At 64.0% G+C, this 49239-nt stretch carries 37 protein-coding genes and 7 pseudogenes; 27 read left to right on the top strand and 17 right to left on the bottom strand.

The window, feature by feature from the left end; translation table 11 throughout:
• Positions 1-896, top strand: an 896-nt coding sequence (locus WJW29_RS13470) for an IS5-like element ISXoo7 family transposase (protein WP_113013922.1), incomplete at its 5' end; no start/stop codon positions are given.
• A 246-nt stretch (positions 897-1142) separates the two neighbouring features.
• Positions 1143-1640: a hypothetical protein gene (locus tag WJW29_RS13465; protein ID WP_153296734.1), complete on the top strand. Its 498-nt coding sequence runs from the start codon at positions 1143-1145 to the stop codon at positions 1638-1640.
• Positions 1641-1671: 31 nt separating this feature from the next.
• Here WJW29_RS13465 and WJW29_RS13460 read toward each other — a convergent pair whose 3' ends face one another.
• The gene (locus WJW29_RS13460) at positions 1672-1965 is read right to left on the bottom strand and encodes a hypothetical protein (RefSeq protein ID WP_012443560.1); all 294 of its coding nucleotides are present in this window, start codon (positions 1963-1965) and stop codon (positions 1672-1674) included.
• Between the two features lie 210 nt (positions 1966-2175).
• A complete protein-coding gene (locus tag WJW29_RS13455) occupies positions 2176-4314 on the bottom strand; it encodes a TonB-dependent receptor (RefSeq protein WP_011407169.1) in 2139 nt (712 codons plus the stop codon).
• A gap of 141 nt (positions 4315-4455) precedes the next feature.
• Here WJW29_RS13455 and WJW29_RS13450 point away from each other — a divergent pair, with 141 nt between their 5' ends.
• Complete coding sequence (locus WJW29_RS13450) at positions 4456-5658, top strand: amino acid aminotransferase (RefSeq protein WP_011257021.1); 1203 nt, start codon at positions 4456-4458, stop codon at positions 5656-5658.
• Positions 5659-5929: 271 nt separating this feature from the next.
• Positions 5930-6940 carry a class 1 fructose-bisphosphatase gene (locus WJW29_RS13445; protein WP_011257020.1) on the top strand — a complete coding sequence of 337 codons (1011 nt, stop codon included), beginning with the start codon at positions 5930-5932 and terminating at the stop codon, positions 6938-6940.
• A gap of 39 nt (positions 6941-6979) precedes the next feature.
• Here WJW29_RS13445 and WJW29_RS13440 read toward each other — a convergent pair.
• Positions 6980-7205, bottom strand: a pseudogene (locus WJW29_RS13440) (hypothetical protein); the annotation flags it as partial.
• A 381-nt stretch (positions 7206-7586) separates the two neighbouring features.
• Between WJW29_RS13440 and cls the strand changes: the two are divergent.
• From cls to WJW29_RS13425, 3 genes are all read left to right on the top strand, one after another.
• Entirely contained in the window at positions 7587-9047 is a 1461-nt protein-coding gene (gene cls, locus WJW29_RS13435; protein WP_011257019.1) for a cardiolipin synthase, read from the top strand.
• Positions 9048-9121: 74 nt separating this feature from the next.
• A complete protein-coding gene (locus WJW29_RS13430; protein WP_019301610.1) occupies positions 9122-9391 on the top strand; it encodes a hypothetical protein in 270 nt (89 codons plus the stop codon).
• A gap of 10 nt (positions 9392-9401) precedes the next feature.
• Positions 9402-10169 carry a pyridoxine 5'-phosphate synthase gene (locus WJW29_RS13425; protein WP_011257017.1) on the top strand — a complete coding sequence of 256 codons (768 nt, stop codon included), beginning with the start codon at positions 9402-9404 and terminating at the stop codon, positions 10167-10169.
• A 295-nt stretch (positions 10170-10464) separates the two neighbouring features.
• On the opposite strand, the gene WJW29_RS13420 is transcribed toward WJW29_RS13425, so the two are convergent.
• The 11 genes from WJW29_RS13420 to dnaA form a co-directional block, all read right to left on the bottom strand.
• Positions 10465-10878 carry a biopolymer transporter ExbD gene (locus WJW29_RS13420; RefSeq protein ID WP_011257016.1) on the bottom strand — a complete coding sequence of 138 codons (414 nt, stop codon included), beginning with the start codon at positions 10876-10878 and terminating at the stop codon, positions 10465-10467.
• Between the two features lie 3 nt (positions 10879-10881).
• Positions 10882-11304 carry a biopolymer transporter ExbD gene (locus tag WJW29_RS13415; RefSeq protein ID WP_010364790.1) on the bottom strand — a complete coding sequence of 141 codons (423 nt, stop codon included), beginning with the start codon at positions 11302-11304 and terminating at the stop codon, positions 10882-10884.
• A 46-nt stretch (positions 11305-11350) separates the two neighbouring features.
• Positions 11351-12112, bottom strand: a complete 762-nt coding sequence (gene exbB / locus WJW29_RS13410; protein WP_011257015.1) for a TonB-system energizer ExbB — start codon at positions 12110-12112, stop codon at positions 11351-11353.
• An 84-nt stretch (positions 12113-12196) separates the two neighbouring features.
• Positions 12197-12754, bottom strand: coding sequence for an energy transducer TonB (locus WJW29_RS13405; protein ID WP_075240306.1), 558 nt, complete (start codon positions 12752-12754; stop codon positions 12197-12199).
• A 267-nt stretch (positions 12755-13021) separates the two neighbouring features.
• Entirely contained in the window at positions 13022-14215 is a 1194-nt protein-coding gene (locus WJW29_RS13400; protein ID WP_011257013.1) for a tetratricopeptide repeat protein, read from the bottom strand.
• Positions 14216-14491: 276 nt separating this feature from the next.
• Complete coding sequence (locus tag WJW29_RS13395) at positions 14492-15298, bottom strand: M48 family metallopeptidase (RefSeq protein ID WP_011257012.1); 807 nt, start codon at positions 15296-15298, stop codon at positions 14492-14494.
• 186 nt (positions 15299-15484) lie between these two features.
• Positions 15485-16321, bottom strand: a complete 837-nt coding sequence (locus WJW29_RS13390; protein ID WP_011257011.1) for a CPBP family intramembrane glutamic endopeptidase — start codon at positions 16319-16321, stop codon at positions 15485-15487.
• Positions 16322-16388: 67 nt separating this feature from the next.
• Positions 16389-18833, bottom strand: a complete 2445-nt coding sequence (gyrB, locus tag WJW29_RS13385; RefSeq protein ID WP_041181892.1) for a DNA topoisomerase (ATP-hydrolyzing) subunit B — start codon at positions 18831-18833, stop codon at positions 16389-16391.
• Positions 18834-18948: 115 nt separating this feature from the next.
• Complete coding sequence (recF, locus tag WJW29_RS13380; protein ID WP_011257009.1) at positions 18949-20055, bottom strand: DNA replication/repair protein RecF; 1107 nt, start codon at positions 20053-20055, stop codon at positions 18949-18951.
• Positions 20056-21306: 1251 nt separating this feature from the next.
• Positions 21307-22407 (bottom strand): DNA polymerase III subunit beta, encoded by a 1101-nt coding sequence (gene dnaN, locus WJW29_RS13375; RefSeq protein ID WP_011257008.1) that lies wholly within the window; start codon positions 22405-22407, stop codon positions 21307-21309.
• Positions 22408-22684: 277 nt separating this feature from the next.
• Entirely contained in the window at positions 22685-24013 is a 1329-nt protein-coding gene (dnaA, locus tag WJW29_RS13370; RefSeq protein WP_011407161.1) for a chromosomal replication initiator protein DnaA, read from the bottom strand.
• A gap of 242 nt (positions 24014-24255) precedes the next feature.
• Between dnaA and rpmH the strand changes: the two genes are divergently transcribed.
• The 5 genes from rpmH to mnmE all read left to right on the top strand — a co-directional run bounded on the left by rpmH (position 24256) and on the right by mnmE (position 30908).
• Positions 24256-24396 (top strand): 50S ribosomal protein L34, encoded by a 141-nt coding sequence (gene rpmH / locus WJW29_RS13365; RefSeq protein WP_002805908.1) that lies wholly within the window; start codon positions 24256-24258, stop codon positions 24394-24396.
• A 38-nt stretch (positions 24397-24434) separates the two neighbouring features.
• On the top strand, positions 24435-24872 hold the full coding sequence (rnpA, locus tag WJW29_RS13360; protein WP_041182346.1) for a ribonuclease P protein component: 438 nt from the start codon (positions 24435-24437) through the stop codon (positions 24870-24872).
• A 25-nt stretch (positions 24873-24897) separates the two neighbouring features.
• Complete coding sequence (gene yidC, locus WJW29_RS13355) at positions 24898-26622, top strand: membrane protein insertase YidC (RefSeq protein WP_011260891.1); 1725 nt, start codon at positions 24898-24900, stop codon at positions 26620-26622.
• A gap of 78 nt (positions 26623-26700) precedes the next feature.
• Positions 26701-29403, top strand: a complete 2703-nt coding sequence (locus WJW29_RS13350; RefSeq protein ID WP_011260890.1) for a polysaccharide deacetylase family protein — start codon at positions 26701-26703, stop codon at positions 29401-29403.
• A gap of 164 nt (positions 29404-29567) precedes the next feature.
• Positions 29568-30908 (top strand): tRNA uridine-5-carboxymethylaminomethyl(34) synthesis GTPase MnmE, encoded by a 1341-nt coding sequence (gene mnmE, locus WJW29_RS13345; protein ID WP_011260889.1) that lies wholly within the window; start codon positions 29568-29570, stop codon positions 30906-30908.
• A 158-nt stretch (positions 30909-31066) separates the two neighbouring features.
• Here the strand turns inward: mnmE and WJW29_RS13340 are convergent, their stop codons facing one another.
• Positions 31067-31924, bottom strand: coding sequence for a phosphatase PAP2 family protein (locus WJW29_RS13340; RefSeq protein WP_011409859.1), 858 nt, complete (start codon positions 31922-31924; stop codon positions 31067-31069).
• 240 nt (positions 31925-32164) lie between these two features.
• Between WJW29_RS13340 and WJW29_RS13335 the strand changes: the two are divergent.
• Positions 32165-34416: pseudogene (locus tag WJW29_RS13335) on the top strand (TonB-dependent receptor).
• Between the two features lie 233 nt (positions 34417-34649).
• Positions 34650-35750, top strand: a complete 1101-nt coding sequence (locus tag WJW29_RS13330; RefSeq protein WP_012446485.1) for a glycerophosphodiester phosphodiesterase — start codon at positions 34650-34652, stop codon at positions 35748-35750.
• A 129-nt stretch (positions 35751-35879) separates the two neighbouring features.
• On the opposite strand, the gene WJW29_RS13325 is transcribed toward WJW29_RS13330, so the two are convergent.
• Both WJW29_RS13325 and WJW29_RS13320 read right to left on the bottom strand, forming a co-directional pair.
• Positions 35880-36665 carry a rhomboid family intramembrane serine protease gene (locus WJW29_RS13325; protein ID WP_011260886.1) on the bottom strand — a complete coding sequence of 262 codons (786 nt, stop codon included), beginning with the start codon at positions 36663-36665 and terminating at the stop codon, positions 35880-35882.
• A 374-nt stretch (positions 36666-37039) separates the two neighbouring features.
• Positions 37040-37996, bottom strand: a complete 957-nt coding sequence (locus WJW29_RS13320) for a TerC family protein (RefSeq protein WP_011260885.1) — start codon at positions 37994-37996, stop codon at positions 37040-37042.
• A 263-nt stretch (positions 37997-38259) separates the two neighbouring features.
• On the opposite strand from WJW29_RS13320, the gene WJW29_RS13315 reads away from it, so the two are divergent.
• The 13 genes and pseudogenes from WJW29_RS13315 to WJW29_RS13255 all read left to right on the top strand — a co-directional run bounded on the left by WJW29_RS13315 (position 38260) and on the right by WJW29_RS13255 (position 49191).
• A complete protein-coding gene (locus tag WJW29_RS13315; RefSeq protein WP_027704146.1) occupies positions 38260-39426 on the top strand; it encodes a class I SAM-dependent rRNA methyltransferase in 1167 nt (388 codons plus the stop codon).
• A 118-nt stretch (positions 39427-39544) separates the two neighbouring features.
• Positions 39545-39865 (top strand): hypothetical protein, encoded by a 321-nt coding sequence (locus tag WJW29_RS13310; protein WP_010364861.1) that lies wholly within the window; start codon positions 39545-39547, stop codon positions 39863-39865.
• A gap of 273 nt (positions 39866-40138) precedes the next feature.
• Positions 40139-41401: pseudogene (locus WJW29_RS13305) on the top strand (dipeptidase).
• 376 nt (positions 41402-41777) lie between these two features.
• Positions 41778-43088 carry an MFS transporter gene (locus WJW29_RS13300; RefSeq protein WP_041182532.1) on the top strand — a complete coding sequence of 437 codons (1311 nt, stop codon included), beginning with the start codon at positions 41778-41780 and terminating at the stop codon, positions 43086-43088.
• A gap of 25 nt (positions 43089-43113) precedes the next feature.
• A complete protein-coding gene (locus WJW29_RS13295) occupies positions 43114-44283 on the top strand; it encodes a glycerate kinase (protein ID WP_011260879.1) in 1170 nt (389 codons plus the stop codon).
• A 242-nt stretch (positions 44284-44525) separates the two neighbouring features.
• A pseudogene (locus WJW29_RS13290) lies at positions 44526-45174 on the top strand (helix-turn-helix domain-containing protein).
• A gap of 72 nt (positions 45175-45246) precedes the next feature.
• Positions 45247-45450: pseudogene (locus WJW29_RS13285) on the top strand (sensor domain-containing diguanylate cyclase); the annotation flags it as partial.
• A gap of 144 nt (positions 45451-45594) precedes the next feature.
• A pseudogene (locus WJW29_RS13280) lies at positions 45595-45718 on the top strand (CsbD family protein); the annotation flags it as partial.
• A 676-nt stretch (positions 45719-46394) separates the two neighbouring features.
• Positions 46395-46616, top strand: a complete 222-nt coding sequence (locus WJW29_RS13275; protein ID WP_005921785.1) for a hypothetical protein — start codon at positions 46395-46397, stop codon at positions 46614-46616.
• A 297-nt stretch (positions 46617-46913) separates the two neighbouring features.
• Positions 46914-47621, top strand: a pseudogene (locus WJW29_RS13270) (transposase); the annotation flags it as partial.
• A gap of 331 nt (positions 47622-47952) precedes the next feature.
• Entirely contained in the window at positions 47953-48363 is a 411-nt protein-coding gene (locus WJW29_RS13265; RefSeq protein WP_027704109.1) for a PAAR domain-containing protein, read from the top strand.
• A complete protein-coding gene (locus WJW29_RS13260; protein WP_044757268.1) occupies positions 48360-48869 on the top strand; it encodes a DUF4123 domain-containing protein in 510 nt (169 codons plus the stop codon). Before WJW29_RS13265 ends, WJW29_RS13260 begins: the two co-directional genes overlap by 4 nt.
• Positions 48850-49191, top strand: coding sequence for a hypothetical protein (locus WJW29_RS13255; protein ID WP_041182345.1), 342 nt, complete (start codon positions 48850-48852; stop codon positions 49189-49191). Before WJW29_RS13260 ends, WJW29_RS13255 begins: the two co-directional genes overlap by 20 nt.
• Positions 49192-49239: the final 48 nt, after the last annotated feature.

Genomic DNA, 49239 nt, shown 5'->3' with positions numbered 1-49239 from the left:
TGGTTCCCTGGCAGCAACTGCGCGTGCTGATCGCGCCGCACTCTCCGGTGTCGGGGCGGCCAGGGCGGCAGCCATACGCCCTGGCGACGATGTGGCGGATTCATCTGCTGCAGCAGTGGTATGCGTTGAGCGATCCGGCGATGGAAGAAGCGCTGCACGAGATTCCGACATTGCGGCGCTTTGCCCAGCTCGGTTGCTTGGACGACATTCCCGACGAGTCCACGATTCTCAACGTTCGACGCCTGCTGGAGACCCATGGCCTTGCCGCACGGATGCTGGAAGCGGTCAACGCGCATCTGGCGCGCAAGGGCCAGAGCTTGCGGTCCGGCACGATTGTCGATGCGAGACTGATCGCTGCGCCCAGTTCGACCAAGAACGCCCATCACGCGCGCGACACTGAGATGCATCAGACCAGGAAGCGCAATCAGTGGTATTTCGGGATGAAGGCGCACATCGGCGTGGATGCGTTTTCCGTGCGGGCGCACCATGTCCATGGCACAGCAGCCAATGTCGCCGATGTCACGGTGACGCACACCTTGCTGCATGGCAAAGAAGACCGCGTGTTCGGCGACAGCGGCTATACCGGCGCAGAAAAACGCGACGAACTGCGGGACTGCAAAGCAGCATCCTTCTTCGCCGCCAGGCCCTCGACGATCCAAGCCATCGGCAACAACCGCGAGCGTGCTCGGGAACAGCGTTGGGAACACGTCAAAGCCAGCGTGCGCGCGAAGGTGGAGCATCCATTCCGGGTGATCAAGCGCCGGTTCGGCTACACCAAGGTCCGCTATCGCGGACTGGCCGAGAACACGGCACACGTGCTGAGCTTGTTTGCGCTGTCAACCCTGTGGATGAAGCGAAAGCAGTTACTGCACGCCATGGAGAGCGTGCGCCTGTAAACCGGGGAATTCCCACGGAAAGCGCCAGAAGTGGCGAAATTCCGAAGATCCAAACGCTACTGTTCGGAACGATGCGACATCCCGCCCTTTCAGGCCTCGTTGTTCAGACCTTATCATAGAGGTCGTGGGCTCTTCCGATGGCACCTGGCAATCGGTCGCCCTGTGCTGCCGGTGAGAGCGCATCTGCCAGGCTGCGCTGGCCCCAGGCTGCTCCCAGACAGACACCCAACGATCGCGTTGGCCGGCATGGCACGCGTCGATGTTGATCTCATCGCGCTGCGCTGGCCGCGTGCCGGCAGAGGGGCCGCCTTGCTCGCGGTATCGGCGCGCGTGTTCAACGGTCGATCGAAGATGGCGGTGCTGATGCGCACGGCGCCCAGCGCGGCGGCATCGGCTGGCGGCGATGTTTGCCTGGGCTGCGTCATCCGCCTGGCTTGCGGTTGCAACCACGCATGGATTTGTGGGATGGCCGGGGTGCCGGCCGGATCGTCACGCACGATGCACATATCCATGTGGTCTGCCCACGCTGCGTTGCCGACCAACAGGCCGGCTGCCATCGCCGCCACAATGACCGTTTGCTTCCAGACCATCATCGTCGTGCTCCATGCCGTCAATGCGTGGCTGAGGCTAGCAGCCCGCTCGGCAGTATCAGGCCTCACTGCCGACCTGCTCGGACTCGATCCGGATGCTGTCCGGCAAGTGCAGAGCGATGCTGGAGCGCACCGGCGGCAATCCAGCGATTAGCCCCACCGCCAATCACCGTTTGCGTAGCGCACTAGCCGGCCGCCGTACTTCCTCTCGCACGCCATTGGCGTACTGCCGCACGCACGCGCTTGCCGTCTACCGCGCTGCCAGCACGGGCGGCGTAGTCGTGTGGCCGGGCTTGAACTTGGGACGCTGACGTTGCGCACGCGGCATGCGGGTCTGCCTGCACGAGGGCACGCTCGCTTGCGTTCAATAGCAGGATCGAGACGCCGGTGGCCGAGATCGAGCCGTTGATATCCAGCCAACAGCGATCGCCCTCGCAGAGAAGGAACCAGTCGGCAGGGGCGTGGTCGATGACGATCATGGTGCTGCGGTATGGCGTGGGGAGCGGTCTGATCGGGAAAGCCTCGTCGCGCCGGGGGGCGCTCCTACGAAAGCACATCTGCGGCGGCAGCGACGGCGATGTGTGGCGCGTGATGTGGTGGTTTGGCGTTATCGAGCCGGCTCTCATCGCGCCCGGGGTGCTCCTACAAAGCGCCTGGTGCGCGGTGGCGTGCGGGCGTGGGGTGCTTGCTCACCCACCAAAATCCCACTGCAGCCCCACCGTATAGGTACGATCCGGTCCTGGCTCGTAATAGCGGCCGTTGCCATCGTTGACGATGACCGAGCCCACGTACTGGCGGTCCAACACGTTGTCGACGCGTGCGAAGGTGCGCAATGCACCAAGTGTGGTGGTCCAGCGCCGGGAGGCTTCCAGATTGACCAGCGCGTCGCCGGGCGCACGCTCGGTGGCCAAGTCATTGACCACGGTGGCGCCGGAGGCCACCGATTCGGCGGCGAATCGCCACTGCGCCGGCTGCCATTGCCAACGCGCAAACAACTGCTGACGCGGCACGCCGGGCAGGCGCGCACCGTTGGCTACCGGTACCGTGGGCGTGGCGCAACCGCTGCTGGCACAGGTGAGGTAGCCATCGCGCACGGTGGCATCGACAAAGGTGTAGGCCAGCTGCAGCTGCTGGGTGGCGCCAATCGGCTGATGCCAGCTGAGCTCTGCGCCCTGGCGCCGCGTCGCGCGGATGTTGCGGTAGGTGCTGCGCCCATTCGTGTTGCTGGCCACCGCCAGTTCGTCGTCGGTGTCGGCGCGGAACAACGCAAACTCCACCGCTGCGCCGCTTTGCGCACGCCACTTGCTGCCGACCTCAACGTTGCGGCTTGTCGCCGCACCCAGGTCCAGCGCCAGGCCGGCACCACCATCGCTGCGGTAACCCAGTTCGTTGAAGGTAGGCGTTTCGAAGCCGCGTCCGAGCGAAGCGTAAAAGCGCAGATCCTCGTCGGCGCGGAACACGATGCCGGCCACCGGCGTGGTCGCCGAATACTCGCGCTGGCCGCTGTCGTCGGGGTTGCGGCCGACGGTGTAGTGGTCGTCCGACGCGAAACGCACGTCGCTATGGCGCACGCCCAGCAGCGCCGACCAGCGCTCGCTCCATTGCCACCACAGCTGCGCGAACTGGTCTACGTTCTGGACCTCATCGCGCTGGTTGCGGCGCAATGCGCCCTTGACGCCCAGTATGTCGCCGACGAAGTTTTCGTAACCGGTGCGGTGCTGGCGCTGACGGTCGACATTGGTGCCCACGGTCAGCTGCAACGGCCGGCCCAGCGCTTCGCCCTGCCAGGCCCAGCGCGCGTCGGCACCTTCGTAATTGCTGTCCAGATCGATCACCCCGCCCGAATGCAGCGGGTTGCGCTGCACCGCCAGCGGAATCGCCAGGAACTGCTCCACGCTGCGCTGGCCGTCATAGGCCATCAGGCGCAGTGCCTGGTTGTCGAATTGCTGGGTGAAGATGGCGCCGGCCTGCGACTGGCGCACCGACTTGCGGGTATTGAACTGGGTCGCCACGGAAGTGGCGTGCGCCGGGTCGGCATTGAACTGGGCGCGGGTGAGGCCGAGCGGGTCTTGGGCATCCGGCGCGTCCAGATAATTGAGCACCAGGTCCAGCCGGCTGCCTTCGGCCAGATCGAAGCCGAGCTTGGCATTGACCGAGTCGCGCTTGGCGCGGCTGTGGTCGCGGACGCCATCGGTTTCGAAATGATTAGCGGCCAGGTTGTAGTGCACCGCGCCCTGCTGGCCGAGCAACTGCGTGCCCACGTCGACGGTGGCGTTGCTGCCATAGGTGGCACGCAGCCGCCACGGGTCGTTTGGGGCGCCGTCGGCGCTCCACAGCTGCAGCACGCCGCCGGAGGAGTTGCCGTACAACGCCGAAAACGGCCCGCGCAGCACTTCCACCCGCTCGGCGCCCAGCACGTTGAAGTGCGACAGCTGGCCCTGGCCGTCGGGCATGCTGGCCGGAATGCCGTCGACCAGCAACCTCACGCCGCGCACGCCGAAGGTGGAGCGCGCGCCGAAGCCGCGGATCGACAGCTGCGTGTCCTGCGCATAGTTCTGGCGGTCGCGCGCCACCAGCCCGGGGATACCGTCCAGCAGCTCGGAGACCTGCGCGCCGCGGCGGTTGTCGTCGTCGGCCGACACCACGGTGAACGAGGCCGGCAGATCGAAGTCGTCCACCCCGCGCACGCGCGCAGCGTCCACCTGCACGGCGGGCAAGCGCTGGATCGGTGTGGATGCGGGTGGCGCCGGATCGGCGGCCAGCACGGGCGGCGTGGCGCTCGTGGCGAACAGGCCGCAGGCGGCGGCCAACACGGTGAGTCTGGACATGAGCGTAGTGTCCCTCATTACGTACTGTGAGCGCATTGTTGCGTACGGAACCAAGCATGCTACGCCGGCCATGGGCTGCTACGATGAAGTAGTTTGGCCCAGCAGCGGCCCTCACTCTTTCGTCCTTCAGCGAGTCATGCCGTGTCCTTCTTTGCAAACGTAGAACAGGTTCCAGGCGACCCCATTCTGGGCCTGACCGAGGCCTACAACGCCGATAGTCGCCCCAATAAGGTCAATCTGGGCGTCGGCATCTATTACGACGAAAACGGGCGCATCCCACTGTTGCGCGCCGTGCACAAGATCGAGCAGCAGCTCGCGCAGGACACCAAACCGCGCGGCTATTTGCCCATCGACGGCCTGGCCGCGTACGACAAAGCCACCCAGGAGCTGTTGTTCGGCGCCGAGTCGGCGCTGCTGGCGGCCGGCCGCGTGGCGACCTCGCAGACCGTCGGCGGCAGCGGCGCATTGCGCGTGGGCGCGGACCTGCTCAAGAAGCTGCTGCCCACCTCCACCATCGCCATCAGCAACCCCAGCTGGGAAAACCATCGCGCGGTGTTCGGCGCGGCCGGCTTCGAGGTGGTGGATTACACGTATTTCGATGCCGCCAGCCATGGCCTGAACTTCGACGGCATGCTCGCCGATCTGGCCAAGCTCGAACCGGGCACCGTGGTGCTGCTGCACGCCTGCTGCCACAACCCCACCGGCGCCGACCTGAGCAAAGAGCAATGGAAGCAGGTCGCCGGCCTGTTGAAGGAACGCAACCTGTTCCCGTTCGTCGACATCGCCTACCAGGGCTTCGACAAGGGCATCGAGGCCGATGCGCACGCGGTGCGTCTGCTCGCTGCCGAAGGTATCGACAGCTACGTGGTCGCCAGCTCCTACTCCAAGTCGTTCTCGCTGTATGGCGAGCGCGTGGGCGCGTTGTCGGTGGTCTCGGCCACCGCGGCCGAAGCCAAGGCCGTGCAGTCGCAGGTCAAGCGCATCATCCGTACGATCTACTCCAGCCCGTCCACGCACGGCGCCGCACTGGTGGCCGGCGTGCTGACCAGCCCGGAATTGCGGGATGTGTGGGAGCAGGAGCTCACCGAAATGCGCGAGCGCATCCACGCCCTGCGCGCGGGGCTGGTGGAAAAACTCGCCACGCTCGGCGCACCGGAGTTCGAGTTCATCCAGCGCCAGGCCGGCATGTTCTCGTACTCGGGCCTGACCAAGACCCAGATGGACCGCCTGCGCGACGAGTTCGCGATTTACGCCGTCGGCACCGGCCGCATCTGCGTAGCCGCACTGAGCCAGCGCAACCTGGACTACGTGGCCCAGGCTGTGGCGACTGTCAGCCGGATGTAAGTCCGGGCTCGCTGTCATCGGCTATATCGGCCGACGTTACCAAGCCGGGAGCGCGCAAGCCTCCCGGTTTTTTTGTGCTCGCTGTTGGTCTCCTGGCCCCGACCGTGCAGCGCGTATTCGATGCCGATTGGCGGACGTGACACGTGCTCAGCGCACGCGCCATCCGCACACATTCGATCACCGGCGATGCAAAACGCGCATCGAGTGATCGAAATCTAACGGCGCAATGGCGACAATGGCGGCTCACCTCCTATACAGGCTGCCCGTTCCCATGTCGCGTCCCTCGCTGACTCGCTTCCTGATCGAAGAGCAACACGCCGGCCGTATCGATGCGGAATTGCGCCAGCTGATCACTATCGTTTCGCGCGCCTGCAAGCGCATTTCGATTGCTGTGAGCAAGGGCGCCCTGGGCGGCGTGCTCGGCGATGCCGGCACCGGCAACGTGCAGGGCGAGGCGCAGAAGAAGCTCGACGTGCTCAGCAACGACATCCTGCTCGAAGCCAATGCCTGGGGCGGCCATCTGGCCGCCTGCGCGTCCGAAGAAATGGATCACAGCCAGCCGGTGCCCGAACAGTACCCCAGCGGCGATTTCCTGCTGCTGTTCGATCCGCTGGACGGCAGCTCCAACATCGACGTCAACGTCTCGGTGGGCACCATCTTCTCGGTGCTGCGCGCGCCCAAGGGCACCGAGAAGCCCGGCGACGAGCACTTCCTGCAGCCTGGCACCCAGCAGGTTGCCGCCGGCTACTGCATCTACGGCCCCAGCACGATGCTCGTGCTCACGCTCGGCCACGGCACCCACGCCTTCACCCTGGAGCGCGAGGAAGGCAGCTTCCTGCTGACCCAAGCCAACATGCGCGTGCCCGACGAGACCGCCGAATACGCCATCAACATGTCCAACCAACGCCACTGGGAACCGGCGATGCAGGCCTATGTGGGCGACTTGCTGGCCGGCAAGGACGGGGCGCGCGGCAAGGACTTCAACATGCGCTGGATCGCCAGCATGGTGGCCGACGTGCACCGCATCCTCACCCGCGGCGGCATCTTCATCTACCCCTGGGACAAGAAGGACCCATCCAAGCCGGGCAAGCTGCGCCTGATGTACGAAGCCAACCCGATGAGCATGCTGGTGGAACAGGCCGGCGGTGCCGCCACCACCGGGCGCGAACGCATTCTCGACATCCAACCAACACAGCTGCACCAGCGCGTGCCGGTGTTCCTGGGCTCGAAAAACGAAGTGGCCGCGGCGACGCGGTATCACCTGGATGCGGATAAGGCGTAGGGCTGCAGGTTCGATGTAGCGACAGCAGCGGTTTTTTTACCAGTGGATGACGTGCTGACGGGTCGCACCTTCCCGGCGTACGTCAAAGACGCTGGCGAAGGCAGACGACTCGTCGGACGCCACCTCAACCATTCGGCTGACCGAACTCGGTGCAACAGTTCCATTCGCCAAGTCGATCTTTCTTTACGTTGAGCGTGCCAATATTTCCATCGCTCCGATACACCGACGAGTAGATGGCGAATTGGTCGGCATCCGCTTGAGACACGGGCTGCTCTTGAATTCCGGGTGGTGCCACCGAGACGGGGCCGTTTACAGTATTGACTGTGTAGAGGTATGGAGCGCCTGTGGCGCGATCACCGATGCAGTGGCGTTTCCGACAAATCCCAAGAGCACCAAGCTGCTGAACATTGCGATCATCTTCATCATCAAACGCTCCGTTTCGATCCCCTGCTGCACAAGTGTCACTGCCTTCATGGCTGCCGTCAAACCTCAATCCAGGCGTTATTTGCGAAGGTCGAGCTTGATCGCATTAGATTGTGATGTCCGTGCATCCTGCGAACAGTCACGCGCGTTCATCGGAGCTCGAGCAGCACTGCGGCAGTCCAGGCGCCGGTCAGACCGCTGCGGCGGCTCGTAGAATCGGCGCATGCTCGCATTTGCTCAGGGCGCGTGGGAGTGGCTGGCCACCATTCCCCACATCGAAGCGCTCCTTCTCGCCGCCTATGTGCTGTACCTGCTGTGGATCGCGGGCTGGATCGTGCTGCAGAAGCGCGAACCGGTGGCCACGCTGAGCTGGGTGCTGTCGCTGGCGGCGCTGCCGTACCTTGGGCTGTTGATCTACTACTGGCTGGGCCCGCAAAAGGTCAAACGGCAGCGGCTGCGGCGCGGGCGCTCGCGCTCGGGCATGGAAAGCTACAGCAGCGTCTGCCCGCCGGATGCCGACTGCACCGAGCTGGCCAAAATCGCCCAATCCACCACCGGGCTGGCGCCCAGCAGCGCCACCGAAGTGCACTGGCTGGTGGATGGCGCGGCGACGTACGCCGCCATCATCGAGGCCATGCGCGGTGCGCGCGACCATATCCATCTGGAGTACTACATCTTCCAGCCCGACCATAGCGGCACCGCGATCTGCGCTGCGCTGATGGAACGTGCCCGCGCCGGGGTCAAGGTGCGGCTGCTGATGGATGCGATCGGCTCATCGGCAATGACCCGACGCGCCCTGCGCACGCTGCGCGAGGCCGGGGTGGAAACCGCCTGGTTCCATCCCTCGCAATTGCTCAAGCCGTTCAAGCGGCCGTGGTTGAACCTGCGCACCCACCGCAAGGTGATCGTCATCGATGGCCGGGTCGGCTTCACCGGCGGCATCAACGTCACCGACGACGAAAACGAGCAGGTGCGTCAAGATGCCTATCGCGATCTGCACGTGCGCTTGCAGGGCCATGTGGTGCGCAGCCTGCAGCTGGTGTTCCTGGAAGACTGGCTGTATGCCACCGGCCAGGGCCGCGCGGCCTTCCACGGCCAGCAGCTGTGGCCCGACGGTGTGCCCACCCGCGCACAAGGCACCGTAGAGGCGCAGGTGCTGGTGTCCGGGCCGGATTCGTCCTGGGAAGCGATTCACCGGCTGATGGTCGCAGCCATCCACGAAGCCAAGCACCGGGTATGGCTGGTCACCCCGTATTTCGTGCCCGGCGAAGCCGCGCGCATGGCGCTGACCTCGGCCGCGCTGGGCGGGTTGGACGTGCGCCTGCTGGTGCCGCGGGTGAGCGATTCGCGCCTGGTCACCTATGCGGCACGCTCGTATTTCGACGAGCTGCTGGAAGCCGGCGTGCGCATCTACGAATACGGCCCACGCATGCTGCACACCAAGGCGCTGCTGGCCGACGACGATGTCTGCATCGTCGGCAGCGCCAATTTCGACAGCCGCAGCTTCCGGCTCAATTTCGAATTGTCGATGCTGTTCCGCGACCAGGCGGTGGCGGCAGAGATGGCCGGGCTGATCGGCACGGACATGGCACAGGCCCAGGAGGTGCGCTTCGTGCGGCATCGGCCGTTATGGCGTTCACGCCTGCCGGAAGCGTTCGCACGGCTGTTGTCGCCGCTGCTCTGACCAACGGCGCGGCGCCCACGTGGAACCGTACCGTGCCCGACGCTACACTGCCGCCATTCAACGGGGAGCTCATCATGCACTGGCTATTTCTGCTTATGGCACTGGGTGCGCTGGTGCTGGCCTTCAGCACGCCGCACGTGTGGTTGCTGGTAGTTTCGCTGCTGGTGGCGTTGCTGCTACTGCTGCTGTGGACGCGCGGCTGGTTCGCCTCGCGCATGGACGACACCCAACGCGATACCCGCAGCATGATCGATCCGGCCGAGCTGCGCCGCCTGCGCGAACTGGCAGAAGCACGCAAGTCGGCCGCGCTGGCCGCTGCACGCGACAGCGAGCCGCAGGCCTGACAGCGACCGGATGACCACCCAACTCAGCGTCAACGTCAACAAGATCGCGGTGCTGCGCAATTCGCGCGGCGGCACCGATCCGGATGTGCTGCAGGCCGCACGCACCTGCATTGCCGCCGGTGCGCACGGCATCACCGTGCATCCGCGCCCGGACCAGCGGCATATCCGTGCCGGCGACGTGCTGGCGTTGAGTGCGTTGACGCGTGAGCATGCGGTGGAATTCAATATCGAAGGCAACCCATTCGCGCCGCCACGCGCGGGCTATCCGGGGTTGCTGGAATTGTGCCGGGCCACACGCCCAGAGCAGATCACGCTGGTACCGGATGGCGACGGGCAACTGACCTCCGACCACGGCTTTGATTTTGCACAGGACACCACGCAACTTGCCGAGCTGATCGCCGCGTTCAAGGCGGTTGGCAGCCGTGTCAGCCTGTTCGTGGATGCCGGCAACCCGGACATCGCCGGCGCTGCCGCACTGGGCGCAGATCGCGTCGAGTTGTACACCGGCCCGTATGCCCACGCACATGCCAGCGGGCAGACGGATACCGCTTTGGCGCTGTTCGCCGATGCCGGGCGGCGCGCCAGTGCCGCAGGCCTGGGTATCAATGCCGGACACGATTTGTCGCAAGCCAATCTCGGCGATTTTCTCGCCGCGGTGCCGGGTGTGCTCGAAGTCTCCATCGGCCACGCTCTGATAGGCGAAGCCTTGTACCAAGGATTGGAGGCGACGGTGCGCGCGTACGTCGACATTCTGCGAGGCAGCCAAGTTGGCGCTTGAGTTCATGCAGTAACGAAACAGCCTGCGCATACTTCATGCGCGCAGGCGAGCGGTTATTGCGCGCGTCCAATCACTGCGTCTGCATCTGCTGCGCCATCTGAGCGAATCAGGTCAGCGCTTTACAGCAGCTGTCGCTCGCGCTCAATCGCTACAGCGCAATCGGATCGCCATCGCTACGCCACAGGCGGGTTTACAAGCATCAAGACGCACACAACAGACATAAAAAAACGCCACCGTTTCCGGTGGCGTTGCAGTCGCGTCATGACTGTTGTGTTGCGGTCTTGCAGATACGTTTTTACTGCTGCATGAAGCCGATTTTCTTCATCTGCGCGTTCTTCGCAGCGGCCAGCACCTTGGCCATCACTTCGTACTCCGCATCCGGATTTGCATCGATGCGCAGTTCCGGCTGATTGGTCGGATCGGCCTGCACCACTTCTTCCATCTTCTGCTGCAACTGATCGACCGGGGTCGGGCTGTTGTTCCAGGACACCTGGTTGCTGGCGTCGATACGCAAGTCGATCGGCGGCGGCGGTTCGGTCGTCTGCGGTGGCGGGTTGAGCACCCGCTGCGGCAGATCCACGGCGATCGGGTAGGTCATGATCGGCGCGGTAACGATGAAGATGATCAGCAGCACCAGCATCACGTCCACGAGGGGCGTGACGTTGATGTCGGCCATCGGCCCACGGCTTCCACCAGTACTAAATGCCATGGCTTACTGCCCCTTCACTTTGGTTGCAACGAAACCGACGTCCAGCATGCCCTGACCCTGCGCGATCTTGGTGATCTCGTTGATCGTACGCATCTTGGTCGTGCGGTCGCCACGCAAATTGAGCGGCGGCTGCGGGGTCTGCTGTGCTGCGGTGGACAGGCGCGACTCCAAGGCTTCCTTGGAAATCGGCTCGTCGTTCCAGTACAGCGACCCATCTTCCTTGACGGCCAGAGTGATCGGCGCGGCGCGTTTCTCCGCATCTTCCTTCTGGATCAAGTTGGCCTGCGGCAGCTCCACCTTGACCTTATGGGACATCAGCGGCGCCGTAATGATGAAGATGATCAGCAGCACCAGCATGACGTCCACGAGGGGCGTCACATTGATGTCGGCCATCGGGCCACCGCTGTTTCCACTACTGAAGGCCATAACGGGCTCCGTCTAAATCGTTGCGAAGTCGTTCTTTACAACCGGATTAGCGAACGCGCGAACCGGTGGCGAAGAAGTCGTGCAGGTCGTGGGCGAAGGTGTCGAACTTGGCGATCACCGAGCTGTTGACCTTGGAGAAGAAGTTGAACGCGAACACGGCCGGGATCGCGACGAACAGACCGATTGCGGTCATGATCAGCGCTTCACCCACCGGGCCGGCAACGGCGTCGATGGAGGCCGAACCGGTTGCACCGATCTTGATCAGCGCACCGTAGATGCCCCACACGGTACCGAGCAGACCAACGAACGGCGCGGTTGCACCGACGGTCGCCAGCAGGGTCATGCCCGACTGCAGCTTGGTGCTTTCGCGGGTCACGGCCTGGCGCAAAGCGCGGTCGACGAACTCCGAACGGCTCAGGCTCTCGCCCAGGCCACCGGTGCTGCCTTCGGCGCGCTGGTGGTGCGCAGCAGCCTGGGCTGCGTCCAGCGCGATCTTGGAAAACGGCTCGGAAGCCGGCTGCTCTTCCATGGCGCGGATGGCGTCCTGTGCATTTGGGGCATCCCAGAACGCGGTAGTGACGCGGTCAGCCGCGCCCTTCAGACGGGTGGCGCGGAAGATGTTGATGACAGTCCAGTACCAGGAGGCAGCGGACATGGAGATCAGGGTGATCAGCACGACCCAAGACACGGCGAAGTCGCCGGGGCTGGAGGTCATTTCGGTGATCAAGTGCTCGAAGCCCATCTGCGACAGAGCGGCCGACGGATTGGAGCCCCCTGCAGCGGCGGCGATAAAGAATTCCTGCAGCATGACGCTTACCTTTGTTGTGTGTGGTGATGAAGGGTGGAGCGAAAGGAAGACAGGATCCTGGGCCGACCGTAGCCGGCCCGTGGATCAGTTCAGAGCAAAGTTGACCGGGACGCGGGCACGTCCGGCAGCTTTCTGCCCGTTGACAGTGGAGGCGTTGAACTTCCACTTGCGTGCTGCGTCCATCGCAGCACGGTCAAGGTCGCGGTTGCGGCTGGACTTTTCGACCGACACATTGGTCACGTTGCCGTTGGCGTCCACATCCACGATCAGGATGACCTCACCTTGGACACCGGCACGGAAGGCTGCCGGCGGGTATTTCGGCGGGTTCATGTTCTTGGACGAGATATCGACGCTGGCGCCAATGTCGCTGGGCTGAGCCGGGGGGGTCGGCGGGCTCGGCGGCGTGACGATATCGCTCGGACGCGGTTCGGGAACGTCGACCACCGGAGCTTCCGGCGGCGGCGGAACCGGTGACGGCTTCGGCGGCGACAGATTCTTGACCGGCGGCGGCGGCTTGTCTTCCGGGGGCGGCGGCGGCGGCGGCGGCGGGGGAGGAGGCGGTGCATCCACCAAGGTAACCATGGTGGTGCGCTCCTTCTCTGCCGGAGCCTTCGGCGCCACTGCAGGGATCAGCAACATCATCAGTGCAGTGAGGTGCAAAGCAATTACAAAAGCAATGCCGATAATGCGGGCCCAGCTCAGACCCTGGTTCCCGGCATCGTAGTCATGCCTGTGGATAACGAGTTGTTCCGTCATGCGCCAATGGCTCTTTCAGTGGGGGCCCCGGATCACTGTGATGATCCCCAGGTTTTTGGACGGCTTTGACACCGCATCAACCCCCAAGCTTATACCAATCCCGAGTCCTGTAACCACTAAAAACACAGGGATTTCGGGGGTTTATTTTCTTTTTTACTTCAGGTTGATGATCTTCTTGGCTTCTTCGGGTTTTTTAACGCCCTTGGCGATCGCCTGCTGTGCGGCCTGCTTGGCCTCCGGGATGCGACCTTCCGAGTGCAGCGCCTTGGCCAGATTCAAATACGTCTCGCCATCCTTGGAAAGCGGTGCGGCCTTCTGCCAGTTTTCGATCGCCTTCGGCACGTTGTCGCTGTAGTAATACGACTGTGCCAGCGCGAGGTATGTCTGATAATCGGGCTTGAGGATGCCTTTTTGCATACCCTCATTGATGACGGCGATGACGTCCTTTTCTTTGTTTTCGGTGTTGGCGTAGATGGAATACAACTGCTTGTATTCCTTTTCTTCGGTCAACTGCCCGGCAGCACGCAGCTTGTCCATCACGGCGGCGGCCTTGTCCATCTGGTCGGCCTGCATGTACATACTGGCCAGGTTGAGCTGGGCTTTCTTGTCGTTCGGCGTCTTGGCGGCGAGTGCCTCGGCGGCGGCGACGGCCTCACCGGTCTGGCCGGCTTCGGCGTAAGACGCCATCAGCAGCTGGTTCCAGGTGTCCTTGGGCTGGGGCGAAGCGGCAATGGCCTGCTTCAGCACCGGAATCGCTTCCTTGTAGCGTTCGGCCTGGTACAGCGCCTGGCCCTTGAGGATCAGATCTTCCGGACGCTGCGACTTGCTCTCTTCCAGATACTTGTCCAGCGTGGCCAGACCTTCGGCCTGCTGGTTGTCCTGCAGCTGCAACTGGGCCAGCATCAGCATCGACTGGAACTGGCCGTTGTTGTCCAGCGCGTTCAGACCGATGGCCTGCTGCAGATACTTCTTGGCAGCGGCAGTGTCGTCCAGGTTGTAGGCGGCCTGTGCAGCGAGCTGCGCGGCCAGCGCCTTGTCCGCTGCATTGGCAGCGCTATTGGCCAGGATCTCATCGGCCTGGGAGCGCACGCCCGGATAGTCCTCGCCCTTGTTGAAGGTTTCGATCAGCTTCTGCAGCTTGCTGCTCAACTTCGAGGACGGCTTGATCGTCGGTGCCTGACGGGTCGACTGCGGGTACAGCTCCTCGGCCTTGCCGCTTTTGGATTTGCGGCTGGCGCGTTCGGAAGAACGGTCCGACTGCGCGACCGCATCGGTGACGACAGCCCCACCCAGCGACGCGGCAATGAACAGGGACAACAGGGCTTGCTTGCGGTTGAGCAGTTTCATGTTTCACCTTGGACGATCCGCCGTCGGGCGGTACGAAAAGCGGAATAGGCGCTGTACGAAAAATCTCAGCCGGGAAACTTAGCAGAAAGTCTCAGTTCCCGAAAACGGTTTCCATGTAGTGTTGCGACGAACGGGAACGTGGAACCAACGTCTTAGCGCAGCTAACAGGCAGTCACCGGTCGCAGCGCCTGCGCCAGCAATGTAATGAGGCAGGCGTTGAATCCCGGTCAGCAAGCGCACTGATCGACAAAGGCCGCGCAGGTGCCGTTAGCGGCTCTAGCCGCAACGCGGCACTCGCCCGGCCCGCTTGGCTTGCTGGTAGACCGGTTCGAGCTGGCCAACGTCGGTCTGCAGCTCGCGGATGCGGTTGGCAGGATCGGGGTGGGTCGACAACCACTGGGGTTGGCGATTGCCGCTGACGGCCATCATGTTTTGCCACAGCGTGACCGCCTGCGCCGGATCGAACCCGGCCTGGGCCATCAGACGTTGGCCGACCACATCGGCTTCGCTTTCCTGGGCCCGCGAGCCGGGCAGCAGGAACACTGTCTGGGCGGTCATACCGCCAACCTGATTGACCGCACTGGCCACCCCGTCGCCATAGGCGGCACCGGCAAGCGCGCCGATGATGCCCAGGCCGGTCTGCGCGCCGAGTTGGCGAGTAATGCGTTCTTCGTGGTGACGCGAGATCACGTGCCCGATCTCGTGCCCGAGCACGGCGGCGAGCTGATCCTGGGTCTTGGCGACCGTAAAGATGCCGGTATTCACACCGACTTTGCCGCCGGGCAAGGCGAAGGCGTTGGCTTCGTCATCGACGAACAGCGCGGTTTCCCACTTGGTTTCGCGCCATTGTGGCGGCAGTTGCGCCACCAGCGAATTGACGACGCACTGCACGTAGGCGTTCTGCCTGACGTCGGTACTGACTTTTTCCTTGGCCTTGGTCTGCGCGAAAGATTGCGCGCCCAACTGGTCCAGTTGCTGTTGCGACACGCCACCCACCACCTGTCGGCGGCCGGTTGGCGACGTTGTGGTGGCACATGCCGTGAGTGCAAGCACGGCAAAAACAGTTAACAGCTTGGCTTTCATGCGATCGCCCCTAGAACCCTTGGGCCATTTTGGCAGGCTCGTCTGAACATTTCGTCAAACGGCCCCGTGCGCCGCCGACGCGCATGCGCTCGGTAGGGATTGGGACGCCGAGCGTGCGGGTCAATTCTGTGGGCAGGTACCGCGGCGCCACTGCGGCAAGACAGTCGCAGGTAGCCGCTAGTCGGCTCAACCAAGCCCGAAAAAGTACAACGCCGCCAGCGCGGTGGCGTTATTGATGCCATGCGCAGCAATCGATGCCCACAAGGTGCCGGTGCGCCAATACAGCCACGCGAACGCCGCGCCCATGCTGCCATACACCAGCCACAGCTGGGCGATGGCGGCAGGGCCGTTTCCGCTGATACCGGGCACTTCATGCACTAGGGCGAAAATTGCCCCACTCAGCACGATACCCAGCCATGGACGGCCGGCACTGAGCAGGCGCCCAAACAGCACGCGGCGGAACAGCAGCTCCTCGTAGGCCGGCGCGATCACCACGGCAAACAGCGTCAATGCCAGCGGCCATTGCTGGAGCGCTTCTTCCATCAACGGCAGGTTGGTCGGCACCGGTTTGATGCCCAGCGCCGTAGCCGTTACGCTGACCAGATTGCTAAGCAAGAACACGGCAGCGGCGATCAGCGCAGTCCAGCCCCAGGTGGAGGCGCGGCGCGCGGCAGCCCGCGAGGCGGTTTGTTCGGCAGCAGTGACGCGACGACGCCAGTAGTACAACAGCAACGCCGGCGTGGCCGTGCTGACCAGCGCGGTGACCAGCTGCACCAGCACACCGGGTTGGCCGATGGCGGCCATGACTTCGGAAGGCGAGGGCGTCAGGCCTTGCGCCTTGGCCGCCTGCACATCACGGAAGCCACGCACCGCGCCCCACAGCGCAAAGCCGGCCACACTCAAGCTCAGCAACAGGCCGGCGGCGATCAGCACATCGACCCAAAACCCCACGAGCACGGGCAGCAGCGGCGGCTTGCCGGCAACCGAGCGCGGTGCCGGGGGCGGTGGAAGATCTGTGCTCATCGTCGTCCTGCGAACACCGCACCGACCAGCACGCCGCGATCGCGATGTGCTGGTCGGGACTGGTGGCTCAGATATCCAGGTTGGACACCTTCAGCGCGTTGTCCTCGATGAAATCGCGGCGTGGTTCGACCACATCGCCCATCAGGGTGCTGAAGATCTGGTCGGCGGCCACCGCATCCTCGATCCGCACCTGCAACAGGCGACGGGTGTCGGGGTTGACGGTGGTTTCCCACAGCTGCTCGGCGTTCATTTCGCCCAGGCCCTTGAAGCGCTGGACCTGGCGGCCCTTCTTGGCCTCGTCCAGCAGCCAGGCGTGCGCCTGCGCGAAGCTGGTGATCGGGTGGCTCTTGTTGCCGCGCACGATCTGCGCGCCCTCACGCACCAGATCATGCAGGGCCAGCGATACCTCACGCAGCGGACGCAGCTCGCCGCTTTCGAACGCCCCCATCGGCAGCACCTGGGTGAATTCTTCGCCCATATGACGGCGGATCGCCACCAGCGTGGCAGGCGCGTTCTCGGTGGCCGGGTCGAAGCGCAACTGGTAGCGCGCGGTGCCCAGGGTGCCGCGATTGAGCACTGCCTGCAGCGCATCCAGGGCCGGATGCTGGTTGCCTTCGGCCTGCAGTGTTTCCACATCCAGCGGCGGCAGGTCGATCAATGCGGTCAGCAAAGCCGGGTCGTAGCGGTGCGCGGTGCGCGCAATCGCTTCGTTGGCGCTGGTGAACAGCATCAGTAGTTTTTCCAGCGCTTCGCCGGTGATCGGCGGCTCGTCGGTGGCCGGAATCAGCGCCGCACCTTCGACCGCATTGCTGGCCAGGTAGGCGTTGAGCGCGGCATCGTCCTTCAGATACAGCTCGCTCTTGCCCTGCTTGAGCTTGTACAGCGGCGGCAGGCCGATGTAGATGTAGCCGCGCTCGATCAGCTCCGGCATCTGCCGGTAGAAGAAGGTCAGCAACAGGGTACGGATGTGCGAGCCGTCGACGTCGGCGTCGGTCATCAGGATGATGCGGTGGTAGCGCAGTTTGTCCGGGTTGTACTCGTCGCGGCCGATGCCGGTGCCCAGTGCGGTGATCAGCGTGCCGACCTGGTCCGACGCCAGCATGCGGTCGAAGCGCGCACGTTCCACGTTGAGGATCTTGCCGCGCAACGGCAGCACCGCCTGGTTCTTGCGGTTGCGTCCCTGCTTGGCCGAGCCACCTGCCGAGTCACCCTCGACAATGAACAGTTCGGACAGCGCCGGATCTTTTTCTTGGCAGTCGGCCAGCTTGCCCGGCAGGCCGGCGATATCCAGCGCGCCCTTGCGGCGGGTGAGGTCGCGCGCCTTGCGCGCGGCTTCGCGCGCACGCGCGGCATCGACGATCTTGCCAGTGATGGCCTTGGCTTCGTTCGGGTTCTCTTGCAGGAACTCCTGCAAGCGCGCACCGAAGGCGTTTTCCACCGCCGGGCGCACGTCCGAGCTGACCAGCTTTTCCTTGGTCTGCGAGGAGAAGCTGGGGTCGGGCACTTTGACCGACAGCACTGCGATCATGCCTTCGCGCATGTCGTCACCGGTCAGCGCAACCTTGGCCTGCTTGGCGATGCCGTTCTGCTCGATGTAGGTGCCCAGCACGCGCGTCAGCGCGGCGCGGAAGCCGGCCAAGTGGGTGCCGCCATCCTTCTGCGGGATGTTGTTGGTGAAGCAGTACATGGTTTCCTGGTAGGCGTCGGTCCACTGCAGGGCCACGTCCACCACAATGCCATTGTGCTCGCCGGTCACCGAGATCACGTTCGGGTGCAGCGGCGACTTCAGCTGGGCAAGATGCTCCACGAAGCTGCGGATGCCGCCTTCGTAATGGAAATCGTCGCGACGGCCTTCGCCACGCTCGTCGATCAGGGTGATCTTGACGCCGGAATTGAGGAACGACAGCTCACGCAGGCGCCGCGCCAGGATGTCGTAGTGGAACTCGACGTCACTGAAGATGGCCGCGGACGGCTTGAAGCGCAGCGTGGTGCCGCGCTTGGTCGATGCTTCCAGCTGCTTGAGCGGGTACTGCGGCTCGCCCAGCGCATATTCCTGCTGGTAGTGGAAACCATCGCGCCAGATGTCCAGCCACAGGTGCTCGGACAGCGCGTTGACCACCGAAACGCCCACGCCATGCAGGCCGCCGGAGACCTTGTAGCTGTTGTCGTCGAACTTGCCGCCGGCATGCAGCACGGTGAGGATCACCTCGGCCGCGGACACGCCTTCTTCCTTGTGAATGTCGACCGGCACGCCGCGTCCGTTGTCTGACACCGCCACCGAGCCATCGACCAGGATTTTCGCTACGATGTCGTCGGCATGCCCGGCCAGGGCTTCGTCGACCGAGTTGTCGACCACCTCGAACACCATGTGATGCAGGCCGGTGCCGTCATGGACATCGCCGATGTACATGCCGGGGCGCTTGCGGACGGCTTCCAGGCCACGCAGCACGGTGATCTTGCTGGAGTCGTAAGTGCCGTTGGGTGTTGGCGGGGTGTTTTGTTCGTCGGTCATGCGCGTGCCGTTGGCTCCACAACACAGGCAAAGACGGCCGCAGCCGCTTCGCACCGTGGAAAAAGGGGGGATAGCGAAGCAAATTATACCAGTCGGCCTACCCGGGCCGTTGAGCTCAGTCCGAGGGGGCTTGCAGTGCGACCTGACCGTGTTCCACGTGGAACCGGTGCAATAGCGCACCGGCGTCCGCGAGCCCGGGCGGGATCTCGGTCGCGGTGATCAGCATCTGCGCTGGCGCCGAGACCAGCCGGTGCAGGACGCGCGCCTGGTGGTGCCGGTCCAGCTCCGAACCCAGGTCGTCCAGCGCGATCACCGGCCATTCGCTTCGCTCGAACGCAAAGTCTTCTGCTTGTGCAAGGAGGCAGGCGAGGGCAGTGAGCTTGGCTTGCCCGCGAGAAAGTGCATCTTTGCCAGGGAGCACGTCGAAGTGAGGCATCCAATCCGCGCGGTGTGGGCCTTGCGAGGTGTAACCGTTCTGGCGGTCGCGATCGCGGGCTAACAAAAGGGCATCGGCAAGCGAGACCTCGTGGCGTTTCCAGCCTGGGGCGAACGTCAACGCGGACAGCCCAAGCGACGGTGCGATCACGTCTGCCACCGGAATCAGCCGGTCCTGCAGGCGTTCCAGGTAGCGCATGCGCCGGGATGTCAGCGTTTCCCCGGATTCGGCGAGTTCATGATCCCAGGCATCCAGCATGCGCGGCTGCGCGCCTTGTTTGAGCAACGCATTGCGCTGTTTGAGCGCGCGCACGTAGCGACGCCACAAGGCGAGGAAGTCGGGTTCCACGTGGAACAGCCCCCAGTCCAGGAAGCGACGGCGGGGTTCACCACCGCCGCTGATCAACACGTGGCTGCCGGGCTCAAAGGTCACCACGGCCAACGCAGCACACAAAGACCCCAACTGTGCAACGTCTTCGCCATCCAGACGCCCCGTCCATTCCTGGCCGCTATGACGTAGGCCGGCGCGACGTGTCCGCTCGCCTGCAGCACTGCCGCCTTCTTTCCATTCCACGAAGACTTCAAGGTCGTTCGCGCCTTGTTGGATCAGGCCGTCACGGACGCGGCCACGGAAGCTGCGGCCATATGCCATCAGGTGCAGCGCCTCGAGCACGCTGGTCTTGCCTGCACCGTTGTCGCCGGTGAGCAGATTCAATGCACTGGCCGGATGTAGCTCGACGGTCTGGAACCGACGAAGCCGATGAATGGACAACCGCATTACATGCATTGATCGGTGTGCTCTGGCGTGTAATCCGGCATGCCGGTCGGCTCAAAGGATACGTGATCGGCATGAAACCCGCGCAGACATGCAAACGGACGGTCTCGGACAGGCAGGGGATAACGTGTGGATAAAACCAAGGCTCTGCGCCCGATGTCACCTTATCCACAGCTTGTAGGCTGACAAATAGGTCGATAAACACGGGCTTTCGAGGCCATAAATGACTTTAAAAACAACAACCTGATCTACTTTGCGGTGAAATCTGCCCCTACCATCACCTCCAAGCTCTTAAGGTATTTGTAGTTTTAAAAGCAACGCGTGATGTGCATAAGTCGGAAACAGGCTCAGAAAAGCCAATCAGATGTCTGCAAACCTTTCAGCTAGGCGTAATGGCAATTGGTCTTGCTCTGCCTTTCAACTAAAACCGTTCAGTTTCAGGGCTCAAGTGATGATTCAACCGGAATCAACAAAAGTGACTTGGTCTCATAAATGCCAAAGCGAGGCGCTCAGGAAAGAAGTAGCGCTTTGTCGTTCGAGAGGGTCCGCATGAACTCGCCATCTCAGCCGACCACGCGTGAGCCGGTGAGGTTGCCTGTGCGTTAAAACCAGGGCGGTCTCAAGAGTCAAGTGCAACACCTCGAGAGACCTGCTGTTAGCGCAACGTATGGACGGACAGCCCGGCAGGCCATTGATTGTGCAAAAGTTACGTGAGCCAGTGTTTTGACAGAAAACGCGGGTCTGCAGTCGAGAAAAGTGTTGCACTTGGAACTTGAGTCGGCCCAGGTGTCAGCCTCTGGATTCACCTCTCTGTCGGGACCTGCACAGGCCCGCCGATAAACCGATACGTATTCAGGATCCCCCCGAGTTCCGCGCAGAACGCGTCCACGACACCGGTCGCGCGCGGGGTCTATCCAGCAGGTCGATTCCCAAAAACTCGGCTTGCCGTCATCGGATAAGGGGCTGCCAATCCGGAGCCCCCGTCGGTATATGTGTGAGAGCCCGCCTGGCGCAGTGGGTCAAAAGCGACACCAGCGGCGTCAGCCGCTGAGTAACCTGAAATATCGCGCTGAAGATGCCGTTCCAACGCCTGAGCAACGGGCTTGCCGCTTCAGCTAGAACCGCTGCCCCCAGCGCGCCGACTTCCTCGCGTTGTGCGATCGCAGCTAGCAGGGTTACCCAAACAGACACAGCAAGCGGTTCAACAACCAATAAAAAGCCCGGCGTTCGCCGGGCTTCTCGTGTTCCACGTGGAACAAAGCGTCAGAGACGCAGCGGCATCACCACATGACGGGACTTCTCACTGCTGGCCTCGCGCACCAGCGCGGACGAATTCGCGTCTCGCAGCTGGATGACCACGTGCTCATCGCGCAATGCCGACAACGCATCGAGCAGATAGTTGACGTTGAAGCCAATCGCCAGGTCGTCGACCTTGGTGTCGGCCTCAATCTCTTCCTGCGCTTCTTCTTGCTCTGGGTTGTGCGCACTGATCTTCAATTGGCCTGGCGATACTTCCACGCGCACGCCACGGTACTTTTCGTTCGACAGGATGGCCGCGCGCTGAAGCGACGCACGCAGCGCCTCACGATCAACCTTGACCTCGCGATCGGCGCCAATCGGAATCACTGCCTCGTAGTCCGGGAAGCGGCCGTCGATCAGCTTGGAAGTGAAGGTTACATCGCCACGCTTGACGCGGATATGGCTACGGCCGACTTCCAATTCGACCTCACGGTCTGCGCCTTCCAGCAAACGCAGCAGCTCGGTCACGCCCTTACGCGGCACGATGATCTGACGCTTGGCGCCGCCAGCATTCTCAAGCTCCATCTCGCATAGCGCCAAACGGTGGCCGTCGGTGGCCACGCAGCGCAGCAAACCGTCGCGCAGGTCGAACAGCAGGCCGTTGAGGTAGTAGCGAACATCCTGCTGTGCCATCGCAAACGCCGTGCGTTCGATCAGCTCTTTGAGCCCGGCCTCGGGCACCACCACGCGCTCGGTCGCCTCGACTTCGTCCACGGACGGGAAGTCGTTCGCAGGCAGCGTCGCCAGCGTGAAACGGCTACGCCCGGCCTGAACTGTCACCTTGTCACCGGTCTGCGAAATGGTGACCCGGCTGCCGTCCGGCAGGGCGCGCAGGATGTCGAATAGCTTGCGGGCGGGAATGGTGGTTTCGCCGTCTTGCACGTCCTCCGCCATCGTGCGCGCGATCATTTCGACTTCCAGATCCGTGCCGGTCAACGAGACCTGTCCGTCCTTGACCTGCACCAGCAAGTTGGCCAGAACAGGCAGGGTTTGACGGCGTTCGACCACATTGACCACTTGGGCCAACGGTTTGAGGAAGGCTTCGCGCTGCAGTGTAAAACGCATGTGGTTCCGTGCCCCTATGCTTTAAAAGATTATGGAATAAATCAAAAGCTTGGTGGTGATGGTAGGGCCGTTTTCAGCGGATAACCGCCATAACTGTTTGTTTCCAAACACATTTCAGCGCCTGAAACGCTTGGGACTAGTGTGCCTGATCTGGTGGCAAAACCTGTGGATAGTTTTTCCATCGAACCGCCACGCAACGTTATCCACAGATTCTCCCGCATTTGACCCCAACGTTTCCACGCTTTTCTCCAGCGCGGACACGATTGGGGTCCGAGGCCTACTCGCTGAGCTTGCGAATCAGCTTTTCCCAGTCCTCGCGCAGCTTGCCGTCTGCCTCCATCAGCGTGCGGATCTGCCGGCAGGCATGCAGCACGGTGGTGTGGTCGCGGCCGGCGAAGGCATCGCCGATTTCCGGCAGGCTGTGTTCGGTGAGCTCCTTGGCCAGCGCCATCGCCACCTGGCGCGGACGTGCCAGCGAACGCGTGCGGCGCTTGGAGAGCAAATCCTTCATCTGCAGGCCGTAGTAGTCGGCTACTGTTTTCTGGATGTTGGGGATGCCGATGGCCTGTTGCTGCGCGCGCAACAGGTCGCGCAGCGTCTCCTGGGCGAATTCCACCGTGATCGAGCGCCCGGTGAAGTTGGCGCGCGCCACCAGCGTGTTGAGCGCGCCTTCCAGGTCGCGCACGTTGGAGCGCATCTTCTTGGCGATCAGAAATGCCACGTCGTCGGGAATCTCGGCGCCACGCTCGCGTGCCTTGGCCAGCACGATGGCTGCACGGGTTTCGAAATCCGGCGGATCGATCGCGACCGACAAGCCCCAGGCCAAGCGCGACTTCAACCGCGGCTCCAGGCCCTCCACTTCGCGCGGGTAGCGGTCGCAGGTCAGGATGATCTGCTGGCGGCCATCGAACAGCGCGTTGAAGGTGTGGAAGAACTCTTCCTGCGTACGGTCCTTGCCCGCGAAGAACTGGATGTCGTCGATCAGCAACGCATCAATCTGCTGGAACTGGCGCTTGAACTGATCCATCGCCTTGTCCTGCAGCGCCCGGATCATCGCGCTGAAGAACTGTTCCGAACGCAGGTACATCACCTTGGCAGCCGGTTTGGCTTGCCGCAGTGCATTGCCCGCCGCGAACATCAGGTGGGTCTTGCCCAGGCCGGTGCTGCCGTACAACAGCAACGGGTTGTGCGCCCGGTCGCCGGGCTTCTGCGCGGCCTGGATCGCGGCGGCCAGACCCAGCTGGTTGCTGCGGCCTTCCACGAAGTTGGCGAAGGTGTAATGCGAATCCAGGTTGCCGGCGAACGGCGCGATCGGCGCAGCCTGCGGCGCAATGGTCGCCGCGACGGGTGCCGGAGCCGGCTCGGGCGCACGTGGACGCGACCCCACGGCCAGCGCCACTTCGCCATTGCCGGCAAAATACGCCAGCAACTCGCGGATGCGCGGCAGGTAGCGTTCGCGGACCTGGTCGACAATGAAGGCATTCGGGGCGTACAGCACGATGCTGTCGCCGCGGTCTTCGGCTTGCAGGGGTTTCAACCAGGTGTGGACATCTTCGGGCGGGAATTCAGCTTCGAGACGTTCCAGACAGCGGGGCCAAGCATCCATCAAAGTATGATCATCTGTTGCTGGCTGCGGCGCGCAGAAAGGCGCCGTGCACGCAGCCCGGTAGTGAAAAGAGGATGGGCCAGACTAGCACCGGGGACACGGTTTTCCCAGAGTTATTCACAGGTCCATCCACAGGCGGCGGTCAGCGTCAGCTGCGGCGATGCGCGCGGGTTGTTGACCAGGGCTGTAGCGGACCTATAGAATTACCGGTTATATTCGTCTCCATTCATGCAGAGGGCCCCATGGCCACCAAGCGTACGTTCCAACCCAGCAACCTCAAGCGAGCACGCGACCATGGCTTCCGCGCACGTATGGCAACCGCCGACGGCCGCAAGATCCTGGCTCGCCGCCGCGCCAAGGGCCGCAAGCGCCTGAGCGCTTGACTGCCGCGCCGCTCCCTGCGGCCAAGGCAGTCCTTACCGTGAACGCATCGAACCCGTGCAGGCGATTTCCTCGCTCTGCGCGGGTTCGTACGCGTGCGCAATATACGGTCGTTTTCGACAACGCACGCCGCACCTCGGATCCGCTATTGAGTCTGCACTGGCGCACTGGCGATACCCCGCCGCGCCTGGGCATGGCGGTGTCGCGCAAGGTCGATACGCGTGCGGTCGGACGTAACCGCATCAAACGTGTGTTGCGCGATGCCATGCGACATCTCTTGCCTGAGTTGCCCGGTGGCGATTACGTCATCGTGGCGCGCTCGGCAGCTGCAAAAGCGACCAATCCGCAGATCCGCGACGCCTTCCTGCGTCTGCTGCGCCGTGCCGGCGCATTGCCCCTACCTGCTGCGCCCGGCACAATGCCGCCCGCCAGGACGATGCACCCATCCTCCCTTTCCCCGACAGAGCCGGACCTGTAGTTCCGACTGAGCGAGTTGCTGCCCGATGAACCAGACCCGTGTTTTCCTGATTTTTGCCTGGCTGATGGTCGCGGCGCTGCTGTGGATGGAGTGGGGCAAAGAAAAAGCGGCTGCCAATGCGCCCGTGGCGGCTGCGACGCAATCGGTGCCGGCGGCACGTGATCTGGATGCGGCAACGCCAAGCGCGGCGAATGTGCCCGCAGCTCAGGCGATTCCGCAGGCTGGTGCGCCGGGTAAGGTTCCGGCAACCAGCACCACCACCGCGACACCGGCTGCTGCCGGCACTGCACCGGTGGTCACCCTGACCTCGGACGTGCTGCGCCTGAAGCTGGATGGCCGCAGCGTGCTCGACGCCGAGCTGCTGCAGTTCCCGCAGACCAAGGACGGCACCGCGCCGGTCAGCCTGCTGACGGAAGACGCGGCGCACCCGTACAACGCCACCAGTGGCTGGGCCAGTGAGCATTCGCCGGTGCCGGGCGTCGGCGGCTTTCGCGCAGAACAGCCTGGCACGACGTTCGAACTCGCCAAGGGCCAGAACACGCTGGTGGTGCCGTTCGTGTGGAATGGCCCCAACGGCGTGTCGATCCGTCGCACCTTTACCCTGGAACGTGGTCGCTATGCGATCTCGATCAAGGATGAAGTGATCAACAAGAGCGCCGCGCCGTGGAACGGTTATGTGTTCCGCAAGCTGAGTCGGGTGCCGACCATCCTCAGCCGCGGCATGACCAATCCGGATTCCTTCAGCTTCAACGGGGCGACCTGGTACAGCCCGCAGGCAGGCTACGAGCGTCGTGCGTTCAAGGACTACATGGACGACGGCGGCCTCAATCGCCAGATCACCGGCGGCTGGATAGCGCTGTTGCAGCACCACTTCTTCACCGCGTGGATTCCGCAGAACGACCAAGCCTCGCTGTATGTGTTGAACAAGGACGGCCCACGCGACGTGGCCGAGTTGCGCGGCCCGGCTTTCACCGTGGCGCCGGGCCAGACCGCGACCACCGAAGCGCGCCTGTGGGTGGGTCCGAAGCTGGTCAGTCTGATCGCCAAGGAAGACGTGAAGGGGCTGGACCGCGTGATCGATTACAGCCGCTTCTCGATCATGGCCATCATCGGCCAGGGCCTGTTCTGGGTGCTGAGCCATCTGCACAGCTTCCTGCACAACTGGGGCTGGGCGATCGTCGGCCTGGTGGTGTTGCTGCGGTTGGTGCTGTATCCGCTGTCGTCTGCGCAGTACAAGTCCAGTGCCAAGATGCGCAAGTTCCAGCCGCGCCTGGCGCAACTCAAGGAGCGCTACGGCGACGATCGCGTCAAGTACCAGCAGGCCACGATGGAGCTGTTCAAGAAGGAAAAGATCAACCCGATGGGCGGCTGCCTGCCGCTGCTGATCCAGATGCCGATCTTCTTCGCGCTGTACTGGGTGCTGGTGGAGTCGGTGGAACTGCGTCAGGCGCCGTGGCTGGGCTGGATCCAGGACCTGACCGCGCGCGACCCGCACTTCATCCTCCCGGCGCTCAACATCGCGATCATGTGGGCGACGCAGAAGCTGACCCCGACCCCGGGCATAGACCCGATGCAGGCCAAGATGATGCAGTTCATGCCGCTGGTGTTCGGCGCCATGATGGCCTTCGTGCCGTCCGGTCTGGTGCTGTACTGGGTGGTCAACGGCGGTTTGAATCTGCTTATCCAGTGGTGGATGATCCGCCAGCACGGCGAGAAGCCGAGCAAGATCATCCGGGCCAACGCCAAGTAAGTTGAAGAAGGCCCGCCGCAAGGCGGGCTTTCTGCATGTCAGCCCGCATCTGTTGTCTCTTTCGCCAAGGACGCCGTCGTGACCACATCGCCGTTGCATCGCCTGCTGATGTGCGCAAGTTGCGTGGGAGTGCTGGCGCTGGCCGGCTGTGGGAAGCAGGGCGCGAGCGATGCGGCCTACGCCGCGAAATCCTCTGCTGCAACGACCGCAGGAACGCAGGCCGACAAGAGCGCCGACGCTGCGCAGGCATTGATCGCGCAACTGCGCGAACAGCTGGACCGGCACCGCCGCATCATCGTGCTGCTGGCCGATGAGGACAAGCAGACCCCACGCGATCGCGCCATGTCCAGCAGCGTGGGGCAGCAGCTGTTCCATGAAAATCTCGAGCAGCGCGAACGCATCGCTGCATCGTTCGAAACAGTGCTGACATCCAAGCACGCGAACCGGTTCGCGACGATTGCTGCGGTGCTGGACGAGGTGGAATCGGCGCCGGATCTCTCCGATGCCGACCGCCTCGCCGTTGGCGAGGTATTGCGCGATCTGCATGCGCGCATCGGTCGCGACTCTGCTTTGCCAGCGGTGAAACTGCATCAGCGCATCGGCGAGGATCTGGAGGCGCTGGACGAAATCGAGCGCAGCTACACCAAGGAGCTGACGCAGATCTTCAGTCGCTTCGACCGCAGCCGCGCCATCGTGCCCAAGCGCGAGAAGTGGGACGACTACGTGGCGCATCTGCGCACGCTGTACACGCGCGAGAAGATCCTGCGTGACCATGGCGTGGTGGAGCCGTATCCGTTCTCGGCACGCGACAGCGACAGCGAAGTGTTCGGCCGCGACCTGCCACCCAAAACAGTGGTGCTGACCTTCGACGATGGTCCGCACAAGGCCTATACCGAAGAGATCGTGGCGATCCTCAAACGCTACGACGTGCCCGGGGTGTTCTTCGAAGTAGGGCGCAATCTGGGTAGCCCGGATGCCGCCGGCAAACCCAAACTCGCGCCGCTGTCCAAGATCAGCCGCACGCTGATGGAAGAGGGGTATGCAGTTGGAAACCACAGCCTGACCCACGCGCAGTTGTCCAAAACCACCGGCGCAGCGCAGCGCAGCCAGGTACTGGATACCGACACCTTGCTGCGTGCGGTGGACGACAAGCGCGCGCCGTTGTTCCCGTTTCCGTATGGCGCGCGCACTGCGGAAGGCTTGCAGCTGCTGGGCGAGGCCGGCCTGAAGTCCATCATGTGGAATATCGACTCGCTGGACTGGGCCGACCCGGTGCCGGAATCCATCGTGCAACGCGTGCTCGACCAAGTGAACAAGGCGCAGCGCGGCATTGTGCTGTTCCATGATATTCACGACCGCGCGGTGAAAGCGCTGCCGCAAATTCTTGATCGCCTCATCGCCGATGGTTACCAGTTCGCCGACTGGAATGGTCGCGACTTTTCGGTGGCGCGCGCACCCAGCGCGGTGGCCGATGCCACGGTGACCACCGGCTATGCCCAATCATGGGCGATCGTGATCGGTATCGACGATTACGCACATTGGCCCAAGCTGGAATACGCGGCCAACGATGCGCAGGCGATTGCCAGCACCTTGACCGGACCGCTGGGATTTCCGTCGTCGCAGGTGATCGTGCTCAAGAACGGTGAGGCGACACGCAACAACATCCTCGCCGCATTTCACGACCGTCTCGGCGAAGGCCGCATGCAGACCAACGATCGCGTGTTCGTGTTCTTCGCCGGGCACGGCGCCACGCGCCGGCTCGCCTCCGGGCGCGATCTTGGTTACATCGTTCCGGTCGACTCGGACCCGGAGCATCTGGCCAACGATGCGATCGCAATGAGCGATTTGCAGAACATCGCCGAAAGCCTGCAGGCCAAGCACGTCTTGTTCGTGATGGATGCATGCTACAGCGGGCTGGGATTGACGCGTGGTGGGCCAACGTCCAGCGCGTATCTGCGCGAGAACGCGCGGCGGATTGCACGCCAGATGCTGACCGCCGGCGGTGCCGATCAACAGGTGGCCGATAGCGGGCCCAATGGGCATTCGGTGTTCACCTGGGTGTTGTTGCAGGCATTGGCCGGCAAGGGGGATCTCAATGGCGATGGCTTGATCACCGGAACCGAACTGGCTGCATATGTGGCGCCTGCGGTGCCGGTCGTCTCGGCGCAGACACCGGCATTCGGCAGCCTGCCGGGTTCGCAAGGCGGTGAATTCGTGTTCCAGGTTCCCAGCGGCGAAGAGTTTCTCACTGCAGAGACCGCACAGCTGTCTGCCGATGCGATTGCGCTCAACGGACGCGTGGATGCCGCGCGCCCTGCGCCGGCCACAGCCGGTGCGGCAGCGACGGCAGCGCCGGTCACGGTGAAAACCCTGCAAGGTGGCGAAGCCACGCTGGTGGTGCCCACCGCAGTGAACAGCAGCGACCGCCAACGCGCGCAATTGGCCAACGAACGCGGCTTGCAGTTGTACAAGGAAAAGCGCTACGCCGACGCAGCCGAGCAATTTGCCGAAGCGCTCAAGCTGCGTGCGGATTTTGCACTGGCGGCCAATAACCTTGGTTTTGTGTATTTCCGCCAGGGGCGCTCCGCCGAATCGGCGCGCCGGCTGGAAACTACCTTGAAGATCGATCCGTCGCGTGCGGTGGCCTATCTCAATCTGGGCGATGCGTATGCAGAGGGCGGTGATCGCGAGAAGGCACGCAAGGCCTATTCGACGTATCTGGAGTTACAGCCGCAAGTCAGCGGTGCGGCGCAGGCGCGTGCGCAGCTGCAATCGCTGTGACGCAAGCCGGCCGACACGATGTTGCGCGGAGTCGCCAGCAGGGCGCGACCTTGTCGGCACGGATGGATGAGCCGGAAGGACCCGCGCACAGGTAATAGGCCGCTGGCGATCGTGCAGTGGATTCCATAGACATTTCCCTTTCAACCCACGTCAGAGCAGTGCCCATGTCGTCTTCCACCTCCACCATCGTTGCCATCGCCAGTGCTGCCGGAACCGGTGGCGTGGGCATCGTGCGCCTGTCCGGGCCGCAGTCGCGGCAGATTGCAGTGCAATTAGGTGTTGCGCGTCTGCAGCCGCGGCATGCGCACTACGCGCGTTTCCGCGATGCGCAGGGCGCGGTGATCGATGATGGCATTGCGCTGTGGTTCAACGCGCCGCACAGTTTTACCGGCGAAGATGTTGTCGAGTTGCAAGGCCATGGCAGCCCGGTACTGTTGCGGCAACTGGTTGCCCGTTGCATCGAATTGGGTGCACGTCAGGCACGCGCCGGTGAGTTCAGTGAGCGTGCGTTCCTCAACGGCAAACTCGATCTTGCGCAGGCCGAAGCGATCGCCGACGTGATCGCAGCCGGCGACCTGCGGGCGGCACGCGCCGCGCGGCGCGCACTGGATGGCGTGTTTTCGCGACGTGTCGATGCAGTGGCCCACACCCTGACCCGTCTGCGCATCCATGTCGAAGCGGCCATCGACTTTGCCGACGAGCCGCTCGACACCTTGGGCGGCAACCAGGTACGCGACGGCTTGACCCAGGCGCGCACCCTGCTCGCCCAGTTGCTGCGCGATGCCGAACGCGGACGCACGTTGCGCGACGGCCTGCATGCGGTGTTGATCGGCCCGCCCAACGCCGGCAAAAGTTCGTTGCTCAATGCACTGGCCGGTAGCGAGCGCGCGATCGTCACCGATGTCGCCGGCACCACCCGCGACACCTTGCACGAAGCCATCCAGCTCGACGGCTTCGAGTTGACCCTGGTCGATACCGCGGGCCTGCGCGATGGTGGCGATGCGATCGAACGCGAAGGCATGCGTCGCGCCCGCGCCGAACTGGAGCGCGCCGATCTGGCCTTGGTGGTGCTGGATGCACGCGATCCGCAGGCGGCACGCGCGGCGATCGGCGATGCCATCGATGCAGTACCGCGTCAGCTGTGGATCCATAACAAATGCGATCTGCTCAGCGATGCCGCGCCACTCGACGTCAATGCGATTGCCGTCTCGGCGGTGACCGGTCAAGGACTTGAGCAACTGCACATCCGCCTGCGCGAGCTTGCGCTCGGCGATGGCGTGGAAAGCGTCGATGGCGAGTTCTCTGCCCGCACGCGGCACGTGGAGGCGCTGCGTCGCGCCGAACGACACGTGGACGCCGCCGATTTGGAACTGGGCTTCGAACAACTCGAACTGGCCGCCGAAGAACTGCGCCTGGCGCATGAAGCGCTCGGCGAGATCACCGGGAAGATCAGCGCCGATGACTTGCTCGGCAAGATCTTTTCGAGTTTCTGTATCGGCAAGTGATGCGGTCGTGCTCAGCGTATTGCTACACGCTGAGGTTGTCGGAGTCAGCCCGTGCCACAAGTGCGTATTCGCTTAGCACACCACCTGCGTAGTTAGCGCTGCTGGCGGCATCTGGTGCTTGGCGTCTGAGTGCGCACCCGCCGCTTGACTCTTCCGAGTTACATCACACCAGGCAACACCGTCTTCAGCGCTTCGCGTTCCGCATTACACGCCGCCGCTGCCGCTGCCGTCGGCTGCTTCGCCTGCGCTTTCTCGATCTCGCGGCGTGCGGCGGCCAGGTCTTTTTCGAATGCGGGGTTGCCGTGCAAGGCGGCGACGGCGGCGGCGCCCACCATGCGGCCTTGGATGACATCGCTCTGCCAGTGCACGTTGCAGACCAGGCGGCTATCGCCGAAGGCACGGCCGCGGGCGAGCAGGGCATCGCGGTGGGCGGGTGCGATTTCCGACAGGATCAGGCCCCAGGTCCAGCCGATGGCGGTGTGGCCGGAAGGGTAAGAGCCGTTCTTGCGCAGGGCGGCGTCATCGTCCGGGGTGCACATCGGCTGCGCATTGCGCATGAACGGGCGTGGACGCTGATAGCGCGCCTTGGCGGCACTGGTGGCGGTACTGGCATCGCGCATGCTGCGTTCGAGCACGCGCACCAGATGCGGGGTGCTGGTCTGGTCGATCTGTATGCCGAGCGCGCAGCTGAAATGCGTGGCTGCGGCCGGAAAGCGCAGCACTGCGTCCTGCGCGGCCAGCTCCCAGCGCGGCGTGCCGCGCAGGGCGAGCATGGCCTTGGAAACCGTCTCGTCGTTGGCGAGCGCGGCGCTGTCATCCTGTGGTGGCGGCGGCACCAGCTGCAGGCTGTCGGGCAGTTCGCTCTTTTCCAGGTATCCATGCGCGTCGGTTGCGATCACCGAGCCGGCTGGCGCCGCGCCTTGTCGCGCGCCGGCAAGGCCGCTGCCGACCAGCAAGGCGGCGATGGCGATGCCCGTCAGTGTTCTGCGAGAACGACCTGCGCTGCGCTGCGACATGGGCACACCCTCGACCAACACGAATGGAAGACCTCGCAATATTACGACGCAGAGATGACAGCTGCATGCCAGTGCAACGCACTAACGGCGAGGGATGCGAAAGGTCGTCGTCGCATTGTCATGTTTCGGCAGCATCGACGCAAGACGACTGTCGCACGCTTGCCGCCATCTGTTGACCCGTCCCCAGCACCGCTCATTCTCAAGATCCATCACTTCAGTGCCGCCGTTCTTGCTGCGCTCGTGCTCGCGCCTGCCGCCTACGCTGCCGACCTCGACGTGTCTGCCGATACCGGTACGAGCGTGCAGCAGCTCGATACGGTGTCGGCGATCGGCAAGGGCGAAACGCGCCAGGTGCAGCGCATCACCCAGCAGGACGTTCCGGTGTTGCCGCCGGGCACCAGCATCCAGAAGCTGCTCAACCGCATGCCGGGCGTGAACGTGCAATCCAACGACGCGTTCGGTGCCAACGAAGAGTCGCAGACGATCAGCCTGCGCGGCTTCAACGGTACGCGCCTGGGCTATACGCTCGACGGCCTGCCGCTGGGCGACAACGCCTATGGCAATTACAACGGTCTCAACATCAGCCGCGCATTGATTGCGGAAAACTTCGGCGGTGTGTAGCTGGCTTCGGGCATCGGTGCGCTCGGTACTGCCTCCACCAGCAACCTGGGTGGCACCATCCAGTATTACTCGACCGATCCGTCCAGCGTGTTCGGCGGGGAGGTGTCGCAGACGGTGGGCTCCGATGCCAATCGGCGCACCTTCCTGCGCGTGGATACCGGCGATTACAACGGGTTTTCGGCGTATCTGTCTGGCATCAACGCCGAAGCCGACATGTGGGCGCGGCCGGAATCGCCGACCACCACGCGGCAGTTCAACGCCAAGGGTATGTACCAAGTTCGACGGCGGCAAGCTGACCACATTCGCCGACACCTCGCGCACCTCGCAGGCGGACTATCTGTCCAAGAGCGGCATGGCGCGTGGCCTGGGTTGGGACTGGAATCTGTACGCGCCGGACTGGAACCGCGCATTGGCGGCTGCATATTGCGCGCCAGCCACGCGTAATGCGGCGCGCTGCGGTTTTAGCGGCGGGGTCGATAACATCGAAGATGCGTATTACCAGAGCCGCGCGTTGCGCGACGACGACCTGTTCTATATGGCCGGCGACTTCCAGCCTAACGATGCGATCAGCCTGCACACGCAGGTCTATCACCATGAAAACAAGGGCCAGGGCCACTGGTGGTCGCCGGGACAGGCGTCCAATTCGGGCACGCCACAGGCATTGCCGATTTCCATCCGCAGCACCAATGACTGGATCAACCGTACCGGCGGCATCGCCTCGCTCGGTTGGGACCTTGGCCCGCATCATCTGGAAGCCGGCCTGTGGTACGAGCGCAATCACCATGATCTGGAACGCAACTTCTACTGGATTACCGGCCCGGTCAGCGACGACACGTTCCTGCAGAACCCCAACCGTCGCTTGTTTTCGCAGAACGACGTCATCACCACGCGCCAGTTCTATGTGCAGGGCAACTTCAAGTTCCTCGATGAGCGCCTGAGCCTGGACGTGGGCATCAAGAGCCCGAGCACCGAAATGACCGCGCGCAAAACGCCGGGCGTGGCAGTGAAAGCGCCGGTGGCAACCGGCTTGCTCACGGCCAGCGAATCAGTGTTGCCGCAGATCGGCTTGGGTTATCGCCTCGCCGAAGGCCAGGAAGTGTTCGTCTCGTATGCGGAAAATATCGCCGCATTCCAGGGTGCCGGCGCCGGTGGTCCGTTGCTGGTGACCGAGGCATCGTTCGATGCCAGCGTCGGCGCATTGGAGCCGGAAAAATCGCGCACGCTGGAAGCAGGCTATCGCTTTGTCCGCGACCGCTTCGAAGCCTCGCTGGTCGGTTACGACGTCACCTTCGATAACCGCCTGCTCTCGCTCAACCCGTGTGCCAGCATCCAGCAGGGCACCACGCCGGCGTGCACCACGCGTTTCTTCAACGTCGGCTCGGTGAGCAGCCGCGGCGGCGAACTGACGGTGATCTGGAAGCCGACCAGCGACCTGCAGTGGTACAACTCGGCGTCGATCAACCGTTCGACCTATGACGACAACTTACGTGCAGAACGGCGTGACCATCCCTACCGCCGGCAAGTACACGGTGGATACGCCCAAGCGCATGTTTGCCAGCGAAATCGCCTTCAACTACGAAAACTGGAACGTCAACCTGCGCGGCAAGTACACCGGCCAGCGCTATTACACCTACACCAACGATCAGGGCGTGGGCGGCTACACCTCGTTCGATGCCGGCGCCGGGTATGCATTCGGCCAGGTCGGCGTGCTGCAGGCGCTCAAGCTCTCGCTTAACGTCACCAACCTCACCGACAAGCGTTACGCCTCCAACCTCACCGCGTTCGCCAACACCGACCCGAACGGGCGTCAGCTGGCGTTCCATGCCAGTGCACCGCGTCAGGTGTTTTTGACGCTGGATGCGAAGTTCTGAGGACGGGAATCGGGAATCGTAAGAGCCGTTCTTGCGGTTGCTGACCGATTTCCGGTTTCGATCGACGTAGACAGGTTTAAGCTGGCTAACCAAACGTCGCGCGTGATTTTCCGGCGGGTGCGGACGATGCAGCGGAAGCGGGATGTACAGTCGTAGCTCCCCCGCCGCCTATCGACCAGACTCGCCTGGCGGTGATGTGTCGATTCGGAAACTGTTTTTCGTTGGAGAGATGCATGATGCAGTTCGGTCGTATCTGGTTGGTGGGAGCGATGATGGTTGGCATGAGCGGCGCTGCAGTTGCCGAAGCACCGCTGGCCAGGACGGTGCAGATCTTTGCGCACCGTGGTGCCAGTGCGTTGCGCCCGGAACACACCTTGGCCTCGTACGCTAAAGCCGTTGTCGATGGCGCCGATTTCGTCGAGCCGGATCTGGTGTCGACCAAAGACGGCGTGCTTATCGCACGGCATGAGAACGAGATCGGCGGCACCACCGATGTGGCCAGCCACCCGGAGTTCGCTGCGCGCAAGACGCGCAAGACCATCGACGGTCAGGCGATGGAAGGCTGGTTTACCGAAGATTTCAGCTTGGCCGAGTTGAAGACGCTACGTGCGCGCGAGCGCTTGCCGCAGTTGCGCGGCACGCGCTGGGATGGGCAGTTTCAGATCGTCACCTTCGATGAAATCATCGATTTCGTCGGCGCAGAATCGGCAGCGACCGGCCGCACCATCGGGCTGATTCCGGAGATCAAGCACCCGAGCTATTTCAAGGCGCTGGGTCTGCCGATGGAAGACAAGGTGTTGGCCACCCTGCATGCGCATGCCTACACGCAGACTGCGCCGGTGATCATCCAATCGTTCGAGACCAACAACCTGCGCTATCTGCGCGGCACGATCGGGCGCAGCAGCAACATCGGCCTGCTGCAATTGCTCGGTGGCGCGCAGATGGCGCTGCCCGATGCCGGTACGGGCGATGCACCGAAGACCTACGGGCAGATGATCACGCCGGACGGTCTGAAGCAGGTTGCAACCTATGCCGATGCGATCGGCCCCGACATCCGCAGCATCATCCCGCTGGATGCGCAGCAACGCCTGGGCACGCCCACCAGCCTGGTGCGCGACGCACATGCGGCCGGGCTGCAGGTGCAGCCGTATACCTTCCGTCCGGAAAATTATTTTCTGTCCGCCAACAACCGCAGCGGCGGCCCGATGACCGAGCGCAACGACGCGGGTGCGTTGGTCGAGTTGAAGGCGTATCTGGACGCCGGCATCGATGCGTTCTTTGCCGACGACCCTGGTCTGGCGCGGCGCGCATTGAGCGGGCACACCTCGCGGTAATCAGCATCTGTAGGAGCGCGCCAGAGCGCGACGGGCGCTATCGGTACAGCCCCCATCGCGCGCAGGCACGCTCCTACGCAAGGCAGAGCAACGCCGTCGATTGGTTCGGCGGTCGCCTGAAAAAAGTCTTCAGGCACCTGGCGGCCGTTCGCGCGGCGGGAAATGCAGCACCACGCTCTGCGAGCCATCGTCCTGGTGCTGCCACAGCACGGGCACCTGGCGCGGCGGCGGCGGTTCCAGCATCGCGTGCTCGGGATTGTTCACGTCCCAGGCCGCGTCTTCGTCCGTGTCTTCCCAGCTGTAGCGCGGCTTGGCCTGTTGCGGGTCGCGCAGGCGCAGTAGCAGGGCCGCGATCAGGCCGGCCACCGCACCGCCCAAATGCGATTGCCAGGACACCCCGGCTTCGTGCGGCAGGATGGTCATCAGCATGCCGCCGTAGAACAGGAAGGCGATCATGCTGGTGGCGATCGCGGGTCGGTCGCGACGTAGCAGGCCGAGCACGAACACCAGAAACATCAAGCCGTGGGTGACGCCGCTGGCGCCCAGATGCCGGCTGCCGGGCTCACCCAGCAGCCACGCGCCCAGGCCCGAGCCCAGCCACAACAGCGGCAGCGCCATGACCGTGGCACGCGGATAGACGCTGCCGGCCAGCGTGCCCAGGATCAACAACGCGGTGGCGTTGGCGCCCAGATGCGCAAGCGAGCCATGCAGCAGCGGTGCGGTGAGGATGCCGATCAGGCCGTCTGTCTGCAGCGGCGCCACCGCCCAGGCGCGCCAGTCGAACATGCCCTGGGCGGTGAACACCGCGACCAGCAGCAACACGGCGGCCAGGCTGACGTTGAAGGCACGCAGCACCCGGGAACGATCCAGGCGGTTCTGCGTGGCGGTATCGGGGGAGATAGAGTGCGTTGTCATGCATTCACGGATGGCGGCGTGGTTTTGCCTTTGCAAGCCCCGTGCGCGGGGGATAACCGGATCCGGCGGCGGGATACTGCATTGATCAGCGGCGCAATCACCTGCGCCGCACCGTGCAGATAGCGACGCGTGCCACTGCCCGCGTCAGTGGCCACCCTCTAAAACCGAGCCGCCACGCGATCGCCAAATGCTCCGCAGAAGTGGGCGGAGCGGCCGCAGCCGGCAATGACCATGCAAGGCAAAAAAGGCGCCCACGGCTGCCACAGAAGACAGCCGTCAGCCCTCTGTGTCCTCCGCACATCGCGGCAAGCCCCGCCATCTACCCGCCGCAACCAACCACCAATCCCGAATCCCGACTGCCCAATCGCGGCCCGTCAGTGCCCGGCAGGCTTGGGCGGCCGCAGCAGGCTCAGCACGATGGTGGCGACCAGGATCGTCACCACCACGCCCAGCGACACCAGCACCGGAATCTTGTACAGATCGATGATCATCATCTTGGTGCCGATGAACACCAGGATCACCGCCAGGCCATACGGCAGCAGGTGAAAACGGTCGGCCATGCCGGCCAGCAGGAAGAACATCGCGCGCAGGCCCAGCACCGCGAACACGTTGGAGGTGAGCACGATGAACGGGTCGGTGGTGATCGCGAAGATGGCCGGGATGCTGTCCACCGCGAAGATCACATCGATCACGGCGATCAGGATCAGCACCACGAACAGCGGCGTGAACCAGCGCTTGCCGTCCTTGATCACGCTGAGCAGGTTGCCGTAGTACTGCGGGCTCAGACGCAGGTGGCTGCGCATCCAGCGCAGTACCGGGTTGCGCTCCAGATCTGGCTCCTTGCCGGCGGAGAACCACATCTTGATGCCGGTCAGCAGCAGGAACGCGCCGAACACGTAGAGCAGCCAATGGAACTTGGCCAGCAGCATCGAGCCGGCAAAGATCATGATCGCGCGCAGCACGATGGCACCCAGCACACCGATGATCAGCACGCGCTGGCGCTGTTCTTCGGGCACGCCGAAATACGTCATCACCATCAGGAACACGAAGATGTTGTCGACCGCCAGGGATTTTTCCACCAGGTAGCCGGTGAGGAACTGCAGCCCGATCTGATCGGCCTTGGCGTCGCCCACGCCGCCCTGCAGGTACCACCACAGCGCGGCATTGAAGGCCAATGCCAGCAGCACCCAACCGATGCTCCACCAAGTGGCTTCCCTGAAAGTGACCTTGTGGGCGCCGCCGTGGCGCATCAGCACCAGATCGACCAGCAGCGCGGCGATCACCACCACCGCGAAGCCACCCCATAACCAGACATTGCCAATGGTTTGCATAAGAATCCCGAACAAGCGAAAGCGGCCTGGACAGCCGGCGGGCTGAGGCCTTGTGACACGGCAATCGTGGATTCCGGGTGACGGACCTTCGCCTGTACGGCGAAGGTCTTGTTCGCAACCGGCTGGGCCGGTTGCCGTTGCACCGGAGCGCTGCACATGGCGGGCTGGTCATGACGGCGACAACGCTGGGAGCTACTCCCTTATCTGGCCCGATTCTGCGTGCCCGCCGCAGGCACGTCAATCCAGCCGGATACAATGGGCCGATGAATAGTCCAGTCCCCGTCGTCCGTCTCAAGAATGCCTGGCGCTCCAGCCACCCGTGGATCTTCCAGAAGTTGGTGGAAAAGCCCGCCGCCAAGCCCAAGCCCGGCACCATCGTCGATGTGGTCGGCGTGGACGGGGAGTGGATTGGCCGCGGCTTCTACAACGGCCATTCGCGCATTGCCGTGCGCATTCTGGAAACCGACCAGTCGGTGCCGGTGGATGCGGGCTGGTTTGCGCGCAAGATCGCCGCGGCGGTGAGCCTGCGCCGCGATTGGCTCAAGCTCGATGGCGTGTCCGATGCCTGGCGCGTGGTGCACAGCGAAGGCGACGGCCTGTCCGGCCTGGTGGTGGACCGCTATGGCGACCTGGTGGTGGTGGAGTTCTTCGCCGCCGGCATGTTCCGTCACCGCGAATGGATCTACGACGCGCTGCGCGAACAGTTCCCGGGCTGCCGCTTCCACAGCTTTGCCGACGAACACGTGCAGAAGCAGGAAAGCTTCGACTTCCACAGCAACACCACCACCGAAGCGGCGGTGATCACCGAGCACGGCATCAAGTTCCGCGCCGACCCGGCCGGTGCGCACAAGACCGGCTTCTTCGCCGATCAGCGCGACAACCGTCAGTGGCTGAGCGAGCAGGTCGAAGGCAAGACCGTGCTGGACCTGTGCTGCAACACCGGCGGCTTTGCGGTGTATGCCGCCGCGCGCGGTGCGTCCGAAGTGCTGGGCGTGGATATCGACGAAGACGTCATCGCCATTGCCAAGGGCAACGCCAAGCTCAACAACGTGCGCCCCAAGTTCGTGCAGGCCGACATCTTTCCGTGGCTGCGCGATGCGTCCAATCGGGGTGAGCAGTTCGATGTGGTGATCCTGGACCCGGCCAAGATGACCCGCGACCGCGAGCAGGTAATTCCGGCGCTGAAGAAGTACCTGGACATGAACAAATTGGCGCTGGGCGTGGTCAAGCCCGGTGGTCTGTTCGCCACGTTCTCGTGCACCGGCCTGGTGGCCGAGCAGGAGTTTCTGGACATGCTACGGCGTGCCTCGTATTTCTCCGGCCGCACCATCCAGATCCTGAAAGTGGCCGGCGCCGGCCCGGATCACCCATTCATGGCGCACGTGCAGGAATCGCGCTATTTGAAGGCCGTTTTCTGCCGCGTGGTGTAACCGGGTTGCACGGCCGAAGACGCGGTCTGCCGCATTGCAGGCAGCGTCTTCCCTGGCGCGATGCCATCGTCGGCAAGCGTCGATTCAACGCAGAGCTACAACCAGGAGCCGGCAGCCGATGACGTCCAGCGACGAAGACGAACGCAAGGCCTTGCGCCGGCTGCTGCGCGAGATCGAACGGCCCAATGCCAGCCTGCTGGCCAGCAATTGGCCAGTGTTCGGCGTCTGGCTGCTGTTTTCCGGCGCCTTCATGTATCTGTTCCAGACTGGCGACGGCTCGCCGCTGCATCCGTTGCTGCTGGCGCTGGGGTCCACGTGTCTGGGTGTGTTCGGTGCGTGGATCGTATTCCGCTCGGTGTGGGCGCGGCAGTGGCCGCATGTGCGCGAACACATCGATGTGGACAGCGTGCGCGCGCGGCTGGCGGAGTTGGACGACTGACGCTGCAGCGCGCGTGACGGTTTGCGCGCGCTGGGCTCGCTGGTGTATCCAACACCGCCCGATGACCAACCGGCTGCGCGCGCGGTAGTCGCCAGCATTGCCGTGCCCAGTTCGACACCGTTGCGCGTGGTCGCACCATCGGCATCGCCGTAGCGCCGGCCTCGCAACGCGCGCATCGCTCACGCAATCGCGCCGGTTGGCGTGAGCGATGCGGCGTCCCGCGCGAGGCCGCAGCGCGCGTGCAGCAAGCCGCTAGGATCGGCGCATCCCCCACTGCCTGCGAGATCGCATGCACCTGCGTTCGCGTTCGCTGTCTGTCTGTTGCTGGCGGCTGCGTTGCCCGCGCACGCGCTGGAGTTTTCCAAGGCCGAACTGGAGCGCGCCACCGCGCTGCAACAACGTCTGGTCACGCTGGATTCGCATCTGGACACGCCGGCCACTCTGGAGCGCGCCGACGTCGATGTGTTGCAGACGCATGCCGGCAATCGCCTGTCGCAGGTGCATTACCCGCGCATGGTCGAAGGGGCGCTGGATCGCGGCTTCTGGGCGGTCTACACCGGGCAGGGCCACCGCAGTGCGGCCGCGCATCTGGACGACCGCGACGCCGGGCTGCAGCGCTTGCTCAAGATCCACACGCTGGTGGCCGCGCAACCGCAGCGCTTTGCATTGGCCACCACGCCGGCCGATGCCGCGCGCATCAAGGCCGCTGGCACGCGCGTGGTGTACATCGGCATGAAAAACGCCAGCCCGCTGGTGGCCGACCCCACCGTGCTGCGCGTCTATTACGCGCAGGGGCTGCGCTTGATGAGCACCGTGCACTTTCTCAACAACGCCTTCGCCGACTCGGCCACCGACACCAAAGGGGGCGAGTGGAAGGGCTTGAGCCCGGCCGGCAAACAACTGGTGCAGCAGGCGCAGGCGCCGGGCATCGTGATCGATCGATCGCATGCCTCCGATGCGGTGTTCGACCAGTTGATCGCGCTGTCGCCGGTGCCGATCGTGCTCTCGCACAGCGGCGCGCGTGCGGTCTACAACCACCCGCGCAACATCGACGATGCACGCCTGAAGGTGCTGGCCGTGCATGGCGGGGTGATCCAGGTCAATTCCTACGGCGGCTATCTGGTGGACAGCGGCGCAAGCCCCGAGCGCAAGGCCGCCGAGAAGGCGCTCATCGATCACTACGGCGGCTGGGAGCACGTCAAGATCGCAGACGCCACCAAGCTCAGCGCCGCGCTGAAGGAACTGGATGCGCGCTACCCGATCAAGCGCGCCACCGAAGAGAATTTCTGCGCGCATCTGGAGCATGTGCTGGCGGTGGTCGGGCCCCAGCATGTGGGCATCGGCATGGATCGGGACGGCGGTGGGGGGGGCTGGAAGATGTCTCCGATCTGCCGCGCATCACCGCATGGCTGCTGCGCAAGGGCTACACCGAACAGCAGATCCCCGGTATTTGGGGGCGGTAATCTGCTGCGCGTGATGGGCCAGGCGCAGGCCTATGCGGCGGCGAATCGGGAATCGGGAGTGGGGAAGCGGTAGTGCCGTGATTCGGCAGTGGTGATTGGAGAGTGGCAAGACGCAAAGCGGACATCGCGCGAGTGGGTTGCCGCTGTGCTGCATCGAACCCGGCGGTCGCAGGGAGCGGCGCAGTGCCGCTGAGGGGTGTTCCGTCGGGTGAGCAGCCGGCTCGGTACCAACGGCATGACCGCTGTGGCGTTTTCCCTGGTGCGACATATGCCAGTGCGTCTTGCGCAAATTGGACATTTGCATAAAAAGCGGATTGCACTTTCGCACGCACAGGCAACATCCCGACGACGATTCCGTCAAAACGCTCACTCTAGAATGCGTCGACCCCCAGATGGTGCCGGTGCCAAGACACTGGGGCCGGCTGGCCCACCGACTGCTGGAGCGTGCGATGACCCAAGCCACCCGGCCCCTGCCACCCCCCGATGGCATGGGCCCCACCTACCGCAAGATCCTGTGGCGGCTGATCCCGTTCCTGTTCGTCTGCAATCTGTTCAATTACCTGGACCGGGTCAACGTCGGCTTCGCCAAGCTGCAGATGCTGCGCGATCTGGGCATGAGCCAGACCGTGTACGGGCTGGGCGCGGGGATCTTCTTCATCGGTTACCTCGCTTGCGGGGTGCCCAGTAATCTGATCCTGCAGCGCATTGGCGCCCGGCGCTGGGTGGCGATCATGATGGTCAGCTGGGGCCTGCTGTCCACCTGCCTGCTGTTCGTGCGCACCCCGGCCGGGTTCTACACGCTGCGCCTGCTCACCGGTGCGGCCGAGGCGGGCTTCTTCCCCGGCATCTTGCTGTACCTGACGCGCTGGTTTCCGCGTGACCGGCATGGCCGGGTCACGACCGTCTTCATGTCGGCGATCCCGATCTCCGGGGTGCTGGGGGGGCCGCTGTCGGGCTGGATCCTGGGCTATTTCTCGGCCGGGCAGGGCGGGCTGGCCGGCTGGCAATGGATGTTCCTGCTGCAGGGCCTGCCGACCGTGTTGCTGGGCAACGGAGTGTGGTTCCTGCTCAGCGACGGCGTGCAAGAAGCGAGCTGGCTCAACCCGCAGGAAAAACAGGCCTTGGCCCGCGTACTGGCCGACGACGAAGCAGGCAAGCCGGCCGGTGCGTCCACCTCGCTGCGCGCGGTGCTGTGCAACCCGGCGGTGTGGCTGCTGGGCACGGTGTACTTCTGCATTCAGAGCGGGGTGTATGCGATCAACTTCTGGCTGCCTTCGATCATCCAGGACAGCGGCGTCACCGACCCGGTCCGCATCGGTCTGATGAGCGCGATCCCGTACTTGGCGGCGGCAGTGTTCATGGTGCTGATGGGCCGCTCGGCCGACCGCCGCGGCGAGCGTCGCTGGCATCTGGTGATTCCGTTGCTGATGGGCGCGGCCGGCCTGTGCATCGCCGCCAGCGTCACCGACAACCTGGGCTTGGCCTTGTTCGGTATGACCCTGGCCACGATGGGGGCAGTCAGCGGCTTGCCGCTGTTCTGGCCGCTGACCAACGGCTTTCTCACCGCCGCTGCCGCGGCCGGTGGGCTGGCGCTGATCAATTCCACCGGCCAGGTCGCTGGCTTCGTCAGCCCCTATCTGGTGGGCTGGATCAAGGACACCACCCACAGCACCCAACTGGCGCTGTACGTGCTGGCCGGCGCCATGCTGCTGGGCGCCGCGTTGGTGTTGCGGGTGCCGGCGTGCGCGGTGAACCAGTGATGCGTCCGTCCAAGCGCGTGTCCCCATGAAGGTCGTCATTGCTCCCGATTCGTACAAGGAAAGCCTGTCTGCGCTGGAAGTCGCGACGCAGATCGAGGCGGGCTTTCGCGAGGTGTTCCCCGACTGGCAGTACCAAAAGGTGCCGGTTGCCGACGGCGGTGAAGGTACCGTCGACGCGCTGGTGGCCGCCACCGGCGGGCGGGTGATCGCCTGCACCGTCAGCGGTCCGCTCGGCACCCCGGTGCAGGCGTTTTTCGGCCTGACCGGCGACGGCCGCACCGCGGTGATCGAAATGGCCGCCGCCAGCGGCTTGGCGCTACTGCCGCCGGCCGAGCGCGCGCCGCTGCGCACCAGCACCGCAGGGGTGGGGGAGTTGATCCTGGCCGCCTTGGACGCCGGCGCACGGCGCTTCATCATCGGCATCGGCGGCAGCGCCACCAACGACGGCGGCGCCGGCCTGGCGCAGGCCTTGGGCGTGCGGCTGCTGGATGCGCAAGGCGAGGCGATCGGTGCGGGCGGCGGCGCGCTGGCTGCGCTGGCGCGCATCGACACCGAGGGCATGGATGTGCGGCTGCAGGACTGCCAGTTCGAAGTGGCCTGCGATGTGGACAACCCGCTGATCGGTCCCACCGGCGCCTCGGCGATCTTCGGCCCGCAAAAAGGCGCCACCCCCGGCATGGTGCGCCAGCTCGATAGCAACCTGCAGCACTACGCCGACCTGCTGGAGCGCGACCTGGGCGTGCGGTTGCACGCGTTGCCCGGCGGCGGTGCGGCCGGCGGTCTGGGCGCGGCATTGGTGGCGTATCTGGGCGCGCAGTTGCGGCCCGGCGTGGAGATCGTCGCCCAGGCGCTCGGGCTGGATGCACTGGTCGCCCAGGCCGATCTGGTCATCACTGGCGAAGGCCGTCTCGATAGCCAGAGCCTGCACGGCAAGACCCCGGTCGGCGTGGCGTGGGTAGCGCGACGGCATGCCAAACCGGTGATCGCCATTGCCGGTTGCCTGGGCAACGGCGCCGCGCTGCTGCACGGCCACGGCATCGATGCCATGTTCGCGGTGGTGCATCGCGCCTGCACGCTGGAACAGGCATTGGCCGACGCCGCCAGCAACGTGCGCATCGCGGCGCGCAATGTGGCGGCAACGCTGCAGGTGGGCCGGGTGTTGGCATCGCTGCCGTCGGGTGTCGATGCGTGTTGATGGCAGCACGCCGGTGACATCAGCGGCGCGGGCTTGCGCCCGGTTCTGAAGCGCCCTGTCGGACAGGGTGTTTGGCCAGCGCGCGCCGGATCGAACCACGCCAACGGCGGTCGGCACCGTTTGCACAGATGCTGGGACATAGGCGTGCAACACGCCCCACGCCCAACCACACACGTGGCGAACAGGTGCGTACCGAACATGCCACCGTGACCTCTCTCGATCGCATCAACAGGCCCCAGCCCATGCTCACGCTCGACCGCACCCTGGCGCAGTCCAGCGTCGACCGCGCGATGACCATCATCGACGGCAACGTCGATGCGATGGACCACTCCGGCGTCATCATCGCCAGCGGCGCGCCGGCACGTTTCGGCCGGCTGCACGCGCGTGCACAGTCTGTTCGAGCGCATGCGCGCCAGCAGCCGGCTGCGGATCCGGCTGGCCCTGGTCCAGTATTTTCCGCAGTCCAACGGCCTGGCGTTGTCGCACCAGATCGCGCGCACCACCATGCGCATCGGCAAGGCGCGTGCGCCGCACGCCGATGCATTCTTCTACGACAACTATCGCCTGCCGCTGCTGGCAGACGACCTGCGTCAGGCCTGGCAAGCCGAGCAATTGCGCAAGCCGCTGCAGGCATTGCTGGCGCAGGACCGTCGCGGCCAGTTGTTGAAGACCTTGTCGGTTTGGTTTGGTGCCGGCATGCGCATGGCCCCCACCGCCAAGGCGCTGGGCATCCATCGCAATACCCTGAGTTACCGCATGCAGCGCATGCAGGAACTGTGCGCAGTGGACCTGAGCAACACCGACGACTGCATGCGCCTGTACCTGGCGCTGCAGATGCGCGACGACAGCGCCGCCACCGTGGCGAACATGGACACGGCCAGCGCCGACTGAGTGCCGCACCACCCGCCCAGCGCGCCCAATGCGGTGCTGTGCAGTGGCGCACGGAACGCCGCCTTGGCTGATATGCGCATTCCGCTAGACTGGGCAAAGTGCCCGGGCTCGAGCATTCCATTGAATCAGTGCGATACCGCCGTGTCAGCCACCCCCAGCGAGGCCGAGCGCCTGGCGCATCTGGCGTTGCTGCAAGTGGTCGACACCGACGCCGAACCGTTCTTCGACGCACTGGCCGCTGCCGCACAGGCCAGTGCCGGCCCCCCCATCGCGGTGGATGCAGTCACTGCCTTGGATCACGCGTTGGAAGCGCTGAGGAACCCCTGATCGACGGTACGCCCAGAGCAGAACACCATAGTTCGGCAACTAGCCATGCACCATGGTTTGTCCAAAGCTGCACAAACTATGGTGTTCGCCCCACGTGTCACTGGCGACAAGAGCACCGAACTGGAAGGCGCTGCTGAAAAAAAATGTGGGCAAGGTGCAGCGCAAGGCCGGCGAAGTCGCCGATAACGTGCGCGACGCTGTCAAATCGACCAAGTAAGTTGGTTGCATCGCAAGCAGGCGGATGCCTGCCGCGCTGTCAACCGCCGCATCGCATGCGGTGATGCCGCACAAATAGTGCACGATCGCTAACGCCCAACTTGATCGGGGCGTTGGCATTCTTGTAGGGGTTGGATGCACCCGACTGTTCTGCTCGCTTGGTGTCGGACCACAAGCTCTTTGCGGCCAACCAAGCCATTGCGCAGGAAAGGGCGCTGACGCAGCAGCAAGAGCTGGCGCGTGGAATGAACGAGCCTAGCCAGGGCGGGCTGTCCCGCTGGATCGCACGCGTGTGGAGCACCACGCCGCCATCAGAGCTCGATGACGACCTGCATTGCATCACCTCACACCCCCCGATGCACGCCCAACACGCGGTGTGCGTCTGCCCATTGCGCGCTAGCGCAGCGCAAGCGCTGCAACTTGACCCTAGCCACCACCACCCGCACACTCCCGCGCGGAGCCTAGAAACTCCACACACAGCGGCACCCACCTCCGAGTTTTGGTGGGTTTTTTGTGTCCGGCCAAAAGGCTTGGCACGGCTCGGCGTTCTCGCGCCGGGAGGGCGGCGAATACAACACCCGCAAGGGGAATAAGCCCGCCGGCTGTGTGCGGTTTCTAGCCTCCCGGCATCCCGCTGCGTTGTGCAGCGGGAGCCAGCCCATGGCAAGGAGAGCGGCATGCACGACGAACCCGGCTACTGGATGTCCGAAGGCACGCAATACCACCTGCTGCGCGTACGCGACCAACTGCGCCTGCTGGCCACCTTGGCCACACCGCGCACGCGCGAGGAAGGCGCTATGGGCATGCCGGCCATTCCGCTGCAGCAATGGGCACATTGCCTGCAGCACTTGGCTGAGCAGGTGGATGATGTGCTGGGGGATTTGGGCACCGCCCGGTAACGCACTTTCTTCGATACAAGCAAGGCGCCATGTGATCGAGCACGCAAGCTCGCACGGACAAGCGACCTGATCCGCCCGCGCGTGCAGCGCGTGGGCTAGGATCAGTGCATACAGGGGGAACACCATGGACAGGATCACCATCATCGCGCGATGCATCGTGCTGGCAGCGTCAGCGCTGTGTGTCGCCGCGTACATGCAGCCAGCGCATGCACAAGGCATGCGCTCGGCCACCGGCACGGCAACAAGCAAGTACATTGCGCCAACGCCGCAGCCGTATAACGCGATGGCGCGCGACACCAACGCACGATCCTGGGACGGGTGTTGCGCGATCTGCAACGCAAGCTGGCCCAGCAGGAACCGTCGGTACGTGAGCGCATCGGTGTCTGGTTGGAGCGCGCACACCGGTTGTTGACACAGCGTCCCAAGGACAAACAGAAACTCTACGCGTTGCACGCACCGGAAGTGGACTGCATGAGCAAGGGCAAGGCAAGCAGCCCCTACGAATGTGGCGTCAAGGTCGGCATTGCGGTGAGTGCGCGCAAGGGCGTGATCGTGGGCGCGCGCAGTTTTCCCGGCAATCCCTACGACGGCGATACGTTGGCCGAGCAACTGGTACAGGCGCGCGGGCTGCTGCAGGATGTGGATGTGATCCCGCAGGTGGCGATTGTGGACTTGGGGTATCGCGGGCGGGACGTGGAGGGTGTGCAGATCCTGCATCGGGGCAAAGCCAAGACGCTGACACGACGGCAATGGCGCTGGATCAAACGACGGCAAGCGGTAGAGCCGGTGATCGGACATCTGAAACAGGACTGCCGCTTGAATCGCTGCCATCTCAAAGGCGCCCAAGGCGATGCACTGCACGTGCTCGGCTGCGCCGCTGGCGACAACCTGCGGTGGCTGCTGCGCTGGATCGCCTGTTTGCGTGCCTGGTTGCAGGTGGTGCGGGCGCGACCCTCAACGTGCTCAAGCATCATGTGGCCAGCAAACATGGCATTTGGTGTTTGAGAGGGTTTTTCAGGGGCGACTAAGAAGACCGCAGGCGTGGCGGGGCGACGATTGCGCGCGCCGGGGTCTACACAGCGAATTGCCGAAGCGGTGGTCGGCTCCATGCTCCCGCTTCTGTCGTCGGTGACCCAGGCGCCGAGCCTGGCGCTTCATTGAAGACACACGTGGCGCGACGGAGGCAGGAGTAGGCGGCCGAGGGTCATGCCTGCACGAAGCTTTACGCATACGCATCACAATGCGGTGCCGGCCGCGATGCCCTCGCCGATGGCGCGCGCGGGCGGCTTGTGGCAGCCTGTAGGTGCAGCACGGTGATCGGCAAAGGAGTGATGTCATGCGCAGGATGTGGATCGTGGTCGGAGATCCGACCAGTGGTGGTGGCCAGGTGATCACCGGTTCCAGAGAGACCGACGTCGACGGCCTGCCAGTCGCACGCGTCGGCGATCGCGCGACGTGCCGCAAGCACAAAGGGATTTTTGCCATCGTCGACGGCGATCCCACGATCATCATCGAAGGCCAGCCGGTCGCGCTGGACGGTGCCCACCTCGCCTGCGGTTGCACGATCAGCACGCAGCGCCAGTCGCGCAACTACGTGGAGTTGGGGGCCGGAACAGACAGCCAGTCACTTGCCCCGCTTGCTTCGGAATCGCCCGGCATCGCTATGCCTCTGGATAAGCCGCCTGTCTGTCTGGAATGCCTGCTCTCCGGCGCCGGCGAAGGCGCGCCACTGTTGAGCCGCACATGAGGACCTGGTATCAATTCGCAGTCATAGATTGCGCGGTGGATCCGACCTATCTCTCCACGCTGCAACATCATGCGGCGGCGTCAGACCTCGAAATTCGCTCGTTGTTCGAGCATCAACCGGAGGCCGAGCACGTGGCCGCCTCGCCATGGTTGATCGAATTGCCAATCGGGGCGGTGCATCCGGGGTTGGATACGTGGCTAGCGCAACTTGGACGCACTGCAGCCGGTGCGACGCGCCTGGCATCGGAAGTACCCTTCGACGAACTGTTCACACACTTGGAGCAACAGCTCGACGTTGAGCTGCCAGACGGCAGCCTGGCGCTCATGCGCTTCTACGACGCGCGTGCCTGGCTGCGCTACATGGAGGTACTGACACTGGCGCAGCAATTGGAACTGCTCGGCCCGATCCTCGAATGGCAGGTCATGGCGCTTGGCCAACATTGGACGCTGTCCCGAGACGAAGCGCGCAAGCTGCAGGAGACCGCCGATGCTGCAGCTGACACCTGAGCAATACGCCAAGCTCTGCCTGCCCGATCCGGGCAGCTTTTTGCCACGTCTGGCTGCGGAAGTACGCCGCGACCACCCTGCTGCGGTGTCCAGCCGGGACGATGCCCAACTGCTGGCGGACGTGCAGACCAGCTATCGCCACGCCGTCAACGCCTTCGGCATGACTCACCTGCCAACACTGGTGGGCTGGGTCAAGGCTGACGTCGCCTGGGCGCGAGGATTGCGTGATCAGCCCCTTACCAAGGTATGGTTCGCACAGACCAACACCCCCAACCTGACAGCGGCCGACTTGCTCGCCATGCTGTCATCGGATATCGACTGAAAGGAGCACCGCCATGGTCGCCGTACCCGTTCCGATTCCGCCGCCGCC

This window comes from Xanthomonas sp. JL1 (assembly GCF_038405005.1).
Note: the sequence above shows the minus strand (reverse complement) of the source record. Positions and strands in the feature narration are given on the sequence as shown.

Excerpts from the sequence above, each read along its gene's own strand:
- WJW29_RS13465 (WP_153296734.1), top strand. The coding sequence starts at position 1,143 with ATGGCACGCGTCGATGTTGATCTCATCGCGCTGCGCTGGCCGCGTGCC.
- WJW29_RS13460 (WP_012443560.1), bottom strand. The coding sequence starts at position 1,965 with ATGATCGTCATCGACCACGCCCCTGCCGACTGGTTCCTTCTCTGCGAG.
- WJW29_RS13455 (WP_011407169.1), bottom strand. The coding sequence starts at position 4,314 with ATGTCCAGACTCACCGTGTTGGCCGCCGCCTGCGGCCTGTTCGCCACG.
- WJW29_RS13445 (WP_011257020.1), top strand. The coding sequence starts at position 5,930 with ATGTCGCGTCCCTCGCTGACTCGCTTCCTGATCGAAGAGCAACACGCC.
- cls (WP_011257019.1), top strand. The coding sequence starts at position 7,587 with ATGCTCGCATTTGCTCAGGGCGCGTGGGAGTGGCTGGCCACCATTCCC.
- WJW29_RS13430 (WP_019301610.1), top strand. The coding sequence starts at position 9,122 with ATGCACTGGCTATTTCTGCTTATGGCACTGGGTGCGCTGGTGCTGGCC.
- WJW29_RS13425 (WP_011257017.1), top strand. The coding sequence starts at position 9,402 with ATGACCACCCAACTCAGCGTCAACGTCAACAAGATCGCGGTGCTGCGC.
- WJW29_RS13420 (WP_011257016.1), bottom strand. The coding sequence starts at position 10,878 with ATGGCATTTAGTACTGGTGGAAGCCGTGGGCCGATGGCCGACATCAAC.
- WJW29_RS13415 (WP_010364790.1), bottom strand. The coding sequence starts at position 11,304 with ATGGCCTTCAGTAGTGGAAACAGCGGTGGCCCGATGGCCGACATCAAT.
- exbB (WP_011257015.1), bottom strand. The coding sequence starts at position 12,112 with ATGCTGCAGGAATTCTTTATCGCCGCCGCTGCAGGGGGCTCCAATCCG.
- WJW29_RS13405 (WP_075240306.1), bottom strand. The coding sequence starts at position 12,754 with ATGATGTTGCTGATCCCTGCAGTGGCGCCGAAGGCTCCGGCAGAGAAG.
- WJW29_RS13400 (WP_011257013.1), bottom strand. The coding sequence starts at position 14,215 with ATGAAACTGCTCAACCGCAAGCAAGCCCTGTTGTCCCTGTTCATTGCC.
- WJW29_RS13395 (WP_011257012.1), bottom strand. The coding sequence starts at position 15,298 with ATGAAAGCCAAGCTGTTAACTGTTTTTGCCGTGCTTGCACTCACGGCA.
- WJW29_RS13390 (WP_011257011.1), bottom strand. The coding sequence starts at position 16,321 with ATGAGCACAGATCTTCCACCGCCCCCGGCACCGCGCTCGGTTGCCGGC.
- gyrB (WP_041181892.1), bottom strand. The coding sequence starts at position 18,833 with ATGACCGACGAACAAAACACCCCGCCAACACCCAACGGCACTTACGAC.
- recF (WP_011257009.1), bottom strand. The coding sequence starts at position 20,055 with ATGCATGTAATGCGGTTGTCCATTCATCGGCTTCGTCGGTTCCAGACC.
- dnaN (WP_011257008.1), bottom strand. The coding sequence starts at position 22,407 with ATGCGTTTTACACTGCAGCGCGAAGCCTTCCTCAAACCGTTGGCCCAA.
- dnaA (WP_011407161.1), bottom strand. The coding sequence starts at position 24,013 with ATGGATGCTTGGCCCCGCTGTCTGGAACGTCTCGAAGCTGAATTCCCG.
- rpmH (WP_002805908.1), top strand. The coding sequence starts at position 24,256 with ATGGCCACCAAGCGTACGTTCCAACCCAGCAACCTCAAGCGAGCACGC.
- yidC (WP_011260891.1), top strand. The coding sequence starts at position 24,898 with ATGAACCAGACCCGTGTTTTCCTGATTTTTGCCTGGCTGATGGTCGCG.
- mnmE (WP_011260889.1), top strand. The coding sequence starts at position 29,568 with ATGTCGTCTTCCACCTCCACCATCGTTGCCATCGCCAGTGCTGCCGGA.
- WJW29_RS13340 (WP_011409859.1), bottom strand. The coding sequence starts at position 31,924 with ATGTCGCAGCGCAGCGCAGGTCGTTCTCGCAGAACACTGACGGGCATC.
- WJW29_RS13330 (WP_012446485.1), top strand. The coding sequence starts at position 34,650 with ATGATGCAGTTCGGTCGTATCTGGTTGGTGGGAGCGATGATGGTTGGC.
- WJW29_RS13325 (WP_011260886.1), bottom strand. The coding sequence starts at position 36,665 with ATGACAACGCACTCTATCTCCCCCGATACCGCCACGCAGAACCGCCTG.
- WJW29_RS13320 (WP_011260885.1), bottom strand. The coding sequence starts at position 37,996 with ATGCAAACCATTGGCAATGTCTGGTTATGGGGTGGCTTCGCGGTGGTG.
- WJW29_RS13315 (WP_027704146.1), top strand. The coding sequence starts at position 38,260 with ATGAATAGTCCAGTCCCCGTCGTCCGTCTCAAGAATGCCTGGCGCTCC.
- WJW29_RS13310 (WP_010364861.1), top strand. The coding sequence starts at position 39,545 with ATGACGTCCAGCGACGAAGACGAACGCAAGGCCTTGCGCCGGCTGCTG.
- WJW29_RS13300 (WP_041182532.1), top strand. The coding sequence starts at position 41,778 with ATGACCCAAGCCACCCGGCCCCTGCCACCCCCCGATGGCATGGGCCCC.
- WJW29_RS13295 (WP_011260879.1), top strand. The coding sequence starts at position 43,114 with ATGAAGGTCGTCATTGCTCCCGATTCGTACAAGGAAAGCCTGTCTGCG.
- WJW29_RS13275 (WP_005921785.1), top strand. The coding sequence starts at position 46,395 with ATGCACGACGAACCCGGCTACTGGATGTCCGAAGGCACGCAATACCAC.
- WJW29_RS13265 (WP_027704109.1), top strand. The coding sequence starts at position 47,953 with ATGCGCAGGATGTGGATCGTGGTCGGAGATCCGACCAGTGGTGGTGGC.
- WJW29_RS13260 (WP_044757268.1), top strand. The coding sequence starts at position 48,360 with ATGAGGACCTGGTATCAATTCGCAGTCATAGATTGCGCGGTGGATCCG.
- WJW29_RS13255 (WP_041182345.1), top strand. The coding sequence starts at position 48,850 with ATGCTGCAGCTGACACCTGAGCAATACGCCAAGCTCTGCCTGCCCGAT.